This window comes from Dolichospermum sp. UHCC 0406 (assembly GCF_009712025.1).
GTDB lineage: Bacteria > Cyanobacteriota > Cyanobacteriia > Cyanobacteriales > Nostocaceae > Dolichospermum > Dolichospermum lemmermannii.
The window spans coordinates 288358-346028 of record NZ_VILA01000026.1; the positions used below are offsets into that span (position 1 = coordinate 288358).

Here is a 57671-nt window from a genome sequence, read left to right on the forward strand (position 1 = left end):
TTTCTGTTTCCAGAAATTGCATTATTCCCAAAGCCCGCATAGCTTCTACTTTCAACGTATAGGTTCTTAAATCTGGGAGAAAAACTTTACCTTCACCCCACAATAACTGCTGACTCCATTCTTGCTGATCTTTTACATGAAAATATTCACTTTCATGAGTCAGATAATAATGAATTAATAATTGTCCATAATAACCTTTTTCATCCTGGATTTTGAGTTGGGGAGTAACTACAATTCCATACCTTTGTCTGAGAATATATTTATCAACTTGATGACGTTCTCCATTGCTAAGAGAATGTTTAGTTAATAGCTGTTCATATTCCACATAGTCAATATCTTTAGCATTAGCTACAGAATTTGCTGCTGCTGATTGATTTTGCTGCTTAATTTCTTTGATTTTGCGTTTAATCTCCTTGGCTTTTTGAAGACTTTGTCCCCAATCTTTTTGCACTTTAACAATTTCTACAATTAACCGTTTGCGATTTTCTACATCACTAGGTTCAGTGGCAAAAAAGGCTAAACGCAAATCACGAAGAATGTTATTTTGGACTTCATTACTTCGCATTTGAATTTGATGACCATCAGTTATTAATCCATCTTGCATTGATTGCCGATAAAGACGAATAGAAGCATTTACCCTAGCAGATAATTTTGCCCAAGTGCGTAAATGAATAGGATCATAAACTAGAGGTAAATCTACATCTATTTTATGTAATGGACTTAATAAAGCTAAGTTTTCTTTTTGATTTTCTTGATACCAATTAGACAGTAACCGATAATTTGTACTACCACTACCAATTAAGCCAATACCGCGTTTAGCACACCAAACAATACGGGGAACATTATCCCTAACTCTTGCTAAAGCTTGACGGGCTTCTGAGTCAGGAATTACCCCTTGAAAAATGCCATAAACTCGGTCAAAATGTTGAACATCAATACTAATTCCTGTTCCCAAACTAGGGGTAACAAAAACAGTATCATAATCAGTGATTTTTTGATTAATAGCAGCTATCAAATCAACGGCTGCATGACCAAGTGTATTAGTAGTATGACTACTAACTACTAAAGTTTCAGGAAATTCTCTTCTGAGTTTCTGTAAACGTTCTTTTAAATAACGTTCAATAGTTTCACAACTGTAGCGACCAGAACGACTATCAGTAGTAACATAGCATTTACGTCCAGCAATTAAATCTAATTCTAATTGATGAATTAGGGGTGTGGGATTGGGTGAATCATAAAAAGTTGTATCCCAACCTTTTTCCGGTTTCCATTCATTGACAACTACCCAAGGATTTAATTTAATTCCGGCTAAGGTCTGTAAATATTCTAAAGATACATCTGATAAATCGGCATCTTGGGCAATTATCAAACCTCCTGTTGTGAGAACTGTAGAAATTAGTTGTTGGAAAATACGAAGAATTTTAACTCGTTTTTGTTTACAGGTATTACTATTGAGTAAATGCCATAAAGACTGCTCAACCTCATCTAAAATTAATATTGCACCGTGCCAATCTTCGGGTTTTAATTTCCAAATTGAATCTACACATAATCCCAAAGATGGCGTAATTGGTAACGGACACTTAACAGCTACTTCATCAGCTTCTATCCGCCATGATTCATGCTCAAAACCCCATTTAATCCCGATTTTATCACATAAAAACCGTCCCAAGATGATTCTATGGGTAATTAATAAAACTGGTTGATTATGATTTTTTGCTCGTTGAACAATGCTTTGTAATGCTGTGGTTTTACCTGTACCCTTGGCTGATTTCACTCCTACTAAACCAGAGGTAGGAAAGGCAATTTTTCCCAAATAAGGACGGTTAACAGTAAGTGCAGCGGGAATTGTTAACTCTGTATGGGGTTTGGTTTGGGCAATATAAATATCTAAATCTAGGCTTTGACGATAAGTTTTATCAAAGGCTGTTGCACCTTTAGTAATGATAAATTCATCAACTCCTTTTTCTTTTCCTGGAAGTTCGACAACTTTAACAGGACAGTTTTGTTGTTGAAATAAACAACCCAATTGGGAAATAGCATTATTGACAGCCGCAATTTTTTTAGCTTGAGTTTCAAAATCAAAACAAATATAAAAGTTGCGTTTTATGTTTGTAAATACTGCTAAATCAGGTATTAATTGCCGCCGGGTAACTTTACCAAATTCATCTTTAATAACTCGATAACCGCTATTAATACCAGGAATAGCAATAGCAACATATCCTTGGCTTAAAAGGGCTGCGGCTTTTTTCACACCTTCACAAATGACAATGGCTATTTTATTTTTAATTACCCATGACCAAAAACCTTCGGCTTCATCATCATGATTAATAGTAATATTTTCCGGTAAATTTAAGTTGTAACGTTGGCCAACTTGTTGCCAAATTTGTAAGGATATGCGTAAACAAAATATGCGTGTGGGGGTGCTGGGAGGGTGTTCATATTTGATGGATTTACCTTTTTGATTTTGTCGCGGTTGGTTGGGTTTAAAACATCCCCATTCCATCTTATGCCAATTATTGAGAGGGTCGAGTCCCGAACACCACCAACCACCTTCTGTAATGTGGCTATACCGCTGTAACCAAGCGTTTTTAATCATCCCTGTATTGGTGCGAGGGAGTTGGTCAGAAATCAGCAAATATTCATAAGCATTTATGCCTTGAAGCGATTTGAAATTTAAACGAATTAAGTCTAAGTTTATACCACTACTCTTGACTAATTCTTCAAGGTGTTGTTGATGTAAAGAATGCAGATGCATAAGCTGAAGCAGCTAAGGAATATAACGAGATTAAAACTTTAGCATGGCTAGGCTGATTTTTTATAAAAGAAATTCTTAAATTTCAGTGTTATATTTTTTACTTTGTTTATATAAATACTTCTGTGAATATATCAATGTCTGGTTATGGCTATGCAACCGTAAACATAATAAATTTGTATTGTGATATTTATATATATATAATTTTTGGTTATAGGTACAGGACTTACACAACTGGTACATTGGTAGCAAGCTACGCAAAGCGTCCCGGAGGGAACTAGTACATCACGGCATAAATAAAGCAACCATATTCAATCGCCAAAAAGCCTACTGTATATTAGTTTTGACTTTTGACTTTTGACTTTTGACTTTTGCCCTGCGGTACTAGCCCGACTTAAGAATCGCACAACAAACCATCTAATTTTGAGAATGTGATATTGTTGTAATAACTGTATAAAATTATTGGCTGCTCAAGTTTAAATTAAAGTTTAATGCACGTTATCAGCCGAAAAAAGCTTAGAGAATATTGTCAAGAACACGCAGACTGTTGTGAACCTCTTGATGACTGGTATTTTACTGTTAGTAAAGCTAATTGGGGTAATTTAGTAGAAGTACAGTCTGTTTATCCCAAGGCTGAATCTGTTGGTAATTTGACAGTTTTCAATATTAAAGGCAATAAATACCGTTTAATTGCTAGTATTAATTATGAGAACCAGGTCATCTATATTAAATATGTCTTAACTCATGCAGAATGTCAGTAACCCAGCCCTAAAGGGACTGGGCTTGCAAGAGTAATCAAGCAAGCCGTACTGACCAGACCACCCTGAGTTTACTCTCATGGTAGCCGTTATTTGAGTCACGACACCCTGGAATGCGTAGCTAGTTCCCTGCTCTGTCGCTGGCAATTAAACAGTTTTAAGGTCACTGAAACAGTGTTGCCAGCCTAACAAGCTCTTATAACAGGTCGAAGCTAACATTACCCCGCAAGGGAGTTGGTTTCCAGGTTCCAATCAAAAATCTGGTTTCAATTTTAAGATTCACAGCGGTTAAAACCGCTCGTGCCGTTTCCCTCTCAGGGCTAAAGCCACTGAGTTTCCCACTTACCGGGTATTCTTATGACAAAGACTACTGGAAAAATGACTCTTACTTTTGATTCAGAAGTTTACAGCAAATTACTTTCTCAGTCTCAACCGCGAGTTATTAAAACTGAGGAAGAAAATGATCGGCTTTTAGCAGTTGTGGAAGATTTGCTTTCGCGTCCTCGTCTGACAGCAGAAGAAAATGCTTTGTTGGAGTTATTGGTAAGGCTAATTGAAGATTTTGAAAGTCAGCATTATCAGCTAAATATTTCTACCCCTCGTTCGAGAATTTTGCATTTATTGGAAGCGCAGGATTTAGAAATAGGTGATTTAGTTTCTGTTTTAGGTTCGAGTGAGTTAGTTTCTCAGGTAATTAATGGTGAGGTGGGAGTGACGCGAGAACAAGCTGAGATGTTAGGGAAGTTTTTTCACGTTGATGCAAGTTTGTTTGTTGTGTAAAAGAGTCAAAGACAGGAAGTTTTTAATATTTGTAGCAGTTTAGCAATGCTCAATGGTATCAACTTAAGCTCAAATCTTTACCATATTTCCTATTTTTAGAGACCATGATGAGTTTAGTGTGTAATAAAAGTTAAATAAAATATAAATATTGAGAAGTATTATGAAATTACATTCCTTGGAAATAAAAAACTTTCGTGCTATTAAAGATATCTCTTTAGATTTTACCGATTTACTTAGTCGTCCTCGATCTATCAATTTAATTGTCGGTCCTAATGGTTCTGGTAAAACTTCAATTTTAGATGCAATTCATGTTGTAGTTAAAGTCTTTGAAAATCCACAAAATCCAGAGTTAAGAGAGGGTTTGGAATACAATGTACAACAATTAGTTAGAGGTAGAGCTAATATTGCTCAAATCACATTTGAGTATTCCATTGAAAAAGATGAAGCTGAAGCTATTAACGATGTTTATTCTTCACTGGGATTGAAGCAAAACTTTAATTTATCAAAATCAGTTGCACCTTTAGAAAGTCCAGCAAAAGTTATTTGGTATTTTCCAACTAGAATCCCAAATAATTTATGTGATCATGATATTTCACCTAAAGGTTCTATTAGAGTTTTGGGTGCAAGAGGTAGAGCTTCTCAAGCAATATCTAAAAATCGTCAAACTTCACAAATATTTGATAGAATTGGTGGAGTTTGCTATTTAGATCAAAGACGTACTGTAAGATTATTTAAGAGTTTCAATAAACAAAATATAGAAGATCAAAATGCACATAGTGATGTTTTATCTTGGTTAATTGAATATTACCGTAAACATAGAACATGGAGTGAAGAAAAATACGGCGAGTCCTATTGGAAGAGAGTTCAAAGATTATTTAATAAAATTTGCTTCCCTTCAGAATTAATAGGTTTAGAGTCTGGTCCAGATTCTGATACTTTGATTCTCAAAAGAAAGGGTGTAGAATATGATTTACTACAAATGAGTTCAGGGGAACATCAAATTTTAAGAATTTTAGTTGGTTTAGCAGCAGATACCGCTAAAAATTCCATTGTTCTTATTGACGAAGTTGAACTACATTTACATCCTGCTTGGCAAAAAAGATTAATTCAAGTTTTGCGGGAAGATGATTCAAATAATCAATATATTTTTACAACCCATTCCCCAACTGTGGCAAAAATGTTTTATGATTCGGAAATTATTAATTTGGGTGATTTGGAAGAAAAATAATGGAAATCTTGAGTAATACTTTATATATATTAATTGAAGGTGCGCCTACAAGTCCCGAAGTTGTATTTATTAGAACAGTTATTCGTAAACTAATAACTCAAGACTTGCTATCAGACATAGAATATGAAGTAATTGAAATAGGTGGTAGTGGGAATTTTAATTCTATAGGTAAATTAATCTATCATAAAAGTCAATTACACCAAAGCATACCAGTAATTGCCATTACTGATAGAGATTTTAGGACACAGGAAAAAATTGAGCAAATAAGTAGCAAACTTGACTCTAATTTAATCAGAGACAAATCAGTAAGAATTATCTATTGGAAAAGACATGAATGGGAAAATTTCTTACTTGAAGAAACAGAAACTATTGCTAATCTTTTCAATCAGATATCTACTGAAAAAACAGGTGAGAAGAAGACATATAGAAAGGATACTGATAATAATTTAAGCAAATCACAGCTAGAACAATGGCTAGTACAATATTTTCAAGACTCGATAATAAGAGAATTATTTGAATGTTTAAAGTTTCAATTCCGAGAAAATGCAAATTTCAGACTAACATTAGATCAAATAGAATCTTTATCTTTGATAGATATGAGAACTTTTTTTGAACAGCAAGTAGTTGATAAAGCGAGTGAATCAGAAAACAGAATATTGAATTTAATAAATATGTTAGAGGATATAATTATAAGTCAAGATTTTCAGTGGCAAACCTATATTAATAATCCCCATGAACTGGATTTTCAAGAAGCAAAAATATTTTTTAGAGGTAAAGAAGCACTAAAGGATATACATAGAAAAGCTTATCAATATTTGAAGGTAGAACATTTAGAATATGATCGCTTCTGCAAAGAATTAATTTTACCAGAATTAGCAAAAAATACAAATTCCCTGATTGTTCAAGAACTTGGTGAAATGTTACAACCTTATTTTCAACAAGCTGCCAATTTGACAGGAATAGAATAAATTTTATATCGCTCTTTTCATTTCAATATGACGGCGTAAAATCTCATTAATAGCTGTTTGATCGACAATTTTTAACGCCAACCTACTTAGCTCAATGGAGTGTTACTATTTGCTAATATTGCCACAAATTTTAAACCAAATTCTTCTTCAAAAACTCCTTTTTTGTAATCTAAACTCCACATTTCTAAGGCACATTCATCATCAATTAATGATGGAAATATCAACATCTTAAATTCTTTGAAGTTGGGAACATATTCACATTGAACATGAGAAATAGCCCCTATTTGTCTTCTGTCTAAAGCAACAGCTAACCTTAAAATTGCACTGAGTTGATTAACCATTGTCCGATGTTCTTTGTGCAATAGATTCCGATAGCTTTCATGTTTTTTCTTGGGTGGAGATTTGCGGTGATAACGGGCTATATTGGCAATAATTTCGATTTCGGTTTCGTTATAACCCAGTAATTCACCATTTCTAATTAAGTAGTATGAATGTTTGTGGTGTGCAGAATGGCTGATATAGTGACCACTATTGTGTAAAATGGCAGCAGCCCATAGTAATTGACGTTGATCTGCATTCCAATAATGTAATTGTCCTTTGGTTTGGTCAAATATATTAAGTGCAAAAGCGGTAACACGCTCGCTATGTTCTAAGTTAGTTTGATATTTTTTGGCAGTTTTTAATACACTGCGTTCCCGAATGGAACTTTGAAACCGCAGTCTGTTGTCAATGAAGCCATGAGTTAGCATCCAGTCTACAATTACGCCTTCCCTAAGAGACCGTTCACAGACTGTTACGGATTGTACTCCTAACAAGGTCATTGCTTCCTGTAAAATTACTGCCCCTGAAAGTATCACTTCTGACCTTTTTTCTGGCATTCCCGGAACGGTAGCCCGTTCTACATTGGTCATTTTGCGTAAGCGATTTACCCAAGTTCGCAAGTCTTGAAGACTGAATTGATACCCGTTGAGGGTGGAAGGAACAAGACCTAATTTTTCCCGCGCATGGATGGTAGCGATGGTTTCTATTGTCCCAGATGTGCCGATTAACTGGGGAGAATCGCCAATTTTGAGTTTTCCTTGCACTTCTTCCACAGAACGTTCTAGCATTCCTCTAGCGTAAGCTTGGAGGTATTTAAATTCGGTTTCGCTGATGGGATCTGAGGCGATTAATTCCCCAGTTAAGCGCACTGCACCGATTTTGGTACTGGTGAGACTACGGGGTTCTTCACTGTCTCCTAAAATCAATTCTGTTGAACCACCACCAATGTCAATTATGATATGCGGTTTGTTGTTAAATTCCATCCCCGATAATACACCTAAGTAGATGCGACGGGCTTCTTCGGGACCGGAAATCAAGTCAACGCTTAAACCGACTTCGGTTTCGATTTGTTGAAGAAATTCTTGACCGTTGGGAGATTCCCGGACTGCACTTGTCGCCACAGCAACAATACTATTTGTCCCTAAGCTGTCAGCAAGAGTTTTAAATCTTCCTAAACAGGCGATCGCTTTCATCATCACTTCCGGTTTTAATTCGCCAGTAATTAAATTGCGATCGCCTAATCTCACCGTTTCCTTTTCTCTGGCAATAATGGTAAAAGATGGTAAAGTTGCTTCAATTTTTACCACTATGATATGTAAAGAATTTGTACCAATATCAATGGCTGCAATCATCTGATTTTCTTGAACTGATTCACTAGGTTTATTTTCCCAGTTAGCCGAGACTAAATTTACCATTTTGTTATTCTCTGAATAGATGAATAGGGACTGGAGGACAAATAGCAAATAACGATATTCTATAAATGTAAAGATATGTTAAATCAGCAAATATGTTAGAAACACCAAAAATCAACCCAGAACCATTATGGCTTGTAATTATGCGGCTGTTAAGGTGGAATAAACCAGAAGGGAGGTTAATTTTGATGATTCCCGCATTGTGGGCTGTATTTTTAGCCGCTGCGGGTAAACCACCTATCCCCCTAGTGGGAGTGATTATTCTCGGTAGTATTGCCACCAGTGCGGCTGGATGCGTAGTTAATGATTTATGGGATAGAGATATTGATCCCCAAGTTGAGAGAACACGCGATCGCCCCCTTGCATCTCGTACCATTTCCGTTAAAATTGGCATTGTGGTGGGGATAGTCTCCCTCGTCTGTGCCGCAGTTGTCGCTTTCTATCTTAACCCTTTAAGCTTCTGGTTGTCTGTGGCCGCAGTTCCAGTAATTGTCCTTTATCCCGGTGCGAAACGGGTATTTCCTGTTCCCCAATTGGTGCTTTCGATTGCTTGGGGTTTTGCGGTTTTAATTAGTTGGAGTGCTGTTACAGCTAATATTACAGCACCGACTTGGTTGCTTTGGGGCGCGACGGTACTATGGACATTAGGATTTGATACCATTTATGCCATGAGCGATCGCCAAGATGATCAACGCATTGGCATTAATTCTAGCGCTTTATTCTTTGGTAAATATGCCCCTACAGCGATCGCTGTTTTCTTGATTGGTACGGTTATTCTCTTAGCTGGAGTCGGTTTATTAGTTAATTTAAACACAGCATTTTGGATCAGTTTAATTTTGGCTAGTATCGGCTGGATTTGGCAAATTATCCGCTTACAACAGCCTGAAATTCCTCATCCTGCTTATGGAGAAATGTTTCGCCAAAATGTCTGGATTGGTTTTTTAATTTTAGCGGGAATGATTATTGGTTCTTTGTGAATTTGTCATCAATTTAACCAAATCAAAATTTTTCTGTCAATCTAACTCAAGCTAGATTCAAAACTATCAGGACTACTGTTTTAAAGGTTGGGATATTAATCTACAAGCTAGATACAACCAACGGAATGAAGCGATCTATTTTAGTTAAACTCGCTACAATAATTTTACTGTCCCTGGGTAGTTTTGGTCTAGTTATTGGCAGTTTCTGGATGACTAAAGCTGCTAGTAAAACCAAACAATTACAGTTAATTACTGATACATCACAATATCAAGAAATCCGTAACCACCAATGGGCTGATATTCAACAAATCCAACATTTTCCCGGACAAATTCCTAATGATTCTCAAGTTTTACAAATGGCTTATGCTTCAGGATTAACTCCAGGAAGTAATTCTTTACAACTGCGGATCAAAGAACCACAAGCAAAGATTAAAAACCTGCTGACACAGTACAAAAAAATCTCTCAGCATCAATACCAGGGTGGGAATACAAATACTCATAGTAACCAACCCAACGGCGTACCGACAACATTCTTTTATACTAGCGATTCAGAAACAGAAACCTTTCCTAGCAGTTATGAAATATTAGTATTAAAAGCCGAAGATAAAAGCCAACCTGGTGCAAAATGGAATCATGGTAATAGTCATGGAGTCGCAATTGATGTTGCATCTTCAGAAATTATCTATTGGGCGGAAAAATGGTAAAAGCAGGAGTAAATTCAATCCCTGAAGAATAGAATTTATATTTGATTTGTGGACATTGTAAAAGTCAGATCCCCGACTTCTTAAAGAAGTCGGGGATCTTGTGTTATGTAGTCTTTGCATAAGTATTGGTAGCGATCGCTCTCCCAGCGGATTTACCTGACACTGTGAATCAAATTCTGGACATAGAATTTTTACCATAACTAATCACACAATCTGCAAAACCACCAACGTCATATCATCGGTATTTTGCCTATCAGCACCGATAAATTGCTGAACTTGATCAAATAGATATTCCACAATTTCCTGGGGACTATTGCAATACTTACAAGCCGTTCTGAAAGATGTAACAAAATTATCTTCATCAAAGCGATCGCCACCAGCCGCCGCTGCATCAGTCAAACCATCAGTATAATAAATAACTGTGTCCCCAGATTCTAACTGAACCTGAGCATCTTGATATTCGCTATTGGCATCTAAACCAATTAACATCCCGAACGTATCCAAACGGCTCACAGTTTTTGTCGCTGCGTGCCACCATAAAGGCGGATTATGGGCGGCATTACTATAAGATAAAATTCGCGTTTGCGGGTCATATTCTGAATAAAACATCGTCACAAAGCGGTGGGAATTTTCCAAATCCGCATACATAACCCGATTCAAATTTTGCAAAATTCCCGCTGGGGAATTACCATGCAATACTTCACCTCGTAGCATTCCCCGCAACATCGTCATAATCAAACCTGCGGGAACACCTTTACCCATCACATCCCCAATTACCAAACCCCAACTGGCATTTTCTGGAGATGCTTGTGGTTTGGGCTTTAACTGGTTTTGATTAGTGGGAATAAAATCATAGTAGTCACCACCAACATGATTAGCCGGTTTACAACGGGCTGCTAGAGACAAACCAGGAATATTTGGACATTGACGCGGTAAAAGTCGGCGTTGAATTTCTGCACCAATTTCTAATTCTTGATCTAAACGTGCTTTTTTTCTTAATTCTACAGATAATTCATCATTGTCAATCGCAACTGCGGTTTGGTCTGCCACTAACCGCACTAATTTTTGTCTAGTTTCTGTCCAACTATATTCTGGATCACGACTCAAAACATACAGCCAACCCCGTTCTGTATGCTTAACTAAAATAGCTGTCCCAAAGATTTGCACATCTGGACCTAAAACGGCGTGCATTTGGTCATCTAGAATGCCTGTGGAAATGGCAGCAGGACCAGAATTAGTTAAAAGAGTAATTTGACTACTGGCAGTTTCTAGGGCTTTTCTAATATTTTTTCGTTGCTGAGTATCTTGCCAATGTAGTTGTTCTAATCTAATTTGTCCATTGGGTTTATAAAGAAAAAGTGCGCTACCTTCCGCATCTGTCACTCTGGTAGCCATGAGGGGAATCAGTTCCAAAAACTGATTTAAATTATTAAAGCTTCTGAGGGCAAATCCTAAGGAACTCAGCAAGTCTTGAATTTTATTTTGTTCTCGATGCAGCCTGGACACAAGTTCTTTGAGTGCCACCACAGGAGTGACATCTGTGGTGGTGCTGCTATTACTATCAGTAGGATGGGGGGGAAATTGTGACACAGGTTAATATTGCAGTTGAGAATAGCAAATGTGTGATTCTTTATAAATACTCTTTCTTGATAAATTGTGAGATCATATTCAACGAAATTCGTGATTTTAGCAAGAGTAGAAGAAATGTTGAAGGTAATTTTTTAAGTCTTGGTTAATGCTGAGGACATTTTTGATGGTTAATTTTCCATGATGATAAATTTTCTAATTTGTCAAAAATAAATCTTTGGGAATCGGTAATTTTTATGATTAATTAACAGCCCCTAATTCTTTCACAACTGAATCAACCCTTCATATATCTTGAGAAATAAAAGTTTGCGATTAGCAAAATTACCTCTATTCCTGAGAGAATATATATTAAGAATCATCAAACTAAAAAACCAGATAGATTTTCAGTGAGTTAATTCATGGTTTTTGCGTTGGTGGAATTTTGGTTAAAACATAGTTGTCATCATGCTTTTAATCAAAACTTGTTCAATTATGGACTACAAACATTTAACCTATATACCATAAATTCTCGAAATGTTTCCTTAGATAGATTTCTTTTATGGAAAAATTTCGCTTATTTTTGCTTAATGCTCTAAATCCAGTATACTTTTATACTAGCATTTGAATTAAAGCGTGGGATTAAATATAAGTTTTACATTGCTGGGGATTTAGCTGATCAAAGGACATTAATATCCTGCGTTTATCTGCGTTTATCTGCGTTTATCTGCGTTCAATTATTCTTTAAGGCTTATTTTGTGCAGATTCATCTTAATATAAACTATTAACCAATAGATTCAATCTCACCCATATCATTGAGCAATACAGAAGATCCTACTGATAAAGATGAGATAATTTCACTAATTTTTTCCATTAAAGGTAGTAAATGATCAGGACGAGTGCTGCGAGAATCTAAAACAATAATTCTCAAAATTATATTAGTTAAATTTTGTTGATAGGGAAGATTTTTATCGGCTGTAATAAAGGCATCAAAAGGATATTTTTCAGCTAAATCAAGAATTTCTCGATCTTTCAACCCACGCCATCCCATATCATTAACATTGTAAACTATGTCGCCTTTCCTTAAAAAAGGTTGTTTGAGTTTTTTACTCAAAAGATTTTCATCTAGTAATATAATCATCAAGCACAGCGTTCTTGAGCGATGATCAATTTAGCTGTATTTTCCAAGACTTTCATAGTTTGAGTCTCCAGATAGGGAAAATCACTAATAAACTCAGCTAATCCATTCTCCCCTTCGAGATAGTCAAAAAATGTTTGTAAAGGAACACGAGTTCCCACAAAAACAGGAACTCCACCCATAATTTCGGAATCGCGGTGAATAATTCCTTGAATTTCTAATAAGTTATTTAGCGTCATTTCTCATTCTCTAAAGATAATTTCACTTTTGATTATAGCTTGAGATATAAAGGCGGGTTTTATAGATTCCGCGCAGAACTTGGAATTTGTTTGTCTAGCCCCAGACTTCTAGTAGTTCGTCAAATTTATTTTGACGGATAATGATAGGAAAAAACTTCTGTTTTTCCCTCCCCTACTCCCCCCACTCCCCTACTTGCCTTTACCCGTCATTTTTGGATTGACAGACTACTAGTCTGAGGACAATTATTTTTCGGCGACGATATTAATCGCTTAACAATGCTTCTACAAATTCATGACTAGAGAATGGACGCAAATCTTCAATTCCTTCACCAGCCCCAATAAAACGAATGGGTAAGCCTAATTGCTGAACAACAGCGAGGGCGACACCTCCTTTGGCTGTTCCGTCTAATTTGGTTAAAACAACGCCGCTGAGTTGGGCTGCTTGGGAAAATACTTCAGCTTGTCGCAATCCATTTTGTCCTAAAGTAGAATCAAGAACTAACAGCGATTCTACACGGGCATTGGGGGCTTTTTTATCAATGATTTTGCGGATTTTGCTGAGTTCGTCCATGAGATTTTTCTTATTTTGCAGTCTCCCAGCGGTATCTATTAATAGTAGTTCGGTTTCTCTAGATTGAGCAGCAGCGATCGCATCAAACACCACGGCTGCCGGATCTGTGTTTTTCCCAGGATTGGCGATAACTTCAACACCGCTTCTCTCTCCCCAAACTTTGACCTGTTCCACAGCCGCAGCCCGAAAGGTATCCGCCGCACCAATTAAGCACTTGTAACCGGATTTATGTGCTAGGTGAGAAATTTTACCGATGGTGGTAGTTTTTCCCGCCCCGTTAACTCCGGTAATTAACCAAATGGTCAGGGTGTCTTTTGCCGGTGCAAAACTAGGTTTGTCTTGATTTTGCAAGGGTGCATCTAGGATATCTCGGAGAATTTCTTTGAGATAAGCGATCGCTTGTTCTGGGGGAGTAACTTCTGCGAGTAATTTCTTTTGTAACGCACTAATAATATAATCAGTTGCCTCTACCCCCACATCTGCCTGTAGAAGTAATGATTCAATTTCATTGACAGCCTCTTGATTAAGAGGCCCCTGACCAACAATTGATTTTAGTTGGTTAAGAATATTCCGCCGAGTTTTATCTAAACCTTGACGGAGTTTTTTCAACCAAGTAATTTCTTCCAGGGAAATATCTTCAGCTTTTCTCCCTTGGGCGGCTAAAACCTTTGCTGACCACTTAAACCCATCATCAAATACCAGTTCTGGAATCTCTATTTCTGGTGCTGTCGGAGTTATCTGTATTTCGGGAATTTCGGTTTCTATGGCACTAGCAATTAATTTCTCTTGTTTAGCTTGTCTTTCGGCCGCAGCCCGTTCTAAAAAAGATAAATTAGCTAATTCTGGTTCTGGTTGTAGTTCATTAACAACATCTTCAGTAATTTCTGCGATGGTTGCATCTATTTCTATCGGTGCAGTTATTTCCCCTACTTGAGTTTCTACTATTTCTTGACTGATAGTATCTTCTTCAACCGCTACAGATAATTCTGTTTCTAGTTGTTGTTTTTCTTGAATATTTTTATAAGCAGCTTTAGCAAAAGCCAACAAATCCGCCGTATCTGGTGCGGTTGTTTCTGGTTCAGTTGCTTCTACTGCGGGTGTTTCTTCCTGAGATTGGTTTTCAGGAGTATCAGCAGATTCATTATTTGGACGACGAAACCAATTAAAAGCCATTGTAGTTTATTTTAGATAAAAATTTAATTAGGATAGGAGTCAGGAGTCACCGAGTCACCGAGTCACCGAGTCACCGAGTCACCGAGTCACCGAGTCACCGAGTCACCGAGTCACCGAGTCACCGAGTCAGGAGTTAAGAAAGAAAGAAAGAAAGAAAGAAGGAATAAAAGTCTTACCAATGACCAATGACCAATGACCAATGACCAATTTAAACAGTTTGTTTTTGTTCACTAACTCGACGGAGAACACCATTAATAAAACGGTGGCCATCTTCTCCACTGTAGCGTTTAGCTAATTCTACAGCTTCGTTAATAGCAATGCTGTCGGGAACTTGCATGAATTTTATTTCTGCGGTGGCTATTTGGAGGATATCTCTATCAATTTGAGCTAGACGGGTAACTTGCCAATCTACTAAAGCATTAGAAATAGATTCTTCGATAGCTTGATGGTTCTCGCTGACAGTAATAATAATCGCTTTAGCGTAATTACGAACTTCTTTATTTTGATTGGCCGACTGAATTAATTCTGGAAAATCAACAGATGTACCTAATTGATTGATAGCTATTTGGGTATAGGAAATTGCCTCTTTCAGCATGGTTCTAGCTGTATTCAAATCCGCAGCTCTCGTTTCGCTGGTTAATAGGCGATCATTACTCCGTTGCAGTTCTCCTGCGGCATTGTTCAATGTGTCCTGTACTTCTACTGTGAGAGTCCGAACTGCTCCTAAAACTAGCTTAGAAACTAATTGCTCGTCTGATAGGCTTTCTAGTTTTTTAGGGTTGATTGGTAATTGGCTCAAGGCTAATAGTGCCAATTCGCGGGCTATTTGTTGGGGTTTACGATGCTGCATACAGTTGGGATGATGAAAAATATGTGAGTTCTAGCGCAGATGAACAATTAGCTTATCTATTTTTTGCTCACTTTACTAGGTTGGTATCGAGTTTAGTTTCTATTTCTGGAATTTCCTGCTGTTTTATTTCCAAAGATGATATTGCTGACAGTGCAGGGAGGTGAGAAGGCTGGATATTGGGGGACACTATACCACCAGACACAACGATTTTAAAAGCATCTTCAACAGATATAGAGAGATTAAGTACATCCTCTTCTGGTACTATCGCATACCATCCTGTGGTCGGATTGGGTGTAGTGGGAATAAACAGGCTAATTACAGGACGAGATATTTGACTTTGGATTTCATTGCTCATTGCTCCAGTAACAAAGGCGATCGCCCAAATGCCCGGACGAGGGTATTCTACTAAGACTACCCGGCGGAATTTACCATTAGAATCTTTTAACAGAGTTTCTAATAGTTGCTTGAGGGTTTTATATACCTGTCCAGCTAAAGGAATGGCTTGCAATAGCCGCTCACCGAAATCCAATAACCACCTTCCAGCAATGTTTCTAGCCATTAAGCCAATAGCCAAAATACTTAATAATGGCACGGCTAATCCTACTAGTAAATTAAGTATATTTACTAAAATCGGATTTAAGCCATCAAAGGGATTGAGTTGTTTAGGAACTTGGGTGAGAAAGTTAATTACCCATGTGGCTATGGTAATTGTTAACCAGATGGTGGTTGCGAGGGGAATTACCACCAGCAAACCAGCAATCAGGTCATTTTTGAAGTCTTGTTTCCACCTTTCCATTCCCAAACCCCGATTCTCCTTATTTAGCTTCGTTAAACTGTTGTGATTATTTTCCATTTCAGCAAATTAGTCACATTGCGAATATCAGAAACTGATGACAACAGGTGTCAGTGTCTTACAATAGGCTACTTCTTACTGTTAAAAAACGCCTTTTGTGTCCCTCTTTAATGGCAAAAAGTCAAGCTATCGCTACAAAAGTTCACAATTTTCCTTGTTCAATGTAAATATAGCCATTAATCCACCGTAATGGCGGCTGGTAAATCTTTTAGAGTGTTACTTATCTTTGTAATACTTGTAAATTATTGTTGCAAGTCTGAGAGATATTATCCATCCTACCGCCCTATATCGCCAAATGCTCACAATTTAGGAATGACTATTTGGAGTTAATGGGAATTAATTTTCGATCACTTCTCTCACCAAACTTGCCAATTTATCTACACTATCAGGAACAGCGACCGATGCAGCTTTCTCTGCCATTCTCCCTAATTCTGTCGGAGATTGCAACAAATTCAAAACCTGAGTCGTAAATATTTCTGGAGTCAAATCCGACTGTTTAAAGGATAAAGCCGCACCAGCTTTAGTAAACACCTCTGCATTATAAGACTGATGATCTTCCGCTGCAAAGGGATAGGGAATCAAAATTGCTGGAGTACCACAAACTGCCAATTCTGTCAAGCTACCCGCACCAGAACGACTAATAGCTAAATTAGCTCTTCGCAACAAAGCCGCCATATTATTATAAAAAGCCAAGGCTATATATTGAGGATGTTGAAGACTGTTAATATCGGGATCATTATCACCCGTCAAATGCACTATATAAGCCCCAGCTTGAAACAAAGCGTCCGCGGACTGTCGGACTAATTTATTTACGGCTACAGCCCCCTGACTACCACCAAACACCACAATTAGAGGAACACCATTAGGAATAGGTAAATCTAAAGTGTTATTAACAGTTTCATCTAAGAATTGAGAACGAACAGGAGTACCCACACAGATAGTTTTTGTCCGAGGTAAATATTGAGTAGTTACATCAAATCCTATCGCTACCACATTACACCAAGGACCAAAAAAGCGGGTAACTTTGCCGGGTAAAGCATTGGATTCATGAAAAACCACAGGTAAACCCAAAGAACGCGCTGCAATTACCGCAGGACCGGCAATATAACCCCCTGTGGTGAAAACTCCTTGGAACTTTCCTTGTTTAAGAATACGTCTGACTTTGAGAATCGAGCTGATCAATTTCCACAAGGTGCGGATAGAACCAAGACTCAAACCTTGCTGAAAACCTTCAACAGCGACCGTATTTAAAGGATATGTCTGGGGAACTAACTGAGTTTCTAGCCGATTTGGCACACCCAGCCATTCAATATTGTATTCTGGCAGTTTTTCAGCCAATGCGATCGCCGGAAACAAGTGTCCACCTGTCCCACTAGCTGCTATAAGTAATCTAATTGATGGATTTACCATTCCCGCCTATACCATTTATCGCCTAATTTCATTAAGATAAAACAAATTCCTGATCTTGTATCATCAAATCAGTAAAATCTTCCTTATGACTAAAATTATCCCTTTATTAATGAAACGTAATAAAACATTAACTGTGAGTATTTCCCTAATTTCCAGTTTACTGGCAATTGGTTTATCCAGCACTTGGCAATTGGCTCAAGCTGGTCAAACCGGAAATGCACCCGCTACACTCACGAATCTATTAACACAAATTGATAATGCTGCTAATCAAGGTAATGTCAATGGTGTAATGAAATTTTATAGCCCTACATTTACTCATGGTGACGGCTTAAACCGCAAAGCAATGGAACAGGCTTTAACAGGACTTTGGAAACGATATCCTAAATTGCGTTACACGACCAAGCTAGAATCCTGGAAATCGGAAGGTAATACAATTATTGCGGATACTGTCACCACTATTAGCGGTTTACCTGCATCTGGTAATAATAATTTAACCCTTAACTCTACCATTAAATCGCGTCAAAAAGTCACAGGCTCAAAAATCGTTCAGCAAGATATTTTATCAGAACGGACTCAACTAACCTCTGGAAGTAAACCACCCCAAGTAGAAATTAAATTACCACAACAGGTAAAAGTTGGGGAAAAATATAGTTTTGATGCCATTGTCAAAGAACCATTAGGTGAGGATTTTCTGCTGGGAACAGCCATAGAAGAACCCATTCAAGGTAATAAACTCCTCAACCCCACAATTGCAAATTTAGAATTTCTCAATTCTGGTGGACTGTTCAAAACAGGACGCGCACCCTCTACTCCCGGACCTCAATGGGTTTCCGCAGTAATTCGCAGAGGTGAAGATATGACTATTATTACTCAACGGTTACAGGTTGTTAAGAAGTAGTTATTGGTGATTGGTGATTGGTGATTGGTCAGTGGCAAAGAAAAACAACTGACAACTGTACGGGCGAAGCATTTGGAGAAGTATTTTTGGCAATGACCGATAATTTATCTTCCAAATGCTTCGCCCCTACTAACAACTGTACGGGCGAAGCATTTGGAGAACTATTTTTGGCAATGACCGATAATTTATCTTCCAAATGCTTCGCCCCTACTAACAACTGTACGGGCGAAGCATTTGGAGAAGTATTTTTGGCAATGACCGATAATTTATCTTCCAAATGCTTCGCCCCTACTAACAACTGTACCGGCGAAGCATTTGGAGAACTATTTTTGGCAATGACCGATAATTTATCTTCCAAATGCTTCGCCCCTACTGACAACGAACAACTGACAACTGACAAATTCATGCAAAATCAAATTGTTTTTATTACTGGTGCAAGTAGCGGTATTGGCGCTGCTTGTGCCAAGATTTTTGCTCATGCTGGTGCAAAACTGATTTTAGCTGCACGACGGTGGGAACGGTTACAGCAATTAGCTGATTCATTAGATATTCCATCTGAGAAAATCCATTTATTACAACTTGATGTGTGCGAGCGCTTGGCGGTAGAATCGGCTATTGCTAACTTACCCTCTTCTTGGAAAAATATTGATCTTCTGATTAACAATGCTGGTTTAAGTCGCGGTTTGAGTAAATTACATGAAGGCGACTTTCAAGACTGGGAAGAAATGATAGATACTAATATCAAAGGTTTACTTTACCTTACCCGTTATGTTGTACCAGGAATGGTAGAACGGAATCATGGTCATGTTATTAATATCGGTTCTATTGCGGGACATCAAACCTATCCTGGTGGTAATGTCTATTGTGGGACAAAAGCAGCCGTTAAAGCCATTTCTGAAGGCTTAAAACAAGACTTATTAGGAACTCCTGTGCGAGTGACATCTGTTGACCCTGGTATGGTAGAAACAGAATTTAGTCAAGTGCGTTTTCATGGTGACACAGAACGGGCTAAAAAGGTGTATGAGGGAGTTAAACCCTTGACTCCTGATGATGTGGCTGATGTGATCTTTTTCTGTGCGACTAGAGCGAGTCACGTTAATATTAACGAAGTTATACTTATGCCAGTTGACCAAGCCAGCGCCACCCTAGTAAACCGTCAAGTGTAACCCTTCCAGACTCCGGCTGGGAACGAGTTGACAGTTTCAGATTTGTGTGTTATCGTGAATGAAACCAAGGCTGTGAAAGTTTCTATTAAATTAAATAGCTCGAATTTCTCAAAGGTCACAAAATAAAAAAAAGATCGCTCCACTCCGTTACGCTTGGCAAGGGTAAAGAGGGAAAGAGCAGAGGGCAAAAGAGCAAGAGTGTAAAGGGCTACTAAGTCCTCGCCGCACCACAACATACAACCCGAAAACCAATACGGTAGTGGTCGTAGTCGAGATCGTTGTAGTAGCGATAAGCAGAACGGCAATGTCCAGGATCGTAGTCCCACGAACCACCGCGCAGCAGCTTAACGTTTTGATTAGTTTCGCTTATCCATGCACTTCCATCATTAGGCGCACCCTCATAGTTATTATGCCAAGTATCAGCGCACCATTCCCAGACGTTGCCGTGCATATCATATAAACCAAAGGCGTTGGGCTGAAAAGTTCCTACTGGAGTTGTTCTTACTCGATATTCTCCCTTGGGGGCATTACCATAGGTGTAGTTACCATCATAGTTTACCACATCTGTGGTGATTGTGTCACCAAAAGCAAAAGGTTTTGCAGAACCGGCACGACAGGCATATTCCCATTCAGCTTCACTGGGTAAACGGTATTTTTGTCCTGTTTTCTTCTCAAGCCTAGCACAAAACTCAACGGCATCATTCCAAGATACTCGCTCTACAGGTAGTTTATCACCTGGGAAGTAGGCAGGACGAGAATTTAATTCTCTAGCAACTGGAGGACAGGAATAAACGACTTTTTCCCATTGTTCCTGAGTAATAGTGTATTTCCCCATGTAGAAAGGTTTGACATTGACATAGTGTTGGGGACGTTCAGAATCATAACTACCTTCCTCTGTTTTTGGTGCGCCCATTAAAAATGTCCCACCAGGAATATACACCATTTCTAGTCCTACACCAAAACCCAAATCTTGGATAAAAGATTGATTTGAAGATGAATTTGGAGAAGTTTTAGGTAATTTATTTAATTCCTCTTGACGGGTTTTGATTTCTTGTTTAATTAACTGAATTTTATTCTCCCACTTGTTACGAAGTCCTGGATCATTTTCATTACGTTTTTCATTTTCATACTCTTTAAGCAGTTGAAAATCTTTGTTTAATTCTTCTTCAATGTGCTGACGCAAATCCACAGTTTACTTTCTCCCTAATTTCTGCATAACTAACTCCCAAGCAGACTTGATATTAAAACCAGTTCCCAATTCTAATTCACCTTCATAATTAATCAAAAAAGGAACAATCGGTAAAGTTACAGTAATTTTATGTCTAGCATCTAATTCAGGAGATTTGATAATTTCGGCAATTTCTGCTTGACTATTGGCAGGTAAAGAAGGTATACGTGATTCTATAAACGCCAACATTTCCAGCATTTCTGACTCAGATACTTGATTAGCTGCTACTGCATTTAACATATTTTCTGTAAAAGCTAATTGAGTCTGATTTAGCTGTTCAATAAAAACTCTCAAAATTGCTTGTTCAGAAGCTTCATAACGAAGTAAAAGTGAATCTTGCTTAATAAGAACAATATTTAATTTTGCGTCTATTTGCTGTAATTGGTTTTCTATTATTTGCAGTTGATTTCCTACTACCTGGATTTGCGGTGTAGGTATACCAGTTAACTGTTGTTCTAATTCTGTATATTCTTGTTTATAATTATCAATAGATTCCTGTTGTCGTTTAATTTCTTTTTTATATTTTTTTAATGTTCGAGGGTTGTCTTCAACAGTTAAGGCTTCCTCAAATTCTTTCAGTAATTTTTGATCTTGAGTAATATGATCTAGTAAATCTGTCAACCTTTGTTGGAAAATCTGGGAAAGCATGGATTAAATGCCTTAATTTGGGGATTGTTGAGGGTTTACGGAACTTTTCAACCTAGTGTATCATAAATATCCCCTAAATTAGCTATTAGTCATTTCAAACTTTTGCGCTATGCTATCAAATAGATAAATACAGATTATACTTAGCTAATGCACCCTGCCAATATGTAACTTGCGTAGGTTCTACCAGAAATTGTCCAGAGGATAGAATTAAATGTCTAAACAATTGATTGAGTTGATGACACTAGCGGACGCACTTACACCAGATGAACAATTGAGTTTAATATCACACCTTGTCCAAAGACTCAGCTTTTGTGAGATATCACCTAAGCCACGTCGTAATCTCACCGAACTTGAAGGAATTGCACCGAATTTATTAGGTGGTATGGATGCTCAAGAATATGTTACACGCATGAGACGTGGTGAATTTCCAGATTTAGAACTTGCGAATTTAGGTGGTGCGCTACACTGAGTTAATCCAGATTAACGCACCCGATAGTTAATTAAGGAACAATCAAAACAGGACAGGGAGAAAGGTTAATTACCCGCATGGTGACGCTATCAGTTGCGCCTTCTTCCGTTAAACCTAGTCCTCGACAACCCATAATAATTAAACTGGCCTCAACTTCATCAGCAACATCACAGATAGTAAAGGCTGGTTTACCTTGTCTTTCCAGTAATTCGGTTATAATTCCTTGTCCAGAAAATAAGGTTTGGGCATTTTCTAGGAGTTTGGCAACTGCTTCTGGAGATACCATAGGACTGGTAGCAGGTGCTTCTGGGTCGGGTTCTTCAACGACTGAAAGCAAAATTAAGCGACTGCCATAAGTTTGCACAATATTGGCAACTATATCAGCGGCCTCTCTGGCTTCTCGACTTTGGTCAATGGGAAATAGAACTGTTTTAAACATATCTCACCTCTGCGCCCCTCACTCCGGTAAAATCTTGATGGTCATATTTTGAAGACAATAACAAAAAAGTAATCAGGAGAGTTGTACTGTGTCTAAAAAAAGTTTAGCAAGTTTATCTGCGGCTGATATATCTGGAAAACGCGCTTTAGTACGAGTTGATTTTAATGTGCCTGTGGATGATCAAGGCAACATTACCGATGATACCCGGATTCGGGCGGCGCTACCAACTATCCAAGATTTGACCCAAAAGGGTGCTAAGGTCATTTTAACAAGCCATTTCGGTCGTCCCAAGGGTGTAGATGAAAAATTGCGTTTAACCCCGGTTGCTAAACGTCTTTCTGAGTTGTTAGGACAGGAAGTTATCAAAACTGATGACTGTATTGGTGATGATGTTGCTGCTAAAGTTGCGGCTTTGGACAATGGCCAAGTGCTATTGTTAGAAAATGTCCGCTTTTACAAGGAAGAAGAAAAGAACGACCGCGAATTTGCTCAAAAATTGGCAGCAAACGCTGATTTTTATGTAAATGATGCTTTTGGAACTGCACACCGCGCTCACGCTTCTACTGAGGGCGTAACTGAGTTTTTAAGTCCTTCTGTGGCTGGTTATTTGGTTGAGAAGGAATTGCAATATTTACAAAGTGCAATTGAAGAACCTAAGCGTCCTTTGGCGGCTATTATTGGCGGTTCTAAGGTTTCTAGCAAAATCGGTGTGATTGAAACTTTGTTGGAAAAGTGCGATAAGTTGATCATTGGCGGTGGGATGATTTTCACCTTCTATAAAGCCCGTGGTTTGAATGTTGGTAAGTCTTTGGTGGAAGAAGATAAGCTAGAATTGGCAAGAGAGTTGGAAGCTAAAGCCAAAGAACGTGGTGTGGCTTTGTTGCTACCTACAGATATTGTTTCTGCTGATAAGTTTGCGCCTGATGCTAATGCTACTACTGTCAGCATTGAAAATATCCCTGCCGATGGTATGGGTTTAGATATTGGTCCTGATTCTATCAAGGTTTTCCAAGCGGCTTTGGCTGATTGTCAGACTGTGATTTGGAATGGACCTATGGGTGTGTTTGAGTTTGATAAATTTGCTGCGGGTACAGAAGCGATCGCTCATACTTTAGCAGAAATTGGCAAAACCGGCGCAACTACCATTATCGGTGGTGGTGACTCTGTAGCGGCTGTGGAAAAGGTCGGTTTAGCTGACCAAATGAGCCACATTTCTACCGGTGGTGGTGCTAGTTTGGAGTTGCTAGAAGGTAAGGTTTTGCCTGGTATTGCAGCTTTAGATGAAGCGTAAGCTGTTAAATTTCGATAATTGATAACAAATTGAGTAGGGGTGTAGTTTTACATTACCTTACTCTTTTTGTTAGCATTTATCTACTAGCATTAGGAAGTTAGCCAAAGGTAAAATTATGGAAACCCAAGAATTAAAAGCCTTGATTAAGGAGATAGTTCAAGAAGTATTACAACAAGAAAAACTAACGCTTTATCATACCTTGTTACCATATATAAATAATACAGAAAATCAAGAATGGAATCAATTTTCTCTTGAACAAGCTATGAGAGGTTTAGAAAATGATCATCTCCCCGAATACACAGAAGCGGACATTATAGAAAAATGGCAATAGTTGGTCAAATTGTTTTATTCAAATTTCCCCAAACGAATCTGGCAATTGGAAAGTTACGCCCAGCACTTCTAATTAAGCCATTAATCAACAATTATGATGATTGGCTAGTTTGTATGATTTCCACTAAAACAGGGCAAGAATTGACTGGAATTGACGAAATTATTACACCCAATGATCAGGATTTTAAACAAACAGGCTTAAAATCAGAAAGTGTTTTTCGAGTCTCACGGTTAGCAGTTGTATCAGAAAAGATATTATTGGGAAAAATTGGTGAAATTTCCACAGAAAGATTAGAGCGAATTAAAATAAATCTGGCAAACTGGATTTTAAGTAATTGAGTTTAGGCAGTATTTATTATGTTACATAATAACTTATAAATAAGATTCATAAGCAGCTATTTCTGCATCTAATTCACGGCGATTTTTAGCCATTTCTTCTAAAAATTCATCAAAAAGCGGATCGTCTTTGAAAATACCATCAAACTGAACAAAAGGATTAGATTTTTCAATATCTTCTGGCAGAATGTGTATGTTTTGAACAATCTCAGTTTGTTCTATTTTGTGATCAAGATTAATCTGATTAATTTTTTCATCAACAATTCTATTAATCAAGGATTCTAAATCCTGTAAAGTCAGTTCGGTAATAGCCTGATTATTTAGCATTTATGATTTACCTCCAGTGGTAATATCAGGTTTGTTTTAACTACAGTTTATATAATATCAAAATTGTCTGTTAACTAAACTGGTTTAATTCTAGCATACTTGCTTACTGGGGAAAAAATCAGTCAATTGTCAATTTAAGTATATTTCGTGTATATTAGTAGATATTTAATCATAAACGTATCTACTACTACACAACCATGAATCAGATATGTTGTCTCAACCCGGAATGTAATAATCCCTCAGTTCCCGAACAAACTCCCTCAGTTCCCGAACAAACTCAATTATGTCCTAACTGCAACGTTGCTATAGTCATATTGAAAAACCGCTATCGTCCGATTAAATCATTAGGTAGTGGCGGATTTGGCAAAACCTATTTAGCGGAAGATGTTGACAAATTAAACGAAAAGTGTGTCATCAAACAATTTGCACCTCAAATCCAAGGAACAGCAGGACGAAAAAAAGCCACAGAATTATTTTTACAAGAAGCGCTACAATTACTAAAACTCGGCAAACATTCACAAATTCCCACTCTGTTAGCTTATTTTGAAGAAAATAGCTGTCTGTATTTAGTACAAGAATTCATTGACGGTGAAAATTTATTACAAGAATTAGAAAAACAGGGAATATTCTCAGAATCAAAAATCCGCGCCTTATTACAAGATTTATTATCCATCCTGAAAGTAGTTCACCAAGATGGTGTAATTCATCGAGATATTAAACCAGAAAATATTATGCGTCGTCGTAGTGATGGCAAATTAATATTAATTGATTTTGGGGCATCAAAACAACTCCAAGGAACAGTTAAAACAGGAACATCAATTGGTACTTTTGGTTATGCACCTTTAGAACAAATGCGGGATGGGAAAGTATATCCAGCTAGTGATTTATATAGTTTGGGTGCGACTTGTTTTCATTTACTAACAGGAGTTCATCCTTGGAATCTTTGGAAAAAACAAGGATACGGTTGGGTGAAAACTTGGCGACTACATTTAAAACAACCTGTTAGTAAAGAATTAGATGATATTTTAGATAAGTTATTAGAAGAGGAATATCAACAGCGTTATCAATCGGCTCAAGCAGTTTTACAAGATTTAAAAAATTCACAATTAACAACTAAAACAGCTTATCAGTCTTCAAGCAAATCTTCTCAAATACCATCTCAGCAACGAAAGCCACCGTTACAAACATCACCTATTCAAACTACCCCAAAGCAAAATTCAATTATTCCAAAGCGGCGTATTTCTCAGCCAAATAAATCACTTGGGATAATCATGTGGAGTTCAATAGGAGTTTTCGTGCTGGGAATAGTTTTTTTAGGAACTCAATCGGCTCATATTCCTATTATTTGTAAATCACTAGATAACTGTGCTGTTGATGAAAAGTTTAGTTCGCAATATCAACAAGCAAAAGATATGGCTGTTACTGCTCAAAATTTGTTTGAAAGTGCCAAGAATGTGGAAGATTTACAAGCATCTCAACAACAGTTACAAGATGCGATCGCTCAATTAAAAACTATACCAACATCTGCTAAGATATACAATACTGCCCAAAATGAACTTTCAGATTATCAAAGTCAATTAACCAAAATACAGAGTCGTTTAGATAAAGAAAATCAAGCTCTTGACTCCATCAACGAAGCCAAACAACAAGCTCAAGATGCAGAGGAACAGATGGGAAAGGCTCAAACGGTTAGTGAATATGAAGCAGTTAAGGAGAAATGGGATAACGTACTGGCGATTTTAAATGATATCCCATCTGATGTTTTTATTTCAGTTACTAATCTGAAAAACAGTTATGAGTCAAAAAAGAAAGAAGTAGTTGCTATAATTGAAGATTTGAAAAAGCCAACACCATCACCTGAACCAACACCTACATCAACTCCTACACCTGATCCCACTCCAAGTCCAACAAATTACCCTACATCAACTCCTACGATTGAAGCAACTAATAAATCTCGTCGTGAATATGTATGTAAGCGTCTTAGTTCTTATCAAGGAGTTAAACTTGAGCCTAGTATATCGGGTTCTAAAACTCGTGAGTGGAATTGTTTTGTACCGATTTCATCAGGAAGATGTGTAGCAAGAGGAGGAGGAAATGTCTATGAAGGTATTGGCGAAACTGTCGGACCAACAGGATTGGTGAGTTGTGACGGAGATAGTATTACTATCGAAGATCCAGGAACAGGGGAGAAATATTATCAATTTAATGCGGTTATGGGATCTGTTAGATTCGTTTTGGAAAAGTAAGTTAGTAGGGTGCGTCAGTATGAGTAATTTATCGGTGTGGTTGGGGTTTATAGCGCTGACGCACTCCAAGTTGAGATAAAAGTGCTGATTTTCTCATTCAACTTTCTAATTCAAGCATAATTGTAGAATATAAAAATAGTCTCATGTCTCTTGATATTAAGTAAATATTTCCATCCTCAAGGAATTGCAGAACTTTGTGCGATCGCTCATACTTAAATCCAATCTTTGATCAGTTGAATATTTTGTATTTTTGGATAAATAGCATTGTACAATTTTGCATCAGCAGTGATAAATTTACAGTTTTCTCTAATGCTTAAAGCTAGGTAAAGGCTATCGTAGACAGTTCTTTGATAATTCACGGCAAACTGATAGGCATCTTTTAATAATTCATCAGCAGGAAATATTTTTAACTGTATTTGCTGAAATAAATCAAGTATCATCTCAGCTTCGTGATTAGTTAAACCTTGAAATCGCTGTATTTTCCAAACAATATTACCAATTTCTGCATAAATTAAGTCTGGTGCAATCAAGGTAATTTGTTGTGCTTGATAAGCATCAAGAATTTTATTTGCTTCTAATGAATAATCTTGAGCAATAAACCATTTAATGGCTACACTGCTATCAATGACAATTTTATCTGTGATCATCTGTCTCTATCTTCTCGCAATAATTCTGTCAAATCAGAAAATTCACCATATTTTTGCTTTAAGCTTTCTTGAAAAATATGTATGTTTTTAACAAGTTCAGACTGTTCTATTTTGTTATGTTTAGCGAGACTTATTTGATTAATTTTTTCATCAACAATTCTATTAATTAAGGATTCTAAATCCTGTAAACTCATTCCGGTAATAGACTGGTTTAGCATTTTGATCTACCTCCAGTAGTAATCTCAGTTTCTTTTAAGCTATAGTTTAACTAAACTGAGCTTTATTATAGTATACATTCGTATTAGGAAAAATTCATAAAACTTTTGGTATGTCACCAATAACCGTTCAGATACTTCCAGATAACGCAGCAGTTCTGGATCTAGTGTTCCTAGTGGGGGAGCATCTGGATCACCCACACGAACTATATCTATTGCTGGGTTAAGACGCAAAACAGCAAACTTTAGCTTTGGTGACAAGTTTTCATCGAGCAAGAAACGGATTTTCATACAAGATTTAACCGCTCCTGTTCTCGTTGCGCTTTGATTGCTCTCAAACGCTGTATCATTGGAGAGGGATTAGCAGCAGCCTCTTGAAGTCCTTTGATTTTATCTTACTTGACAAAGGCTTCTTCGTGGGAGCTTAATTTCTGAATTTTATGTGTTGTGATTGTGCTTGCTGCGGATACGGAAGCGAACTGATAAGTCAGAGCTTGCGATATCGCCCATACTCTAGCAGAAATTGGTAAAATTTGGACAACAACCGTTATCCTTAGTGGTGTATCTGTCGTTGATAGCGTTATCAGCGCTATGCTAGAAATAGCAAACTTCAAGGAGAGAGCAAATCATGGAAGAATTACTAGAACTCAGAGAATTAGTGGTTTCTGGCAACCTAGAAGCGGCTCTATCTTTAATTGATGAATTAGAAGAAATGAGTAAAGAAGATAAAATCAATAAAATTTATAGTTATTGTGTAGTGCTTTTAGTCCATTTAATTAAACAACAAGCAGAAAAAAGGACAACTCATGCTTGGGATGTTTCCATTCGCAATGCTATTGATGCAATTGAGCGGATCAACAACCGCAGAAAAGCTGGAGGATATTACATGAACAAAAAAGAAATAGAAGAAATTTTACCAGGAGCTTATAATCGAGCTTTAGATAATGCTTCTTTAGAAGCTTTTGGCGGAATTTATGATGAATTAACCTTGAGAAATATGGTAGATCAAGAATTAATTATTAAACAGGCATTAAATTTTATTTTTAATTAAATAAAGCGCGAAGTTGATTAATGAAAAAATTCTTTTCCTATTAACTATCTACAATTAATAAACCAAATTAAGGAAAACAATATGCAAGTACAAACTCGCAAACATATTTACACCCCTGAAGAATATTTAGAATTAGAAGAAAAAGCACTTTATAAAAGCGAATATCGCAATGGAGAAATTATACCTATGACTGGTGGCACGACAAATCATAATCAAATCGCGCTTAATTTTGCATCATCTTTATTATATGTTATTAGAGGAAAAAAATATCGTGTTTTTATTGGAGATGTGCGTTTATGGATTCCTGAATATAGAGAATATACTTATCCTGATGTGATTGTAACTGATGGAAAACCTATTTATGCAGGTAAAAATAATACTACTGTGACTAATCCTTTGTTAATTGTTGAGGTTTTATCCAAGTCTACAAAAAATTATGATCAAGGGGATAAATTTACTTTTTATCGTTCTATTCCCCAATTTAAAGAATATGTTTTAGTAGAACAAAATCAATATCAAGTGATGCACTATAGCAAAACTAATGAGGGAGAATGGATTTTTAGAGAATATAAATGTGAAAATGATATTGTTAAATTGCAATATCTTGATTTTGAAATTAGTTTAGTAGACATTTATCAAGATGTTAATTTTGACGATAAAGAATAATATCAAGTTCGGATAATTACTTACGATATACAGCAATTTCTGGTGTTATGAGGTACATATTCAGCGGGCAAGATGCCCGCACTACAAGAGCGAAATCTGCTGTAAAAGGTCAAATTATGGAAACCCAAGAATTAAAAGCCTTGATTAAGGAGATAGTTCAAGAAGTATTGCAACAAGAAAAACTAACGCTTTATAATACCTTGTTACCATATATAAATAATATAGAAAATCAAGAATGGAATCAATTTTCTCTTTAACAGGCCATGAGAGGTTTAGAAAATGATCATCTCCCTGAATACACAGAAGCGGATATCATAGAAAAATGGCAATAGTTGGTCAAATTATTTTATTCAAATTTGTTAGATTGCTGATATTTTCAATATGGTTATTGCTCAATTTTCCAAATCGCTTGGATAATATACGCACCAATAAATTTGTTGCTTGTCGAATTTCACTAACTATTAAATCGGCGGTTAGAAACCGCGTCTACACAGGAAAAACCCACGCAGGTGGGTTTCAAACCTTTGATTTTTATTTAGTCCGCGCCGGCGGACTTTATTTGTGTAGCCGCGACTTCTAGTCGCCAAAGCTTAACTATTTTGATTAGTTGATTCAGCTTTAGGAACTATGGGATTAGGAAGAGGTGGAGGTGTAGGGATTTTCGATTCTGGATGGGTTTTGCTATTAGTTTGATTCCAAAGAATCATAGACAACAAACCATCTGCTAAACCATTATTACTACCATTATTACCACCAACAATGATATCGGGAATAATGCGGACATGATGATCACCGACAATTTCCATCAACTGCATAGCTGTGTAACCTTGTAAACCCACTGCTTGTACACCTGTCCGGTAGGTTTCTGCTTTGGCGTTACCTGTGGCTCGGATACCTTCTGCTCCAGCTATGGCTTTGAGTTTAATAGCTTCAGCTTCACCTGTTGCTTGCTGAATTTGGGCGTTAGCTTGCAACTCGGCAATTGTCACACCTTGTTCCGATTTTACCAAATCTTGCTGAATATCTGCGATCGCTGTTTCCCTGACCAACATTTGCCGTTGGGTTTGTGCCATTTGCTGAACTTCGTAAGTTTTGCGTTGTTCCTCAGCAATTTTCCGGTCTGTCAGCGTGTGCATTAATTCATTCGGTGGGGTAATCAAACCAATCAACGAATCCACTGCTTGCACATCATAAGCACGTAAGGCAGATTTAACGTATTCAGAGGCTTCTACTTGGCGCTCGCTTCTGGCAATCAAGAAATCCAGGATAGTATATTCTTGAGCCGAGTTGCGGAAATAATTCCCCACAATGGGACGCAAAACCTGATCAATGACATTTTGCATCGAACCCAAGCGGGAAATCACTTTCGGAGCATCTGACGCACCAATGTGGATAATTTGGAATATCTCCAAATCAAAGCTAAAACCATCAAATGACAGAAGTTTCAGTGCCTTTAGATTTGTATCATACCCATGCTGACCACTAATTCTATCAGTAAAGTTTAAGACAATATTCGTTGTCGGCACTAGTTCAACTTTCATCACTTTAGTGTTGAGCGGGTGCTTCCCAGGATATAAAGGCTCAACCCAAACACCCTTATGTCCTTGATTGACCAAATTTCCGTGAGTGAAAGATGCCCCGCTCACATCTTCCTGTTCTTCACCGACAAAAGAAATCACCACACCTACATAACCGATAGGAATTTCCGTCATTGGTACTTGTTCAATATTGACCAACCAAGGATTCAGATTCCACGAACCCGACAATAATACCTGTTCTTGTAAACCCCGTTGTCCCCCAGCGTCAATAAACTTTTGACCATTCTGAAAATTATTATGTCCAGTAATAGCACGCCCAGCAATTTCACCGGCAGCAATTGGTGAACCATCCAAAGTAGTCACAATCCCAACTTTTTCTGCGGCTATTTCATAGATTTGTAACTGTTCTGGACGCATACCCTCTAGACTGGCATTTCCGGCTGTAATCACTTTAAACAGCGCTGTATTGATGCGGTAACTACCTGCGGTGATAAAAGCAATTTGCCGTCCTTTCTCCCCACCTTTGGTCAAGAATTTGCGAGCATCTTGGAAATTATCACATTCGACAATTTTGCCCAAAATCCGTTCTGGAGGGTTAGAAGCGCCATCTGCGGCGACAATCAGAGCGATTTGACCTTGGGGGACAACAATTACTGATTCTTTTTTAACTGCATATTGCCAAGGCCAATAACCCCAGTGCCAACCAGGGGCGAGGGTGTCCGCTTGTAAGCCCGCTTCACCATTCAAAGCGATTAATCTACCAGGAGGTAGTCCTTTACCGGAAAGGGTGAATTTTTTGACAACAATACCAACTTCCCGTTCACCGATAACTACCAGTCCACCAAAGAAGAAACAACCACCAATAATGATCACAGGAATAATGATTAAAGGTTCAATCCCCATGGCTTGATAGGGGATTTGGCCAGTTACAGACTGAGTAACTGATTGTTGGGTTTGGGTAGAGGGGATTGAGACAGAAGTTAATTCTTTGGCTGTCAGTGTTTTTATGGGAGTGGCATTAACAGCATTAACACCACCGGCTAAGGCTAAGGCTGCAATTGCAGATGTAGCCAAGCTGACAAATTTATTTTGCTTACTTTTATCAAGAGAAAATGGAAAGCTTTTCATATATCTGCCTCTTTGGGCGATTAATCATCTAAGGTATCACTTCATCAGGATGGAATGATTTTTCTGAAACTTAATGTAATTTTTTACCAGACTTCCGATTTTTTTAAAGTTTAAATTTTGTTAACAAATATTACAATATATTTCTTAATTTTAATTCGATGCTACAATGGGATGCCGAATATTAACAATAAAATTATAATTTTTGATGATTAACAATAAAATTAAACCTAGACAAGCATTAAGCAAAGCATTTCTGAGAATTAAACCAATTAGAAATGAGTTTGAGATATTTAAAAGGAATCTGATTACACTACTTAATCAAATTGATGAAAACGAAAGAGAGGAATTTCATAAGAATATTCTGACTGATTTTTTGAAAAATACCTATTACGGTGCTGATTATTTGATAAATATTAAAGCAAGTAATGACTTGGTGATTTATAATGGCAAAGATACTAAAAGCAATGTTGGTGTGATTTTAGAAGCTAAAAAGGTAAATAATAATGAAATGCTCAAGGTTGATAATTTAAATACTAAAGCATTACAACAATTAGTTTTATACTTTTTACGAGAACGGATTACAAATAAAAATTCAGAAATTAAATATTTAATTGCTACTAATATTTATGAATGGTTCATTTTTGATGCAACACTTTTTGAGAATTTGTTTGTTCAGAATAAACAATTAGTCAAGCAATTTACTGATTTTGAAGAAAAACGTCTATCTAATTCTCGCACAGACTTTTTTTATAAAGAAATTGCTCAACCTGCAATAGATAAAATTCAAAATGAACTAATTTTTACACATTTTGATATTAAAGATTATCAACAGTATTTAATTAATCAAAATCCTGAAAATGATCAAAAACTGATTCCTTTATTTAAGCTGTTTTCACCACAACATTTATTAAAGTTACCTACTATTAATGATAGCAATAGTTTAAATAGAAACTTTTATAGTGAATTACTACACATTCTGGGTTTAACGGAAATTAAAGAAGGTAGTAAAAAATTAATTCAGCGTAAACCAATTAATGAAAGGGAACAGGGTTCATTAATTGAAAATACTATCACTCGGTTGCAAGAATTACACAAGATTGATAGATTATCAAATTCCGAACAATTTGGAGAAAATACCGAAGAGAAACTTTTTAATGTTAGTTTAGAATTAGTTATTACTTGGATTAATCGCATTCTCTTTTTGAAACTTTTAGAATCCCAACTAATTAACTATCGTCAAGGTAATAAATCTTTTGCATTTCTCAATACAGCAAAAATTCAAGATTTTGGTAATCTCAATCGGTTATTTTTTGGTGTTTTATCTCATAAACCAGATGAAAGAGACGAACATATAAAAAATATTGTTGCTAATATTCCTTATTTGAATAGTTCTTTATTTGAAGTATCAGAAATTGAACATAAAACCATAGTTATTAGTAATTTAATCAATGATGAAAAACTTTCTATTTTCAATAAAACAGTTCTTAAAGATAATGGTAATATACGGACAGGAAAATTAAAAGCACTAGAATATATTTTTGCATTTCTTGATGCTTACGATTTTAGCAGTGAAGGTGCAGAAGAAATCCAAGAAGAAAATAAAACTTTAATTAATGCTTCTGTTTTAGGTTTGATTTTTGAGAAAATTAACGGTTATAAAGATGGTTCTTTCTTTACTCCTGGTTTTATTACTATGTATATGTGTCGGGAAACTATTCGCAGAGCAGTTTTACAGAAGTTCAAAGAAATTAAAGGTTGGAACTGTGAAAATATTGACGAATTATATGATAGAATTACAGATAAAAAAGAAGCTAATCAGATTATTAATAGTTTAAAAATTTGTGATCCAGCAGTAGGTTCTGGACATTTTTTAGTTTCAGCTTTAAATGAAATTATTACTATTAAAAGTGATTTGAAAGTTTTACTTGATAGACAGGGAAAAACTTTAAGAGATTATGATATAAAAATTGAAAATGATGAGTTAATTATTACAGATGATGACGGACAATTTTTCACATATAATCCTAACAACTCAGAAAGTAGACGCATACAAGAAACAATTTTTCATGAAAAACAGACAATTATTGAAAATTGTTTATTTGGTGTAGATATAAATCCCAATTCAGTAAAAATTTGTCGGTTACGTTTGTGGATTGAGCTTTTAAAGAATGCTTATTATAAAGTCTCACCCCTACCAGGAGAGGGGAATATAGGAGAATTGGAAACTTTACCAAATATTGATATTAATATTAAAATTGGAAATTCTTTAATCAGTCGTTTTCCTTTAAATTGGAATTTACGGACAATTTTGAAAAAAAGTGATTGGAATATCGAAAGTTATCGAAATGCTATAAAAACCTATCTCCACCCTGATAACAAAGATCAAAAACAGGAAATGGAGAGGTTAATTAATGATATTAAGGGTAATATACGTACAGAAATTAGTAGCAATGATCCGAATATAGAAAAGCGAAATCAAAAAATTGCAGAACTTCGTCATTTACGAGATCAAAAGTCATTATTTGCAGAAGGTAAAGCAGAAGCAAAAAGTCGTCAAAAAAAGCAGGAAGAGTTAGAACAGCAAATTAATGAACTTAATGCTGAAATTGAAGAGAAAAAAAGTGGTAAATTGTATCAAAATGCTTTTGAATGGCGGTTTGAATTTCCTGAAGTTTTGAATGATGAAGGTGATTTTATCGGTTTTGATGTAATGATTGGTAATCCTCCTTATATTTCACTATCTAAAATTAAAGAAAAATCTCAAACTGCTTATTTTGAAAATAATTATCAAACTTATACAAAGGGTTCAGATATTTATTGCTTATTTTACGAAAAAGGAAGTTGTTTGTTAAGAAAATCAGGATTTTTAACTTACATTACTTCCAATTCTTGGTTAAAAACTATTTATGGTGATTCGCTGAAAAAATATTTAATTGAAAATCTGCAACCTCAGACTTTATTAAATATTGAAGATATGCAAATTTTTGAGGAAGCTACTGTAGAATCAAATATTATCATCTTGAAAAAAGATAAAGTTAATGAATTTTTTGATGTTGCTAGTCTCAATAATAATTATCTTGTCGGTTCTTCATTAGATGAGTATTTCGATAAAAATTGTTTTCAATTTATAATACCTAATACATCAGAATGGATTATAGGTAATAAAGAAACTGTAAGTTTGAAACAAAAAATAGAGCAATCTTCTAAGCTTTTAAAAGAATTTGATATTAATATTAATAGAGGTTTACTTACTGGACTAAATGCAGCTTTTATTATCAATGAGGAAACTAAAAATCAATTAATTGCTGAAAGTTCTAATTCTGCTGAAATAATTCAGCCAATTTTAAGAGGTAGAGACTTAAAAAAATATAGTTATGAATTTTCTGGATTTTATCTAATTAATACACATAATGGAGTGGCAAAAAATAACATCGAGAGAATAAAAGTTAAAGAAAATTATCCATCTATTTATAATTATTTAATTTCTTTTCTTCCTCAAATTGAACAAAGACAAGATCAGGGTAAAGATTGGACAAATTTAAGAAACTGTGCTTATTTAGATGATTTTGAAAAACCTAAAATTGTTTGGGGTGAAATTTCTGATCAACCTAAATTTGCGTTTGATGATTCTAATTATTATGTTGAAGCTACTGCTTTTTTAATGACTGGTGAAAAACTTAAATATTTGTTAGCAATTTTAAATTCAAAACTATCAGAATGGTATTTTAACCAGATTTCAACTACCACAGGAATGGGTACAAATAGATGGAAAAAGTATAAAATTGAAATGTTACCCATTAAAGAACCTACGGAAACTGAAGAATTGTTATTAGAAAAAATAGTTAATCAAATTCTCACCGCTAAAAAATCAGATTCAAAAGCAGATACAACCGCATTAGAAACAGAAATAGATCAGTTAGTTTATCAACTTTACGAATTAACCGCAGAAGAGATAAAAATTATAGAAGAATAAATACCACAAATCCCAGCTCCCCGACTTCTTTAAGAAGTAGGGGAGCTAAAAGATAAAGCTATTTAAAATACCAATAAAATAAGGGTAGGCAATTTGCCCACCCTCATTAGTTTTTGATGCAGTATACGATTTATACCGAACCGCCGGCAGCTTGAAAACGAGCGCGAGCGCGTTTAAATGCTTTTGTTGCCTGGATTTGTGCTTGACGATCTTCTGGTTTGACTTGATTTAGGCTAGTCTGTGCTGCATTAAAAGCAGTACGGGCTTCTTCAAGTTGAATTTTATCTCCACGTTCAGCACCGTTGACTAAAATTGTGACTTCATTTTCATCAACTTCAGCAAAACCACCTAAAAGAGCGATCGCTTGCCAAGGGGCATTTTTAGAAGCACGAACACGCATGACACCTATATCCAAAGCTGTCAACATTGGAGCGTGTCCACTCAAGATACCTAATTGACCAGTAGTGCTAGGTAAAACTACTTCATCAGCTTCAGCATCCCAAACGGTTTTGTCTGGAGAAATTACACGAACGGTCAGAGTCATAATTCTTAATTGGTGATTGGTGATTGGTGATTGGTAATTGGTAATTGGTAATTGGGAGAAATTTCTTACCCATCACCCATTACCCATTACCCATTACCCATTAGCCTTTCAGCTTTTCAGCTTTAGCTTTAGCTTCAGTGATATCGCCTACCAAGTAGAAAGCTTGCTCAGGTAAAGCATCTAATTCACCAGAAAGAATTTGTTGGAATCCTTTAATGGTGTCTTCCAACTTCACATACTTACCAGGAGAACCAGTAAATACTTCAGCTACGAAGAAAGGCTGAGACAAGAACCGCTCAACTTTCCGCGCCCGTGCCACAATCAAACGATCTTCTTCAGACAATTCATCTAAACCCAAAATGGCGATGATGTCTTGAAGTTCTTTGTAACGTTGCAGGGTGGATTGTACAGCCCGTGCAGTATCGTAGTGATCACTACCAACAATGTTGGGTTGCAACATGGTGGAAGTAGAACCCAAAGGATCAACCGCAGGATAGATACCTTTAGAAGCCAAACCACGAGACAATACTGTTGTACCGTCTAAGTGAGCAAATGTGGTTGCAGGTGCGGGGTCGGTCAAGTCATCGGCAGGTACATATACAGCTTGAATAGAAGTAATAGAACCTTCGGTGGTGGAAGTAATCCGTTCTTGCAAAGCACCCACGTCAGTACCCAGAGTAGGCTGATATCCTACCGCAGAAGGCATCCGACCCAATAGCGCGGATACTTCAGAACCAGCTTGTACGAACCGGAAGATGTTATCAACAAATAGCAATACGTCTTGCTTGTTGACATCACGGAAGTACTCAGCCATTGTCAAACCAGACAAACCAACCCGCATTCTTGCTCCGGGTGGCTCGTTCATTTGACCATAAACTAGAGCAATTTTGGATTCGTTGAGGTTATCTTTATTGATAACTCCAGATTCCATCATTTCGTTGTAGAGGTCATTTCCTTCCCGTGTGCGTTCACCCACACCCGCAAATACAGACACACCACCGTGTTGGGTAGCGATGTTGTTGATCAATTCCATCATGATCACGGTTTTACCAACACCAGCCCCGCCGAACAGACCGATTTTACCACCGCGTTTGTAGGGAGTGAGCAAGTCAACAACTTTAATCCCAGTTTCAAACACAGAAGGTTTGGTTTCTAAATCTGTGAATTTAGGAGCGTCACGGTGAATAGGTAGATATGCTTCGGCGTTTACGGGACCTTGCTGATCTACAGGTTCGCCTAAAACATTGAAAATCCGTCCCAAGGTGGCTTTACCAACGGGTACTGTAATCGGAGCGCCAGTATCAACTACTTCTAACCCACGAACTAAACCGTCGGTGGTACTCATAGCCACCGCCCGTACTTGGTTGTCGCCTAGAAGTTGCTGTACTTCAACGGTTAAGCTGATGTTTTGTCCAGCTTCATTTGTGCCTGTGATGGTTAAAGCGTTGTAGATTTGGGGTAATTTACCGCCGGGGAACTTAACGTCTACAACCGGACCAATTACTTGGGTAATGTAACCTATGTTTGTTTTTTCTGCGGTGGTGACCATGCTGCGCCTAAATGATTGAAGCTAGTTTTCACAAGTGGGTCGTTTAAGACCCCAGATCAAGCGATATCATCTTTTAGGTTAGCACTTAACGACTCCACCTTCGCCTTAAATTCATTATTAAGACCAGATCCTTGATTTTTTAAAAGCAGTTGGAAATTTCTGGTATCGGATGCAAAAACGCTATCTAGAACTCAATCCTGCTTACAAACGTTTGCAGGTGATGATGAAAGCTTTGTCAGGTAGCTTGTCGTAGCGACAGTTGATGTCCTAATATCCAAATTCCCATCATAGATAATTTTCAATTTTATGTGAATTTATGTTTTCTGATTTTGGGATTTAAATCTACCGGCAATAAATTCTCTCTTTTCTAAATGTTTAGTTTGGCGTTTGGTAACTCTTTCTCTCCACATTCGGAAACTAGATAATTTCATTTCTCTTCTCATGAGAGCAATTACCTGTTTTTCTAAGAGTCCAAATTGTTTTTCTATCACATCAAATGGTGTCCGATCTTCCCAAGCCATTTCGATAATACGATCTATGCTTTCAGCATCTAAGTCAGGTAATTTCATGTTTTGAGAATTTGAATAAAAATGCCATAATTATCAATCTGTTTTAATCATACTATCATAATTCTTTTTTTTATTGTTTTTTATTGGAGGTAGAACCTCTAAGATAACATTCCCAGTCTGGAGACTGGGAACGAGAAAGATAACATTCCCAGTCTGGAGACTGGGAACGAGAAAGATAACATTCCCAGTCTGGAGACTGGGAACGAGAAACGAGAAAGATAACATTCCCAGTCTGGAGACTGGGAACGAGAAAGATAACATTCCCAGTCTGGAGACTGGGAACGAGAAAACGAGAAACGAGGAATTGGGAAAGAGAGAATAGATCCAGACCATGTTCCATAAAACGCCTGAATACTCTAAAATAAGAGCAGGTACAAAAAACTCTGTACTTTCCCTCCAGTCGCTTCATCCTTATTGCTTATGAATTTCTCGTTAGCACGACAGTATTTTTACCAGGAGATTCAACAACCTGACGAGGATATCAATCTCGCAAAGGCAGCTTTATATATTGCCCAGGAAGAATATCCAGATATTGATCCTGAAGAATATTTAAATGCTCTTGATACAATGGCAATGGAGTTAGAGGAACGTTTGCCTTCTTCTCGCTATCCCCTGCGGATTATTCAAAGTATTAATCAATATTTATACGAAGAATTGGGTTTTTATGGTAATAAAATTGATTATTATGACCCGCGCAATAGTTTTTTAAATGATGTCATTGAACGGAAAATGGGAATTCCCATTACTTTGGCATTAGTTTATATAGAGGTGGCAAAACGGATTGATTTTCCCATGGTAGGGGTAGGAATGCCGGGACATTTCCTGATTCGTCCAGATGTGGAAGATATAGGCATTTTTGTGGATGCTTTTAATGGTGGAGAGGTGATGTTTGCCCAAGACTGTCAAGAAAGGCTTTCACAAATTTATCAACAAGAGGTAATGCTAAAACCTGAATTTTTAGCAGTTGTGAGTAATCGGCAATTTTTAGCTAGAATGTTGACTAATTTAAAATATATTTATCTTCAGCAGCAGGATTTAGAAAGAAGTTTGGCAATAGTAGAACGAGTTTTAATGTTATTTCCAGAAGCAAGTTTTGAATTAAGAGATAGGGGTTTGTTGTATTATCAACTGGGGCAGTTTTCTCAAGCTATGGAAGATTTACAAATTTATTTAATTAAAGTTCCTGATGCTAAAGATGCCGATGTTATTCGTCAATTACTTGCTAAGTTAAATTAGTTAGTTGTATAATCTTATCAAGAGTCTATCGAGTGAGGAGAAGTTGTTATGCTGACCATTGATACTAATAAAACATTATATGAGCAAGATTTTTATCTGTGGATACAAACTACACTTGCAATCTTGAGAGAAAGAAAATTAGAACAATTAGATATTGAGAATTTAATTGAAGAAATCGATAGTATGGGAAGGAGTGAAAAGAAAGAACTAAAAACTCGTCTAGTTGTTTTAATTGAACACTTATTAAAACTACAATATTGGACCCAAGAAAAAGATTATAATGCTAGGGGCTGGCGTAATACTGTTGTTGAACAAAGACGACAAATAGCCTATACTCTAGCAGATAGTCCTAGTTTAAAAGGTATTTTAAATGATGTATTTCTAGATTGTTATACAGATGCTAGAAATGATACAATAAATAAATATCAACTTCCTTCAACTTTATTCCCTGAACAGCCATCTTTTTCTTTAATTCAGCTTCTCAATGCAGATTTTATGCCCTAAGTCCAGAGTATAGATGAAGATGGTATGTTACTAAAAATTTAATCAGATTTCAGATTTTTTTCTGCGTCTAACTTTAATCAGTAATTCATCCTTAATTCGGTTTAAAATAGAAGTTTCATTTAAAGTTGATAAAATTTGACTAACTACTGCTTTTGGTCCATCTGGTCCCCAGGTTGCACCATTGGCTAAATAGGCTTTGGTAACTTGGCCAATACTGTATGAAGAGACACCAGCTACTCCTGCTTGAGTTATGGCTATGGATAAATAGGGTCCAATTGTCATTCCTGCTGTTGCTGTTGTCGAGACACCAAGGAGGGTTTTTAAACCACTTAAACCCAAATTTGCTAATAGTTCACTAGCACCGATACCACCCATACTCAGGGCGATTTTTTGGAGTAATTTCACAGCACCGGTTTCGGTCATGGGGATACCGTAAAGTTTGGATAAACCTAAGATTAAGGAGATATCTATAATTACGGCACTTAATATATCAACTACTGTAACAGGATTGAGAGCGATCGCTAATGCTTTTGTGATGACTGCTTTCCAAATTAACTGATTAGCATTTTCTTCCCTAATTATTAGTTTACGCTGTACCAACTGCTGATTGACATTATCAGCATAAAGCATCGTATTCAAAGCCACTAAAGCCTTCCCTTCATGGTGGAGAATTTCCAATATTTTCAATTTTAATTCATCAACTTGGGATTTACCTTTTTGCAATTTTACACTCCTAGAACCATCAGGATTTTGTTCGGCAATTTTGACCAATGGTGAAGCTGCGGACATGACTATTTCTGCGGGTGAAAGTAATTCCCGCACTCTATCATCTCGAATTTTTTCGTAAATTGTGATTCTGTCAGTTTCGGGATATTGATCAACTTTATTAAAGACTAAAATTATCGGTTTACCGACTTCTCGCAATTGCGATAAAGCTATTTGTTCAATCTTGGTCATGTCTCCAGAAATAACAAAGAGAATTAAATCGGCTTGTTTAGCAATTTGTTCAGCTAAAGCTGCGCGAGTTTCACCGTCTACTTCATCTAATCCAGGAGTATCAATTAATTCGACTTGGGATTGGCCATTGCTGGGTAATGTGGCTTTTAAAGTTCCTAAAGCTTCTTCACTAATACTCCAATTTACTGTTTGTGCATCACGAGTAACACCATGTAAGGGACCAGTAATAAAGACTTCTTGACCAACCAAAGCATTAAGAAGGGAAGATTTACCCCGTCCTACCATCCCAAAAGCTGCAATTTGTACTACCATGCTTTCCAGTTTATCTAGCATGATTTCTAAATCATTAATTTCTGCTTCTAAACCTGATTTTTCCGCAGCAGAAAGATCCAGATTATTAACTAAGTTTTTGAGTGCGGTTTTGGCTTGTTTATAGTTAAGTTCGGCTTGAATATCATCAAAGGTAAAAATGACGTTATCTAGTTCTTTTTCCCAATTGGGGATGGATTCGGGTATAGTATTCATTAGGATTAGGGAACAGCGAATAGGGAATAGGAAGTAATTACATTTTTAATTTTTAATTCTTAATTTTTAATTCCCTAAGATATGACAACTTGATGTAATTCATGGGGAGTAAGATGAGAATGAACAACTTCACCATCACGAAACCAAACAATCCGCTTAGTTTGACGCGCAACTTCTGATTCATGGGTGACAATAACAACGGTGATACCACTGCTATTAAGTTCATTAAACAGGTCTAATACTTCCTGGGTGGTGTGAGAATCAAGTGCGCCGGTGGGTTCATCTGCGAGGAGAACGACGGGATTGTTGACAATGGCGCGGGCAATTGCTACTCTTTGTTGTTGTCCTCCTGATAATTGGGTAGGTTTGTTATTGAGGCGTTTTTCTAAACCGACTTTGATTAATGCAGATGTCGCGCGATCTTTTCTTTCCCCAGGTTTAACGCCAGCATACACCATTGGTAACATGACATTTTCTAGAGCCGTTAATTGATTTAATAAATGGAATTGTTGAAAGACAAAACCTAGTTTTTTATTACGAATATGCGCCAATTCAGTATCACTAATTTGGGCGACATTCAAATTATCTAAATAATAATTTCCGTCACTGGGACGATCCAAACAACCGATAATATTCATGGCTGTGGATTTACCCGAACCAGAAGGCCCCATGATCGAACAGTATTCACCTACTTCTATGACTAAATTTACATTATTCAGTGCTTTAACTTCTATTTCTCCAATTCCATAAACTTTGAAAATATTTTCCAGCCGAATAATTCCTGATGGCGGTGCAGATTGGGGAATACTTGTATCAGTTATCGTAAAAGTATTATCCACGGAAATTTATCCTCATGTCAAAGTATAATTGTAGCGAATGTCCATTAATTTTAAATTTTTTTACGCCGTTCTCAGTGCTACCATTGGGTCAAGTTGAGCGGCACGACGGGCAGGAACTACACCAAAAAATAAACCAATCCCACCAGAAACACTAGCAGCTAATAAAACTGCACTTGGTGAAATTGCCGCCTGTAATGGGGTAAGGATACCCACTAAAATAATACTACCACCGCCTAAAGCAATACCGATTACACCACCAGCTACTGATAATATCACGGCTTCAATCATGAATTGCAAAAGAATATCTTCTTGAGTTGCACCAATAGCTTTACGCAGTCCAATTTCTTGAGTACGTTCGGTGACAGAAACTAGCATAATATTCATAATCCCAATCCCACCCACAAATAAGGAAATACTAGCAACTGCAGCTAACATTAGTGTCAAGCCGCTGGTAATTGTATTGGTAATTTCCAAGATATTTTTTTGGCTTTGAATAGTAAAATCATCTTCACGGACAATTTTGTGCCGACGACGGAGTAAATTTGTCATTTGAAATTCTGCTGCTGAGATGCTATTTTCATCTTGAGCAGATACAGAAATTAAAGAAACATTAATACCAAAAGGGGATGTTCTCCCCACTAACCGACTAAACATAGTGTTGATAGGAATAAAAACTGTATCATCACTGTTACTGCCAAAGGAAGAACCTTTAGCTACTGTTAAGCCAATCACCTGAAAAGTAGTATTTTGAATGCGGATTTTTTGACCAACAGGATTTTGATTATCAAAGAGTTTGTTGGCTAAATCTGGAGCTAATACTGCTACTCTCTTATTACGTTTAATATCGAAGTCATTAAAAAACCTGCCTTCTTTAATTTCCACATTACGAACTGTTATATAATTAGGAGTAGTGCCAATAACTGTACTAGTTGTATTTCTATTTCTATAAGTAATTGTAGTTCTGTTATTAATTTCTGGAGCAACTTCTTTAACTGCACGGACTTGTTTAGCGATCGCTTTAGCATCTTGTAAAACTAAAGTTCTGGGCATTGTTGTCACCCTTCCCCGACTACCTGGACTCCCAGGGATAATAAATAAGGTATTCGGTCCTAATGATGCAAATTGCTTAGTTGCCAGTGTTTGTGCGCCTTCTCCAATGCCAATCATGGCAATAACGGAAGCATTGCCAATAATAATTCCCAACATAGTTAAACTACTTCGCAACTTATTAGCTAATAAGGTAGTAGTTGCCATTTTTACACTTTCTAAAATGTCCATAATTTGTGCTTATTTTTTATTTTCTTTTCCCTGTTCTATTTTCTCTTTTTCCTTCGTTTTAGGCAGATCAATAAATACCCGATCTCCGGCTTTAAGACCATCTAAAACCTGAATTTGGTTATCAATATTCGCGCCAATTGTCACAAGACGAAATTGAGGTTTATTTTTTTCACCTAATAACCAAACTCCAGTTTTTCCCTTTTGGGTAACAATTAATTCCTGGGGTATTAACAGCGCATCTTTGATATTATTGCCAAGAAATGTGACTTCACTGACATTCATCCCTGAACGCAGTTTTTCAGCCCCCGTTTTAATCGCCACGCGCACCTGAAATGATGTGACATTTTGATCAACTACCGCTTCGGGAGCAATCAAACGTACCTGTCCCTGAAAAACTTCTTCAGGATAGGCATCAATGGTAATTTCCACTTTTTGTTGCTGTTTAATTTGGGATATATCTACTTCAGGAACATTTGCTAAAACTTCTAAACCTTTTGCCAAAGCTACTATAGAAGTTGAAGTGGCAGAAGCATTACTAGAAGCGGAAATTGCTGGACTAACATAACCTCCCACCGTCGCATATCTCTGAGTGACAATTCCCGAAAAAGGAGCGCGAATAATGGTATCTTCTAATTGAACTTGTTGTTGTTTTAACTGAGCTTCCGCACTAGCTACTGCTGCTTTTAATCTAGCAATTTCTTGGGGACGATTACCATTTTCTAATTTTCGTAATCCTTCCTTTTCCTGATTAACAATTGCTGCTTGCTTTTGAATATCTTGGTTGCGGTTGCCCACTTTCAGTAAAGATAATCGGCGTTGTGCTTCTTCTAAATTAGCCTTGGCCTTACTATTTTCACTGACATATTGTTCTAAACTATCTTGGGAAATAGCCCCATCTTTAGCTAAATCTTGATAACGTTTAACTCTGGATTGGGTAAGTGCTACAGAAGCTTTTGCCGAGTCAACTTGAGCCTGTGCTTGTTGAATTTCTTGTAACCGATTACCATCTCGAATAATCGCTAATTGTGCCTGTGCTTGGTCTACACGGGCTTTTGCTTGGGCAATTTCTTCGGGACGACTGCCGGCTTCGCTTTCTGCTAATTGTGCCTTTGCTTGTGCTAAATTAGCTTGGTACTGGAGAATTCGCATTTTAATTTCCGAATTATCCATGCGAGCAATTATTTGTCCTTGCTTGACAGTATCTCCCTGTTCCACATTTAAATCTGCCAAAAGTCCTGGACTTTTAGGACTAATATTTACACTTTGAACTGGTTGAACTTTCCCACTAGCAGTAATGCGGACAGTTACGCTTTTTGCCTCTACAGGAACAGTTAATTTAGTCACATCTAGCGGTTTATTTTTTTGCTGGATGGTTTGAATAGTGGCTGTTGTTCCCACAATTAAAACACCACTAGCTATTAAACCCATTAACCAACGGAATGGATATTTAACTTTTTTGCCAATAAAGGGAATTTCTATGTAAAAAATCATGATCAAAAAAGGTTAGGAATAGAAGTTAGCAAGAATATTCTATAGTTGAGAATCTATGATAATCATTTGATTTATCTAATTCATCACCTGATTAGGTGAATTTTCAATTTCTATTTTATAAATTTCTATCTCTCTCCTAGTTATACTATCATATTTCTCTTTGATTCGTGATCATGACTTATTTCCTATTTTTTAATTTAATTTAGATAGATCCCCGACTTCTAGATCCCCGACTTCTTCAAGAAGTCGGGAATCTGGGATTTTGACTATTAATTTTATAAACTAATAAACTTTGTTGCTTGCTATCTTCTAATTTCTGGGCTATGGAAATAGCTTGTTTATATAAAGCCTTGGCTTTGGTAAAGTTATCCATGTTTTCAGAGATTTCCCCAGAGACGACTAAATATTTTAAATCTTCTGCGGGATTTTTATTTACTTCTGTAATTGCGACACGGTTTTGTAACATTATCTGAGAAATTCAGCCCTAGCATTTTCCCTTTGGTTTTGGACAGCAGACGAGCTATTGTGATTATTATAGCTAAAGTTAGGACTAAATCCCAGCCTCGCCTAAGTAAATAGCCCGAATATCAGCAGGTAATTTATCTTCTAGCATCAGATAACCTTCCTGGAGAGAACTTGCTACTTCAGCGGGGGAAATTTGTTCTCCTTCAGCTTGCAAATATGCAGCAATTCTGGTTTCACTCCAGTGGAAAGTTTGTGCCATTAAGACGATTAATCGTGATCTTGGTGGGAGTTGATCTAATGCCCGTTCTACATAGCACCATAGCGGTGGTGATGTATCCTTGAGAGAATAATGAATAGCTTCAGTGGGTGGTAGTTTAATCTCATTAATATGGAATGCCGTGATATTAATTAACCAATTTTGTAAGGTTAAGGATTCCGTCTCTGTCGCTGCTTGGTTTAAATTCAGTCCACCTAGTTCATAATATATATTGCGCCAAATCAGAGCAAACAAATAATCAGCTCGCACAGGCGATCGCGCTGAATGCCGAATTAAGGTGTAAACTATGGGGCTATAACGGCAGAAAATCACCGTAAAATACTTGCCATAATCAGGATATTGCTGAAATAGACTCAGTAGTTCTTGATCACTGTGGTGAAATAGCGACTTCACTAATGGGTGATTAGCTTCGGGAAAGTGGGGAATTTGCACAATCTCTGGACTAGATAACTGTTAAAAGAATGCAGAATTTAGAATTTAGAATTTAGAATTACGTTTTGCAACGGGGATTTTACCCCGACGCAAAACCCGCTGCTTGTAGAAGCAGGGGACTTTAACCCCCAAAGGTAAGTTAAAATATACCAGGGAATGGTGATGTGATAGCTAACAATATTTGCAAGTCAGTTAATTTGTCAATGTCAGACAACCAGACTATTGATAAACTAGAAACTAGGACTTAATGTTAGTCTTAACTGACAACTAAAAGCGTCTCCTTTATTGTGATCTTGTTTGTTCATGGTTATAGAAGCTAGTTCCCTAATGTTCCTGCCAAGTCCACTAACTTTCGGCTCGTTTTTGCCTTCCCTGCCCTTGGATAGCCTGTTCTCCACCCAGGGGATTATGATTATGCTGCTGGCAGCTTACGCGGGCGCTATGTGGATGTTTTTGAGTAGCGCACCTAAAGTTTATACTGTCATGGTATCAGATTTAGAAGTTGCCCGACAGTTATATGCAGGTTTGCTAGATTTGCCAGTGGCGGAAGTCCCTTTGCACTATTATTACAACTACGAGCAAACTATCGGTGCAACAGGTATTGATCCGCTATATATGTCTGCTAGTCCCAGTTGGTCTAATAACACCATGAATAATGGTAATGACGGGCTGTGGTATCAACTCAAGAAAAATACTCAATTACATATTATCACTGGTGCAAGTTTAGGCAAAAAAGATCAGCATCGTCATGTTTGCTTTGATCATGATTGTCTAGAATTAATTTTAATGCGGGTAGAAGTCAGGGGTTTAAAGTTTAAAATTCGCAACCAAAAGCCTTTGAATTTTTTAGTTAAGGATTATGAAGGGCGCGTCATTGAAATGGCTGAAGTTGCTAATTAGTCATGGGTGTGTTGGGTTTTCCTGACGCACCCTGAATATTTTTTATCTCCCTGTTACCTACCTAAACAGTTGATAATCATCTAAACAAGATTGTTTTAACCGATCCAAATTTTTTCTATAAATAATTTTGTTGCTAATAGATTTTTCCGGATAGAGTTGGAATATTTAGCACCTATATTTTAGGGGGTGTTTGAAAAGTTATGGTTGATGTATCAAATATTTTTTACCCCACCCTAACCCTCCCCTTGTAAAGGGGAGGGAACTGGATTTTTATTGTTTCCCCCCAAAGCATAGGGGGGACTAAGGGGGGTAGCAATGTGATGAAAATTACGGAATACCACTTTTCAAACATCCTCTTAGGGGGTTTTACTTTTTACTGATAGCTGAAAGATTCTATATATCTATGATTACCAGTTAGAGGTATTCAAATTTAACATGAAGTAAATGCAATAATTGATACCTTAACAAATGATAAAAAATATGTCAGTAACAACGGTGAAAATAATGGGAATAAATGCTATGACTCAGATTCCCAAATTACTCATATTTTCTGGCGATTTGGCACAAAAATAGCCCATATTTAGAGTATTCTAGAAACAATAGTTAGATTTAACAACTTTCCGAGTAGTTTCTGAGTAATCTCTTGGGAAGATAACTGATAAATTATGACTATATTTGATTATGTAGATAACTCATCTATCACTGATAAATTCCAGAAAATTAACCGATAATTGGCAGCAAAATAAGTGATAATTTGATAGTTTTGTTAACCATGTGTTGGATCATTTCTAGAAGAACTCAGAATACTTATTAAATCAAGAATAGAGAGAAGTGATATCTTAGAAAAATAACTCAAGCTAACTCTAAAATCCGTGATTATTCTGACAAATCTGAATGCTCACAAATTTAATATTTAAGAGAGGGATGAGATTTTTTTTGAATCAACAGAATCTAAAAATCCTATTTCTATATACAGCAGAATTCAGTGGGAATTTACCAGTGCTAAACCCATACAGAAGTAAAAGCCTTTTATTGAATTTAAGATAATGCCCTAATTCCAGTTAATTTATCAAGCTTAATTATGGAAAATATATCACAACTAGGGTCACAAGTTAGAGATAAAACAGCTTACCCAGATATTCTCGTTATTTCCCGAATATTCCGCCCAGAAGAGGCTGTAATTGGTGAATATGTCTATAATCGTTGTTTACAAGATCCAGATCGGGTAATTGTCTTAGCTGGTGGTTGTCATGGAGATAAAAAATTTGATAAATCTCAGCAATTTCCAGTTTATCGTTGGTTTCATTTTCCGGCTTGGTGTGATAACTGGTTAGGAGATATTTGTCAATCTGGTTTCAATATTATTTGCTCTTTGCTACTAGCTATTAAATTATATTTTCGCTATCATTACCGCTACATTGAATGGTGTCATGGTTATGATTTCCCAGCGGTGTTGGTACTCAGTTATATTTTACCAATTCGCTTTTTTATCTATTTACATGGTAATGATTTATCACGTACAGTTAATAACCCGTTGTGGAGATGGCTGTTAAAATTAACTCTCACACGTGCTGATGGAATTGTTTGTAATAGTTCTTATATTCGGAATTCTTTAAGAAATACTTTTCGTTTAGATACACCTACTCATGTAATTAATCCGGTAGTGAGGCCAGAAAGATTTGGTAATCCTACTAGTCTTAGTCATATTAATGATTTACGTAACCGCATCCGTCAGACTTACAATATTTCGGAAACAGCAATTGTAATTCTTTCTGTTGGTAACTTGGTTAAATATAAAAACTTTGATCGAGTAATAGACAATATTCCCGTATTACTAACTATTGGTGTGGATGTTCATTGCATTATTTGTGGTGAAGGAAATTGTGAAACTCAGCTAAAATCTCAAGCGGAAAGGTTACGAATAGATAAACGGGTACATTTCGCTGGTTATGTACGAGAACGCGATTTAGCTGGTTATTATGCAGCCTGTGATATTTTTGCGATGTTGAATTCCGATAATTATGAAGATGCAACCACAGATAACTTTGGTGTAGTTTATTTAGAAGCTGGTTACTTTGGTAAACCTGTCATTGCTTCCCGCTTGGGTAGTGTTTTAGATGCGGTTCATCATGAAGAAAATGGCTTATTAGTAAATCAAGATTCTGGTTATGAAGTTTTGCAAACTTTCAATCGGATGTGCCAAGATTCACAGTTACGGGAAAAACTTGGCCGTCAAGGTAAGGAATTAGCGAAACGGAAAAACTATCATCGCTGGTTATATACTCCTGAGTCTTCCTATTCTTGTTTGTTGAACTAATGTCAGCACATAAAACAAAACTAACTGTGCTTCCATAGCAATAGGTAATAGTTAAGGCTTGCTGAATAAACCGAAAACCTATATAGATTAAGAGTTTCCCGGTTAAAAAAGTGAATTAGGTGCAAGGAATAAGGATTGAAACCATTAAAAACCTATCACTTTCTGAAATTTGAGACTATTCTTCTCTCCTTTTAATTCTTCCTCCTGACTCGGTGACTCCTGACTCGGTGACTCGGTGACTCCTGACTCCTAGCCCTCACGAAAAGACTTTTTCAGCAATCCCTAGTTAGGCGCGTTTTATTACATTCCTAGAACCGTCAGGCGTTCGGTGAAGCGTTCAACTTAGATGATGTCGCAGTCTGAGTCGAACCGTCGAACGCTGGCCATTCCACAAATTAATTAATTTTGAGCAATACCTTCTTCCCGTGCGGCTTGTTGGACAGCAGCAGCCACAGCAGTAGCCACCCGCTTATCAAAAACAGAAGGGATAATATGCTCTCGATTCAAATCCGCAGGTTTAACTAAAGAAGCGATCGCACTGGCAGCTTGTAAACACATATTAGTAGTAATCGTCCTAGCCCGACAATCTAAAGCCCCACGAAACACCCCAGGAAACGCCAGGACGTTATTGATTTGGTTGGGGTAGTCACTTCGACCCGTAGCCATAACAGTGACGTTTTTAGGCACTAATTCTGGCTGAATTTCGGGAATGGGATTAGCCATTGCAAACACAATTGCATCCTTCGTCATTCCCTGAACCATTTCTGGTGTTAAAACTCCCGGTGCGCTGACACCAATGAAGACATCTGCACCTTGGACTGCACCGGCTAAAGTTCCTTGGGCTTTAACAGCAAATTCCAGTTTTTCAGCGGTCAAATCAGGACGATTGGTGGAAATAATCCCCTGAGAATCACACATCAAAATGGTTTCTGCACCGGCTTTGCGGAGTAACCGAGCGATCGCAATCCCCGCCGCACCAGCACCATTAATCACAATGCGGATATCTGCAATGGATTTTTGGATAAGTTTGAGAGAATTAAATAATGCTGCTAAGGTGACAATGGCTGTCCCATGTTGGTCATCGTGAAAAATGGGGATATTTAATTCGGCTCGCAGTCTTTTTTCAATTTCAAAACAGCGCGGTGCAGCGATATCTTCTAAATTCACACCACCAAATACGGGGGCAATATTTTTAACTGCTTTGACAATCTCATCTGTATTTTGAGTATCTAAACAGATGGGAAAAGCATCCAGTCCAGCAAACTCCTTAAACAGCATGGCTTTTCCTTCCATGACTGGTAAAGCGGCTGCTGGTCCCAAATTGCCCAAACCGAGGACTGCACTGCCATCAGTGACGATCGCCACCGTGTTCTGTTTGATTGTTAGATTGTACACTTCTTCGGGATTTTCGGCGATCGCTTTACATATTCTGCCGACTCCTGGAGTGTAAGCCATTGCTAAATCAGAAACACTTTTGAGCGGAATTCTACTGACAATACTGATTTTACCACCGCGATGTAAATTAAAGGTGCGGTCATAAACATCAATTACCTGAATATCTGGTAATTCCTTTACCGCTTGGACAATGGTTTCCGCGTGTTCCGTACTCGCGGCATCAACTGTAATATCACGGGTAGATTCTTGACGGCTTTGTTCAATTAAATCAATTTGTCCGAGATTACCACCAGTGGCAGCGATCGCTTGGGTAACAGATGCTAACATCCCCACTCGATTGGGAATCTGTAACCGCAGGGTAACACTAAAACTAGAATTAGGAGTAAGATTTGTCATGGTGCTATTTCGATTTTAAATTTTAGATTTTATATTGTATTGCTACGGGAAATTTTATTTTCACAAAAAAACCGTGGGATCCAAATTAATTAGATTTTCAGAATTATCGAACGCTGATAAACGCCGATAAACGCCGATAAATATGGATGAAATAAGTACCAAGACGGTTATGGTGTTGGTGATAAGTTACCGAAAAAGTCATAATGATCTAAAGCTTCTAAAATCCCCCAAGCATAATTTCCCCCAGCAAAGTAAATTTGTGGCAAACCTCGCAGCTTCTCAATTTCTTGGCTGTGATTTCCCACCACAACAGCCAGAGTATTACCAGCTAACATTGATTCATCATTACCTGAAGCCCCAGCGACTAAGAAACGGTGAACAGGTAAACCCCATTTTAAAGCAGCATAACGGATAGCATCTCCTTTAGAAGCGCGAATAGGTACTAAGTCTAGATACATATTATGGCTATAAAATCCTTTGACATGGAGGCGATGTTGGCGCAGACGGCGGGTAATTTCTCGAAAACTAGGTGATTTCGTCTCATCCACAAAATAGCTAATCTTAAACTTACCCTGAGCATCAGGAGGTTGCAATTCCACCCCAGGTATATCCTGCATGACTTTGCGAATTTCTGACCGTCGCCAATTATAGGCAATGTGCCTTTGCCAACTTGTATCTGTGACTATCTGGGGACCGTAGTAGATCTCACTTCCCGCTGATGTAATCAACAAATCTGGCAGAGGGAAACGCCATTCCTCTAACATACTTAATGTACTTTTGAGACTGCGCCCGGTGGCAATACCCACTCCAGTTGTATTCCCTTGATCACGAATTCTCTGAATTAACTTTTCTAAAGCTTCCTCATCACCTAATAGAGTATGATCAATTTCGCAAACTAGAAACCGATCAGCCGTTGGTAAATGATTGGTATCTGGTACATTCCAATCTGGATGTTCATCTGCGGGAGATTTAACCAGAGGACTCAACAGAGATTGAATGCGTTTTTGGGGCAATAATTGACGGACTTGCTCTAAATACTGCTCTACGTGACTATCCCAAGAGAAATGTTGACAAACATTAATCATGCCATTTTTAGACCATTGTTGCCATTGTTCTGGATTGGTGAGAGATGCTCGCAAAGCATTTTGGATATCTTGAATATTCAAAGGATCAATCAATAATCCATTCTGACAAGCAGCGAGAATATCCCGCGGACCACCATCAGCCGTAGCAATGATCGGCACACCACAGGCACTAGCCTCAATTAATGTCAGTCCAAATGGCTCTGTCAGGGCTGGGTTGATAAATACTCCCTGGGTTTTTGCCGTGAGCCGGTATAAATCTGGCACATCATCAGCATTATGGTGTTTAGGATAAGCAATATGACCATAAAGATCGTAGCGATCTATTAATTGTAATATCTCCACAAATACCTGACGCGGACCCGATTCCATCGCCAAAATATCCTCTCGTTTGCCTAGTATTAGTACCAGATTGGCCAATTGGCGCAATTCGGGATCTTCGCCATAAGCCTTAATGAGACTACTGACATTTTTCCGGATAGCCGGGCGAGAAATCGCCATAATTATCGGCTTTTGCAGGTCTTTGAGAAACTTTTCTAATTCCTTTTGAATAGGTGGATTTTGCCAATGATCCGGGGCTGGGTAAAAACGCTCTAAGGTGACACCTGGGGGGATAACTACCATGCGTTCTGGTTGATAGTGATCGTAAACGCTGTATTGTTCTTCAACCTCTTGATTAGTGCTGGCTATAACTAAAGCTGCACTACCAAGGGTAATTTCTTCAGCTTCAATTCTGGTACTAATATGAAAATTATCTTCAATAGTTTTCTGTTTAGTACCATGTTCTAATAATCTTTGTTGCTTGATGCGTCCTAGAGAGTGACCTGTATGGACTAGAGGGATGCCTAGCCAACCGGCAACTCTAGAACCCACGTATCCGGCATCAGCATAATGTGTATGAATAATATGGGGAATTTTGCCAACTTTGCGAATATGTCTGAGCAATTCATCTGCAAAGGTATCTAAATGTGGCCAGAGAACTTCTTTGCGGAGGTAGCGTTTGGGACCACAGGCAATACGAACAATTTGGACTTTATCTGCAAGAACTTCTACTGGTTGAGCATAATCGGGGCTAACTTTTGGGTCATTTACCAACCGCGTTACTAAGTCAACTCTTGCTACTTGGGGATTTTTAGCTAATGTGCAAGCAAGTTCAACTGCGTATTTGGTTTGCCCACCAGTATCAGCATCTTTGCCTAACTCTAGATTATTACCGCGAATTAAACCATGAACGCTGACGAGTAAAATATACAACCCTGAGTTGTTTGACACAGTGCTGATTCCTCCATTATTAGCAATAAATCCAGCATTTCTGCCTGATTTATTATAGTTATATCACCACTAATGCACTAAAGGTTACAGGTTTTTCCGTCAGCGTCAAGATCAGGATCATCAACAAGTTAATTCTTGATATCGGTTCGGGAATGTTACGCAGCACCATTAAATACAAAGTTGAGCAAATTGGTGGTGTGGTTGTAAAAGTTCCGACCCGGTAGTTCATACTAATATCTGTTCCCCAATCAATTAAAATTTTATGTGTAGCCACAAATAAATTACCAATTGTCCTGTCCCATATTGAGAAATGTGTTACCAAACAATGTGTTGGCAATTTCTGGAGTTTGAGCTAAATTTCCCCTAAAAAAATGAATGAATATACATCAATTAGCAGCGCAGTAGTGAAAGCAAAAGCCAAAGAGTTGGGATTTCACGAAGTGGGTATTGCTGCTGTCGGTAATTTAGAGAGAACAGAGACAGAAAAATTGCAAGCTTGGCTAAAAATGGGTTATCACGCTGACATGGAATGGATGAAAAATCCCAAACGTGAGGATATTAGTTTAGTTATGCCAGAAGTGCGATCGCTCATATCTGTAGCATTGAATTATTATACTCCCCAGGAACGGCCGCAGGGGGATGAATACGGGAAAATTTCCCGTTATGCCTGGGGACGGGATTATCATCGAGTGATGCACAAAAAGCTGAAGGAATTGGCTATTTGGCTAGAATCCCTGGGCGAAAATGTCAAAGCCCGTTATTATGCAGATACAGGGCCAGTCCAAGATAAAGTTTGGGCGCAAAAAGCCGGCATTGGTTGGATTGCTAAAAATGGGAACGTTATTACCAGAAAATATGGCTCTTGGGTGTTTTTGGCAGAAATATTAACCAATTTGGCACTAGAAAGCGATCGCCCATCTACCCAACATTGCGGAACTTGTACTCGTTGTTTGCAAGCTTGTCCTACAGGTGCAATTACTGAACCATTTGTAGTAGATGCTAATCGCTGTATTGCCTATCATACAATTGAAAACCGGGCTGAGGAATTACCCGCAAACATTACACATCATTTACAAGGATGGGTGGCAGGTTGTGATATTTGTCAAGATGTTTGTCCTTGGAATCAACGATTTGCTCAAGCAACTGATGTCACTGATTTTCAACCCTATCCTGGAAATTTAGCCCCCAAGCTGGTAGAATTAGCCCAAATATCAAATGAGGAGTGGGATAAAAGATTCACCGCATCAGCCTTGCGACGCATTAAACCGGAAATGTTACGACGTAATGCTCGCGCTAATCTTGACGTATCCAGGCATAATAATGACCCAGAAAGTAATAATTTTTGATTTTGATGGGACGATTGCGGATACAGTAGATGCTCTTGTGACTATTGCCAATCGTTTAGCCCTGGAATTTGGATATGTGCCAATTAATTCGCAAGAACTAGTTCTCCTGAGAAATTTAACAGCCAGAGAAATTATTAAATATTCTGGTGTTTCCCTATTCAAAATTCCTTTTATGGTTAAAAAAGTCAAAGGAGAATTAAAACATAAAATCCCAGAATTAACACCTATTGAGGGAATTAATGCCGCATTAATAGAACTCCATAATCAAGGTTATCACCTGGGAATCATTACTTCTAACTCTCAAGAAAATGTCAATCAATTTCTCAAGTGCCATAATTTAGATTATTTGTTTGACTTTATTTATTCAGGAGTCACTATTTTTGGGAAAACCACAATTATTAATAATGTGTTACGGCAAAAACAGTTCAAACCAGAAGTAGTAATTTATGTAGGAGATGAAACTAGAGATGTAGAATCTGCCAAAAAAGCTAATATCAAAGTGGTTGCAGTCAGTTGGGGGTTTAATTCTTCCGAAGCCCTAGGTAAGCAAAACCCAGATTTCTTAATTCATCATCCTCGTGAATTATTGGATGTAATTAAAAGCTGTTAAGAGGATCTTTTTAGATCATATTATTGTAGAGATGTTCCATGGAACGTCTCTACTTTTTCTCCTGACTCCTGAATTCTCCTATGTTTATTCTTCTTCTAAATCAGTTTCTTCTTCCTCTTCAACGTCATGAGGTTGAACTACAGAATTAGCAGAAACTACCGCACCCTTATCGAGTTTTTCCAGAACTTGTTCCTTAACTTTGGCCGCAAATTCGGGTTTTTCTTCTAAATATTTAATCGCGTTATCTCGACCTTGGGAAATATTTTCACCACTGTAGCTATACCAAGCACCTTTGCGAAGAAGAACACCAGTTTCTTCGGCTATATCCACTAAACAACCAATGGTAGAAACTCCTTTGCCAAAGATAATGTCAAATTCGGCAATTCTAAAAGGTGGTGCAACTTTATTTTTCGCTACTTTGACTTTGACCCGGTTGCCAAATTCATCAGTTCCTTTTTTTAAAGTTTGAATTCTGCGAATATCCAAGCGCACGGAAGCGTAAAATTTCAGCGCATTACCACCCGTTGTAGTTTCTGGACTACCATAGGTGACACCGATTTTTTGCCGCAACTGGTTAATAAAAATAACTGTGCATCCAGATTTACCAATATTACCAGTAATTTTCCGTAGGGCTTGACTCATTAACCGAGCTTGTAAACCTACGTGAATATCCCCCATATCCCCTTCAATTTCAGCGCGGGGAACTAAAGCGGCAACGGAGTCAATAACAACAATATCAACAGCCGCAGAACGCACAAGTTGGTCAACTATTTCTAATGCTGATTCGCCATTGTCTGGTTGGGAAACAAGTAAGTTGTCAATATCTACACCCAACGCAGCGGCATAGGTAGGATCTAGGGCGTGTTCAGCATCTACAAATGCGGCAATACCGCCATTTCGCTGCACTTCTGCGAGGGCATGAAGGGCGACGGTAGTTTTCCCAGAACTTTCTGGTCCGTAGATTTCGATTACCCGTCCTTTAGGTAAACCACCACCTAAAGCTAAATCTAGGGTGAGCGCCCCGGTGGATATTGTTTCTACCTTCATGCGGGTGGCATCACCCAGGCGCATAATTGCTCCTTTCCCGAAGCTGCGCTCAATTTGTCCCAGGACGATATTTAACGCTTTTTGCTTGCCAGAAGTCTCGGTATTAGCTGCCATTCTTGCCTCTAAGTATAGGATTTTTCAAAATTACTGGGACGGGAGTTTTAATAGAACGGATATACTATCCTAACCGGAAAGTGTGCCAATTAGGAATATTTACAAAATTTAGGTTTGCCAAGCTCCTAAGGCGATCGCTGAAAGATTATAGCATTTTAGATTGAGAATTGCGAAAGACTGACTAACCCTCTTCTGTCACTCTCCGAATTAAACAAGTAGTAAATGAACTAAAT

Annotated in this window: 55 protein-coding genes (1 of these 55 running past the window's edge); 23 read left to right on the forward strand and 32 right to left on the reverse strand. The window is 37.4% G+C overall.

All coding sequences use genetic code 11. The features are described 5' to 3' along the window. Positions 1 to 2755 carry the 5' portion of a plasmid replication protein, CyRepA1 family gene (locus FJR09_RS21570; RefSeq protein ID WP_168653513.1) on the reverse strand. Its footprint begins 344 nt before the window's first position, so only the first 2755 of its 3099 coding nucleotides appear in the window; the start codon lies at positions 2753 to 2755; its stop codon lies beyond the left edge, outside the window. 488 nt (positions 2756 to 3243) lie between these two features. Here FJR09_RS21570 and FJR09_RS21575 point away from each other — a divergent pair, with 488 nt between their 5' ends. The 4 genes from FJR09_RS21575 to FJR09_RS21590 all read left to right on the forward strand — a co-directional run bounded on the left by FJR09_RS21575 (position 3244) and on the right by FJR09_RS21590 (position 6486). Next, on the forward strand, positions 3244 to 3513 hold the full coding sequence (locus FJR09_RS21575) for a type II toxin-antitoxin system HigB family toxin (RefSeq protein ID WP_015080690.1): 270 nt from the start codon (positions 3244 to 3246) through the stop codon (positions 3511 to 3513). A 354-nt stretch (positions 3514 to 3867) separates the two neighbouring features. Further along, entirely contained in the window at positions 3868 to 4290 is a 423-nt protein-coding gene (locus FJR09_RS21580; protein ID WP_015080691.1) for a type II toxin-antitoxin system HigA family antitoxin, read from the forward strand. 160 nt (positions 4291 to 4450) lie between these two features. Next, a complete protein-coding gene (locus FJR09_RS21585) occupies positions 4451 to 5518 on the forward strand; it encodes an AAA family ATPase (protein WP_015080692.1) in 1068 nt (355 codons plus the stop codon). Further along, the gene (locus FJR09_RS21590; protein ID WP_015080693.1) at positions 5518 to 6486 is read left to right on the forward strand and encodes a hypothetical protein; all 969 of its coding nucleotides are present in this window, start codon (positions 5518 to 5520) and stop codon (positions 6484 to 6486) included. Before FJR09_RS21585 ends, FJR09_RS21590 begins: the two co-directional genes overlap by 1 nt. A gap of 86 nt (positions 6487 to 6572) precedes the next feature. Here the strand turns inward: FJR09_RS21590 and FJR09_RS21595 are convergent, their stop codons facing one another. Beyond that, entirely contained in the window at positions 6573 to 8222 is a 1650-nt protein-coding gene (locus tag FJR09_RS21595; protein WP_015080694.1) for a Ppx/GppA phosphatase family protein, read from the reverse strand. Between the two features lie 92 nt (positions 8223 to 8314). Between FJR09_RS21595 and FJR09_RS21600 the strand changes: the two genes are divergently transcribed. Further along, positions 8315 to 9196 (forward strand): 4-hydroxybenzoate solanesyltransferase, encoded by an 882-nt coding sequence (locus FJR09_RS21600; protein ID WP_168653512.1) that lies wholly within the window; start codon positions 8315 to 8317, stop codon positions 9194 to 9196. A 125-nt stretch (positions 9197 to 9321) separates the two neighbouring features. Further along, the gene (locus FJR09_RS21605) at positions 9322 to 9900 is read left to right on the forward strand and encodes a hypothetical protein (RefSeq protein ID WP_168653511.1); all 579 of its coding nucleotides are present in this window, start codon (positions 9322 to 9324) and stop codon (positions 9898 to 9900) included. A gap of 204 nt (positions 9901 to 10104) precedes the next feature. Here the strand turns inward: FJR09_RS21605 and FJR09_RS21610 are convergent, their stop codons facing one another. From FJR09_RS21610 to murG, 7 genes are all read right to left on the reverse strand, one after another. Next, complete coding sequence (locus FJR09_RS21610) at positions 10105 to 11490, reverse strand: PP2C family protein-serine/threonine phosphatase (RefSeq protein ID WP_015080697.1); 1386 nt, start codon at positions 11488 to 11490, stop codon at positions 10105 to 10107. Between the two features lie 757 nt (positions 11491 to 12247). Next, a complete protein-coding gene (locus FJR09_RS21615) occupies positions 12248 to 12604 on the reverse strand; it encodes a hypothetical protein (protein ID WP_015080698.1) in 357 nt (118 codons plus the stop codon). Then, entirely contained in the window at positions 12604 to 12840 is a 237-nt protein-coding gene (locus FJR09_RS21620; protein ID WP_015080699.1) for a DUF433 domain-containing protein, read from the reverse strand. The genes FJR09_RS21615 and FJR09_RS21620 overlap by 1 nt, the downstream gene beginning before the upstream one ends. A gap of 262 nt (positions 12841 to 13102) precedes the next feature. Further along, positions 13103 to 14584 (reverse strand): signal recognition particle-docking protein FtsY, encoded by a 1482-nt coding sequence (gene ftsY, locus FJR09_RS21625; RefSeq protein ID WP_015080700.1) that lies wholly within the window; start codon positions 14582 to 14584, stop codon positions 13103 to 13105. 208 nt (positions 14585 to 14792) lie between these two features. Next, the gene (nusB, locus tag FJR09_RS21630) at positions 14793 to 15434 is read right to left on the reverse strand and encodes a transcription antitermination factor NusB (RefSeq protein WP_015080701.1); all 642 of its coding nucleotides are present in this window, start codon (positions 15432 to 15434) and stop codon (positions 14793 to 14795) included. A 67-nt stretch (positions 15435 to 15501) separates the two neighbouring features. Next, positions 15502 to 16287 carry a DUF502 domain-containing protein gene (locus tag FJR09_RS21635; protein WP_015080702.1) on the reverse strand — a complete coding sequence of 262 codons (786 nt, stop codon included), beginning with the start codon at positions 16285 to 16287 and terminating at the stop codon, positions 15502 to 15504. 336 nt (positions 16288 to 16623) lie between these two features. Then, complete coding sequence (murG, locus tag FJR09_RS21640) at positions 16624 to 17697, reverse strand: undecaprenyldiphospho-muramoylpentapeptide beta-N-acetylglucosaminyltransferase (protein WP_015080703.1); 1074 nt, start codon at positions 17695 to 17697, stop codon at positions 16624 to 16626. An 85-nt stretch (positions 17698 to 17782) separates the two neighbouring features. Here murG and FJR09_RS21645 point away from each other — a divergent pair, with 85 nt between their 5' ends. Beyond that, positions 17783 to 18595 carry a nuclear transport factor 2 family protein gene (locus FJR09_RS21645; protein ID WP_168651977.1) on the forward strand — a complete coding sequence of 271 codons (813 nt, stop codon included), beginning with the start codon at positions 17783 to 17785 and terminating at the stop codon, positions 18593 to 18595. A gap of 28 nt (positions 18596 to 18623) precedes the next feature. On the opposite strand, the gene FJR09_RS21650 is transcribed toward FJR09_RS21645, so the two are convergent. Beyond that, positions 18624 to 18974 carry a hypothetical protein gene (locus tag FJR09_RS21650; protein ID WP_254433180.1) on the reverse strand — a complete coding sequence of 117 codons (351 nt, stop codon included), beginning with the start codon at positions 18972 to 18974 and terminating at the stop codon, positions 18624 to 18626. Between the two features lie 25 nt (positions 18975 to 18999). Here FJR09_RS21650 and FJR09_RS21655 point away from each other — a divergent pair, with 25 nt between their 5' ends. Next, positions 19000 to 19761, forward strand: a complete 762-nt coding sequence (locus FJR09_RS21655) for an SDR family oxidoreductase (RefSeq protein WP_168653263.1) — start codon at positions 19000 to 19002, stop codon at positions 19759 to 19761. 211 nt (positions 19762 to 19972) lie between these two features. On the opposite strand, the gene FJR09_RS21660 is transcribed toward FJR09_RS21655, so the two are convergent. Next, a complete protein-coding gene (locus tag FJR09_RS21660; RefSeq protein WP_168653264.1) occupies positions 19973 to 20950 on the reverse strand; it encodes a formylglycine-generating enzyme family protein in 978 nt (325 codons plus the stop codon). A 3-nt stretch (positions 20951 to 20953) separates the two neighbouring features. Beyond that, the gene (locus tag FJR09_RS21665) at positions 20954 to 21637 is read right to left on the reverse strand and encodes a hypothetical protein (RefSeq protein WP_015080707.1); all 684 of its coding nucleotides are present in this window, start codon (positions 21635 to 21637) and stop codon (positions 20954 to 20956) included. Positions 21638 to 21848: 211 nt separating this feature from the next. Between FJR09_RS21665 and FJR09_RS21670 the strand changes: the two genes are divergently transcribed. Then, entirely contained in the window at positions 21849 to 22106 is a 258-nt protein-coding gene (locus FJR09_RS21670; RefSeq protein ID WP_015080708.1) for a hypothetical protein, read from the forward strand. 31 nt (positions 22107 to 22137) lie between these two features. Here the strand turns inward: FJR09_RS21670 and FJR09_RS21675 are convergent, their stop codons facing one another. Then, positions 22138 to 22545, reverse strand: a complete 408-nt coding sequence (locus tag FJR09_RS21675) for a universal stress protein (protein WP_015080709.1) — start codon at positions 22543 to 22545, stop codon at positions 22138 to 22140. Positions 22546 to 22633: 88 nt separating this feature from the next. Here FJR09_RS21675 and pgk point away from each other — a divergent pair, with 88 nt between their 5' ends. The 3 genes from pgk to FJR09_RS21690 all read left to right on the forward strand — a co-directional run bounded on the left by pgk (position 22634) and on the right by FJR09_RS21690 (position 24505). After that, positions 22634 to 23836, forward strand: coding sequence for a phosphoglycerate kinase (pgk, locus tag FJR09_RS21680; RefSeq protein WP_015080710.1), 1203 nt, complete (start codon positions 22634 to 22636; stop codon positions 23834 to 23836). A 115-nt stretch (positions 23837 to 23951) separates the two neighbouring features. Further along, positions 23952 to 24167, forward strand: coding sequence for a hypothetical protein (locus FJR09_RS21685; protein ID WP_015080711.1), 216 nt, complete (start codon positions 23952 to 23954; stop codon positions 24165 to 24167). Then, entirely contained in the window at positions 24158 to 24505 is a 348-nt protein-coding gene (locus tag FJR09_RS21690; protein WP_168652146.1) for a type II toxin-antitoxin system PemK/MazF family toxin, read from the forward strand. Before FJR09_RS21685 ends, FJR09_RS21690 begins: the two co-directional genes overlap by 10 nt. Before the next feature lie 33 nt (positions 24506 to 24538). Here FJR09_RS21690 and FJR09_RS21695 read toward each other — a convergent pair whose 3' ends face one another. Then, positions 24539 to 24829 (reverse strand): hypothetical protein, encoded by a 291-nt coding sequence (locus FJR09_RS21695; RefSeq protein ID WP_168653265.1) that lies wholly within the window; start codon positions 24827 to 24829, stop codon positions 24539 to 24541. A gap of 197 nt (positions 24830 to 25026) precedes the next feature. On the opposite strand from FJR09_RS21695, the gene FJR09_RS25585 reads away from it, so the two are divergent. Next, complete coding sequence (locus tag FJR09_RS25585; RefSeq protein WP_254433181.1) at positions 25027 to 27075, forward strand: protein kinase; 2049 nt, start codon at positions 25027 to 25029, stop codon at positions 27073 to 27075. Between the two features lie 212 nt (positions 27076 to 27287). Here the strand turns inward: FJR09_RS25585 and FJR09_RS21705 are convergent, their stop codons facing one another. From FJR09_RS21705 to FJR09_RS21715, 3 genes are read right to left on the reverse strand one after another with little or no spacing between them, the layout of a single operon-like run. Further along, a complete protein-coding gene (locus tag FJR09_RS21705) occupies positions 27288 to 27722 on the reverse strand; it encodes a type II toxin-antitoxin system VapC family toxin (RefSeq protein ID WP_168653266.1) in 435 nt (144 codons plus the stop codon). Then, a complete protein-coding gene (locus FJR09_RS21710) occupies positions 27719 to 27940 on the reverse strand; it encodes a hypothetical protein (protein WP_096668552.1) in 222 nt (73 codons plus the stop codon). Before FJR09_RS21710 ends, FJR09_RS21705 begins: the two co-directional genes overlap by 4 nt. 39 nt (positions 27941 to 27979) lie before the next feature. Continuing rightward, a complete protein-coding gene (locus FJR09_RS21715; protein ID WP_096668550.1) occupies positions 27980 to 28228 on the reverse strand; it encodes a DUF5615 family PIN-like protein in 249 nt (82 codons plus the stop codon). Between the two features lie 337 nt (positions 28229 to 28565). Here FJR09_RS21715 and FJR09_RS21720 point away from each other — a divergent pair, with 337 nt between their 5' ends. The 3 genes from FJR09_RS21720 to FJR09_RS21730 all read left to right on the forward strand — a co-directional run bounded on the left by FJR09_RS21720 (position 28566) and on the right by FJR09_RS21730 (position 29911). Continuing rightward, positions 28566 to 28988, forward strand: coding sequence for a DUF29 family protein (locus FJR09_RS21720; protein WP_168653267.1), 423 nt, complete (start codon positions 28566 to 28568; stop codon positions 28986 to 28988). Between the two features lie 81 nt (positions 28989 to 29069). Beyond that, on the forward strand, positions 29070 to 29654 hold the full coding sequence (locus FJR09_RS21725; RefSeq protein ID WP_168652149.1) for a Uma2 family endonuclease: 585 nt from the start codon (positions 29070 to 29072) through the stop codon (positions 29652 to 29654). Between the two features lie 47 nt (positions 29655 to 29701). Next, a complete protein-coding gene (locus FJR09_RS21730) occupies positions 29702 to 29911 on the forward strand; it encodes a hypothetical protein (RefSeq protein ID WP_168653262.1) in 210 nt (69 codons plus the stop codon). A gap of 333 nt (positions 29912 to 30244) precedes the next feature. Here FJR09_RS21730 and FJR09_RS21735 read toward each other — a convergent pair whose 3' ends face one another. After that, the gene (locus FJR09_RS21735) at positions 30245 to 32320 is read right to left on the reverse strand and encodes an SPFH domain-containing protein (RefSeq protein ID WP_168652150.1); all 2076 of its coding nucleotides are present in this window, start codon (positions 32318 to 32320) and stop codon (positions 30245 to 30247) included. A 205-nt stretch (positions 32321 to 32525) separates the two neighbouring features. On the opposite strand from FJR09_RS21735, the gene FJR09_RS21740 reads away from it, so the two are divergent. Next, positions 32526 to 36293, forward strand: a complete 3768-nt coding sequence (locus FJR09_RS21740) for an Eco57I restriction-modification methylase domain-containing protein (protein ID WP_168653268.1) — start codon at positions 32526 to 32528, stop codon at positions 36291 to 36293. A 130-nt stretch (positions 36294 to 36423) separates the two neighbouring features. Here FJR09_RS21740 and atpC read toward each other — a convergent pair whose 3' ends face one another. The 4 genes from atpC to FJR09_RS21760 form a co-directional block, all read right to left on the reverse strand. Next, positions 36424 to 36837 (reverse strand): ATP synthase F1 subunit epsilon, encoded by a 414-nt coding sequence (gene atpC, locus FJR09_RS21745; protein ID WP_168632891.1) that lies wholly within the window; start codon positions 36835 to 36837, stop codon positions 36424 to 36426. Positions 36838 to 36937: 100 nt separating this feature from the next. Continuing rightward, a complete protein-coding gene (gene atpD / locus FJR09_RS21750) occupies positions 36938 to 38386 on the reverse strand; it encodes a F0F1 ATP synthase subunit beta (protein WP_015080725.1) in 1449 nt (482 codons plus the stop codon). 314 nt (positions 38387 to 38700) lie between these two features. Then, positions 38701 to 38955 (reverse strand): TIGR03643 family protein, encoded by a 255-nt coding sequence (locus FJR09_RS21755; protein ID WP_015080726.1) that lies wholly within the window; start codon positions 38953 to 38955, stop codon positions 38701 to 38703. Between the two features lie 70 nt (positions 38956 to 39025). Next, the gene (locus tag FJR09_RS21760) at positions 39026 to 39295 is read right to left on the reverse strand and encodes a hypothetical protein (RefSeq protein ID WP_168654183.1); all 270 of its coding nucleotides are present in this window, start codon (positions 39293 to 39295) and stop codon (positions 39026 to 39028) included. 80 nt (positions 39296 to 39375) lie between these two features. On the opposite strand from FJR09_RS21760, the gene FJR09_RS21765 reads away from it, so the two are divergent. After that, on the forward strand, positions 39376 to 40191 hold the full coding sequence (locus tag FJR09_RS21765) for a SirB1 family protein (protein ID WP_168653269.1): 816 nt from the start codon (positions 39376 to 39378) through the stop codon (positions 40189 to 40191). Between the two features lie 48 nt (positions 40192 to 40239). Beyond that, on the forward strand, positions 40240 to 40695 hold the full coding sequence (locus FJR09_RS21770) for a DUF29 domain-containing protein (RefSeq protein WP_015080729.1): 456 nt from the start codon (positions 40240 to 40242) through the stop codon (positions 40693 to 40695). Between the two features lie 42 nt (positions 40696 to 40737). Here the strand turns inward: FJR09_RS21770 and FJR09_RS21775 are convergent, their stop codons facing one another. The 6 genes from FJR09_RS21775 to FJR09_RS21800 form a co-directional block, all read right to left on the reverse strand. After that, the gene (locus FJR09_RS21775) at positions 40738 to 42177 is read right to left on the reverse strand and encodes a GTP-binding protein (protein WP_041458071.1); all 1440 of its coding nucleotides are present in this window, start codon (positions 42175 to 42177) and stop codon (positions 40738 to 40740) included. Between the two features lie 74 nt (positions 42178 to 42251). Then, the gene (locus FJR09_RS21780) at positions 42252 to 43016 is read right to left on the reverse strand and encodes an ABC transporter ATP-binding protein (protein ID WP_015080731.1); all 765 of its coding nucleotides are present in this window, start codon (positions 43014 to 43016) and stop codon (positions 42252 to 42254) included. A 60-nt stretch (positions 43017 to 43076) separates the two neighbouring features. Next, on the reverse strand, positions 43077 to 44294 hold the full coding sequence (locus FJR09_RS21785; RefSeq protein ID WP_015080732.1) for an ABC transporter permease: 1218 nt from the start codon (positions 44292 to 44294) through the stop codon (positions 43077 to 43079). Positions 44295 to 44303: 9 nt separating this feature from the next. After that, complete coding sequence (locus FJR09_RS21790; RefSeq protein WP_015080733.1) at positions 44304 to 45785, reverse strand: efflux RND transporter periplasmic adaptor subunit; 1482 nt, start codon at positions 45783 to 45785, stop codon at positions 44304 to 44306. A 238-nt stretch (positions 45786 to 46023) separates the two neighbouring features. After that, the gene (locus FJR09_RS21795; protein WP_168653270.1) at positions 46024 to 46251 is read right to left on the reverse strand and encodes a hypothetical protein; all 228 of its coding nucleotides are present in this window, start codon (positions 46249 to 46251) and stop codon (positions 46024 to 46026) included. A gap of 84 nt (positions 46252 to 46335) precedes the next feature. Next, positions 46336 to 46959 (reverse strand): sigma factor-like helix-turn-helix DNA-binding protein, encoded by a 624-nt coding sequence (locus tag FJR09_RS21800; RefSeq protein ID WP_015080735.1) that lies wholly within the window; start codon positions 46957 to 46959, stop codon positions 46336 to 46338. Between the two features lie 303 nt (positions 46960 to 47262). Here FJR09_RS21800 and FJR09_RS21805 point away from each other — a divergent pair, with 303 nt between their 5' ends. Beyond that, positions 47263 to 47859, forward strand: a complete 597-nt coding sequence (locus tag FJR09_RS21805; RefSeq protein WP_148765565.1) for a glyoxalase-like domain protein — start codon at positions 47263 to 47265, stop codon at positions 47857 to 47859. Between the two features lie 1081 nt (positions 47860 to 48940). Next, entirely contained in the window at positions 48941 to 50176 is a 1236-nt protein-coding gene (locus FJR09_RS21810; protein WP_148765567.1) for a glycosyltransferase family 4 protein, read from the forward strand. Positions 50177 to 50575: 399 nt separating this feature from the next. Here FJR09_RS21810 and FJR09_RS21815 read toward each other — a convergent pair whose 3' ends face one another. The 3 genes from FJR09_RS21815 to FJR09_RS21825 form a co-directional block, all read right to left on the reverse strand. Then, positions 50576 to 51967, reverse strand: a complete 1392-nt coding sequence (locus FJR09_RS21815) for a malic enzyme-like NAD(P)-binding protein (protein WP_168632882.1) — start codon at positions 51965 to 51967, stop codon at positions 50576 to 50578. Between the two features lie 167 nt (positions 51968 to 52134). Then, positions 52135 to 54321, reverse strand: a complete 2187-nt coding sequence (locus FJR09_RS21820) for an HAD-IIB family hydrolase (RefSeq protein WP_168652909.1) — start codon at positions 54319 to 54321, stop codon at positions 52135 to 52137. Between the two features lie 58 nt (positions 54322 to 54379). Beyond that, positions 54380 to 54595: a hypothetical protein gene (locus FJR09_RS21825; protein ID WP_168652908.1), complete on the reverse strand. Its 216-nt coding sequence runs from the start codon at positions 54593 to 54595 to the stop codon at positions 54380 to 54382. Positions 54596 to 54692: 97 nt separating this feature from the next. Here FJR09_RS21825 and queG point away from each other — a divergent pair, with 97 nt between their 5' ends. Both queG and FJR09_RS21835 read left to right on the forward strand, forming a co-directional pair. Then, complete coding sequence (queG, locus tag FJR09_RS21830) at positions 54693 to 55667, forward strand: tRNA epoxyqueuosine(34) reductase QueG (protein WP_168652907.1); 975 nt, start codon at positions 54693 to 54695, stop codon at positions 55665 to 55667. Beyond that, entirely contained in the window at positions 55642 to 56277 is a 636-nt protein-coding gene (locus FJR09_RS21835; RefSeq protein ID WP_148765575.1) for an HAD-IA family hydrolase, read from the forward strand. Before queG ends, FJR09_RS21835 begins: the two co-directional genes overlap by 26 nt. An 84-nt stretch (positions 56278 to 56361) precedes the next feature. Here FJR09_RS21835 and recA read toward each other — a convergent pair whose 3' ends face one another. After that, entirely contained in the window at positions 56362 to 57438 is a 1077-nt protein-coding gene (gene recA, locus FJR09_RS21840) for a recombinase RecA (protein WP_168632878.1), read from the reverse strand. Positions 57439 to 57671: the final 233 nt, after the last annotated feature.

Coding starts and splice junctions, on each gene's coding strand:
- FJR09_RS21575 (WP_015080690.1), top strand. CDS start 3,244: ATGCACGTTATCAGCCGAAAAAAGCTTAGAGAATATTGTCAAGAACAC.
- FJR09_RS21580 (WP_015080691.1), top strand. CDS start 3,868: ATGACAAAGACTACTGGAAAAATGACTCTTACTTTTGATTCAGAAGTT.
- FJR09_RS21585 (WP_015080692.1), top strand. CDS start 4,451: ATGAAATTACATTCCTTGGAAATAAAAAACTTTCGTGCTATTAAAGAT.
- FJR09_RS21590 (WP_015080693.1), top strand. CDS start 5,518: ATGGAAATCTTGAGTAATACTTTATATATATTAATTGAAGGTGCGCCT.
- FJR09_RS21595 (WP_015080694.1), bottom strand. CDS start 8,222: ATGGTAAATTTAGTCTCGGCTAACTGGGAAAATAAACCTAGTGAATCA.
- FJR09_RS21600 (WP_168653512.1), top strand. CDS start 8,315: ATGTTAGAAACACCAAAAATCAACCCAGAACCATTATGGCTTGTAATT.
- FJR09_RS21605 (WP_168653511.1), top strand. CDS start 9,322: ATGAAGCGATCTATTTTAGTTAAACTCGCTACAATAATTTTACTGTCC.
- FJR09_RS21615 (WP_015080698.1), bottom strand. CDS start 12,604: ATGATTATATTACTAGATGAAAATCTTTTGAGTAAAAAACTCAAACAA.
- FJR09_RS21620 (WP_015080699.1), bottom strand. CDS start 12,840: ATGACGCTAAATAACTTATTAGAAATTCAAGGAATTATTCACCGCGAT.
- ftsY (WP_015080700.1), bottom strand. CDS start 14,584: ATGGCTTTTAATTGGTTTCGTCGTCCAAATAATGAATCTGCTGATACT.
- nusB (WP_015080701.1), bottom strand. CDS start 15,434: ATGCAGCATCGTAAACCCCAACAAATAGCCCGCGAATTGGCACTATTA.
- FJR09_RS21635 (WP_015080702.1), bottom strand. CDS start 16,287: ATGGAAAATAATCACAACAGTTTAACGAAGCTAAATAAGGAGAATCGG.
- murG (WP_015080703.1), bottom strand. CDS start 17,697: ATGGTAAATCCATCAATTAGATTACTTATAGCAGCTAGTGGGACAGGT.
- FJR09_RS21645 (WP_168651977.1), top strand. CDS start 17,783: ATGACTAAAATTATCCCTTTATTAATGAAACGTAATAAAACATTAACT.
- FJR09_RS21655 (WP_168653263.1), top strand. CDS start 19,000: ATGCAAAATCAAATTGTTTTTATTACTGGTGCAAGTAGCGGTATTGGC.
- FJR09_RS21665 (WP_015080707.1), bottom strand. CDS start 21,637: ATGCTTTCCCAGATTTTCCAACAAAGGTTGACAGATTTACTAGATCAT.
- FJR09_RS21670 (WP_015080708.1), top strand. CDS start 21,849: ATGTCTAAACAATTGATTGAGTTGATGACACTAGCGGACGCACTTACA.
- FJR09_RS21675 (WP_015080709.1), bottom strand. CDS start 22,545: ATGTTTAAAACAGTTCTATTTCCCATTGACCAAAGTCGAGAAGCCAGA.
- FJR09_RS21685 (WP_015080711.1), top strand. CDS start 23,952: ATGGAAACCCAAGAATTAAAAGCCTTGATTAAGGAGATAGTTCAAGAA.
- FJR09_RS21690 (WP_168652146.1), top strand. CDS start 24,158: ATGGCAATAGTTGGTCAAATTGTTTTATTCAAATTTCCCCAAACGAAT.
- FJR09_RS21695 (WP_168653265.1), bottom strand. CDS start 24,829: ATGCTAAATAATCAGGCTATTACCGAACTGACTTTACAGGATTTAGAA.
- FJR09_RS25585 (WP_254433181.1), top strand. CDS start 25,027: ATGAATCAGATATGTTGTCTCAACCCGGAATGTAATAATCCCTCAGTT.
- FJR09_RS21705 (WP_168653266.1), bottom strand. CDS start 27,722: ATGATCACAGATAAAATTGTCATTGATAGCAGTGTAGCCATTAAATGG.
- FJR09_RS21710 (WP_096668552.1), bottom strand. CDS start 27,940: ATGCTAAACCAGTCTATTACCGGAATGAGTTTACAGGATTTAGAATCC.
- FJR09_RS21715 (WP_096668550.1), bottom strand. CDS start 28,228: ATGAAAATCCGTTTCTTGCTCGATGAAAACTTGTCACCAAAGCTAAAG.
- FJR09_RS21720 (WP_168653267.1), top strand. CDS start 28,566: ATGGAAGAATTACTAGAACTCAGAGAATTAGTGGTTTCTGGCAACCTA.
- FJR09_RS21725 (WP_168652149.1), top strand. CDS start 29,070: ATGCAAGTACAAACTCGCAAACATATTTACACCCCTGAAGAATATTTA.
- FJR09_RS21730 (WP_168653262.1), top strand. CDS start 29,702: ATGAGGTACATATTCAGCGGGCAAGATGCCCGCACTACAAGAGCGAAA.
- FJR09_RS21735 (WP_168652150.1), bottom strand. CDS start 32,320: ATGAAAAGCTTTCCATTTTCTCTTGATAAAAGTAAGCAAAATAAATTT.
- FJR09_RS21740 (WP_168653268.1), top strand. CDS start 32,526: ATGATTAACAATAAAATTAAACCTAGACAAGCATTAAGCAAAGCATTT.
- atpC (WP_168632891.1), bottom strand. CDS start 36,837: ATGACTCTGACCGTTCGTGTAATTTCTCCAGACAAAACCGTTTGGGAT.
- atpD (WP_015080725.1), bottom strand. CDS start 38,386: ATGGTCACCACCGCAGAAAAAACAAACATAGGTTACATTACCCAAGTA.
- FJR09_RS21755 (WP_015080726.1), bottom strand. CDS start 38,955: ATGAAATTACCTGACTTAGATGCTGAAAGCATAGATCGTATTATCGAA.
- FJR09_RS21760 (WP_168654183.1), bottom strand. CDS start 39,295: ATGGAACATGGTCTGGATCTATTCTCTCTTTCCCAATTCCTCGTTTCT.
- FJR09_RS21765 (WP_168653269.1), top strand. CDS start 39,376: ATGAATTTCTCGTTAGCACGACAGTATTTTTACCAGGAGATTCAACAA.
- FJR09_RS21770 (WP_015080729.1), top strand. CDS start 40,240: ATGCTGACCATTGATACTAATAAAACATTATATGAGCAAGATTTTTAT.
- FJR09_RS21775 (WP_041458071.1), bottom strand. CDS start 42,177: ATGAATACTATACCCGAATCCATCCCCAATTGGGAAAAAGAACTAGAT.
- FJR09_RS21785 (WP_015080732.1), bottom strand. CDS start 44,294: ATGGACATTTTAGAAAGTGTAAAAATGGCAACTACTACCTTATTAGCT.
- FJR09_RS21790 (WP_015080733.1), bottom strand. CDS start 45,785: ATGATTTTTTACATAGAAATTCCCTTTATTGGCAAAAAAGTTAAATAT.
- FJR09_RS21795 (WP_168653270.1), bottom strand. CDS start 46,251: ATGTTACAAAACCGTGTCGCAATTACAGAAGTAAATAAAAATCCCGCA.
- FJR09_RS21805 (WP_148765565.1), top strand. CDS start 47,263: ATGGTTATAGAAGCTAGTTCCCTAATGTTCCTGCCAAGTCCACTAACT.
- FJR09_RS21810 (WP_148765567.1), top strand. CDS start 48,941: ATGGAAAATATATCACAACTAGGGTCACAAGTTAGAGATAAAACAGCT.
- FJR09_RS21815 (WP_168632882.1), bottom strand. CDS start 51,967: ATGACAAATCTTACTCCTAATTCTAGTTTTAGTGTTACCCTGCGGTTA.
- queG (WP_168652907.1), top strand. CDS start 54,693: ATGAATGAATATACATCAATTAGCAGCGCAGTAGTGAAAGCAAAAGCC.
- FJR09_RS21835 (WP_148765575.1), top strand. CDS start 55,642: ATGACCCAGAAAGTAATAATTTTTGATTTTGATGGGACGATTGCGGAT.
- recA (WP_168632878.1), bottom strand. CDS start 57,438: ATGGCAGCTAATACCGAGACTTCTGGCAAGCAAAAAGCGTTAAATATC.